62 protein-coding genes and 1 riboswitch (2 of these 63 running past the window's edge) are annotated in these 54,367 nt (G+C 72.3%); of the genes, 31 read left to right on the top strand and 31 right to left on the bottom strand.

All coding sequences use genetic code 11. From position 1 onward, the window contains the following. A protein-coding gene (locus HS99_RS17940) for a 1,4-dihydroxy-6-naphtoate synthase (protein ID WP_030289704.1) crosses the window boundary here: on the top strand, positions 1-123 show its end. Its footprint begins 735 nt before the window's first position; 123 of the gene's 858 nt are visible here — the last part of the coding sequence; the start codon falls outside the window, past its left edge; it ends in the stop codon at positions 121-123. A gap of 19 nt (positions 124-142) precedes the next feature. On the opposite strand, the gene HS99_RS47830 is transcribed toward HS99_RS17940, so the two are convergent. Continuing rightward, positions 143-526 carry a cold-shock protein gene (locus tag HS99_RS47830; protein WP_030289703.1) on the bottom strand — a complete coding sequence of 128 codons (384 nt, stop codon included), beginning with the start codon at positions 524-526 and terminating at the stop codon, positions 143-145. A gap of 503 nt (positions 527-1,029) precedes the next feature. Here HS99_RS47830 and HS99_RS17930 point away from each other — a divergent pair. Next, a complete protein-coding gene (locus HS99_RS17930; protein ID WP_030289702.1) occupies positions 1,030-1,278 on the top strand; it encodes a hypothetical protein in 249 nt (82 codons plus the stop codon). Here the strand turns inward: HS99_RS17930 and HS99_RS17925 are convergent. Continuing rightward, positions 1,275-1,901 (bottom strand): HAD family hydrolase, encoded by a 627-nt coding sequence (locus tag HS99_RS17925; RefSeq protein ID WP_030289701.1) that lies wholly within the window; start codon positions 1,899-1,901, stop codon positions 1,275-1,277. The genes HS99_RS17930 and HS99_RS17925 overlap by 4 nt on opposite strands. Positions 1,902-1,999: 98 nt before the next feature. Between HS99_RS17925 and HS99_RS17920 the strand changes: the two genes are divergently transcribed. The 5 genes from HS99_RS17920 (at position 2,000) to HS99_RS17900 (ending at position 6,777) form a co-directional block, all read left to right on the top strand. Next, a complete protein-coding gene (locus HS99_RS17920; protein ID WP_030289700.1) occupies positions 2,000-3,031 on the top strand; it encodes a FecCD family ABC transporter permease in 1,032 nt (343 codons plus the stop codon). Further along, positions 3,028-4,074, top strand: coding sequence for a FecCD family ABC transporter permease (locus tag HS99_RS17915; protein WP_030289699.1), 1,047 nt, complete (start codon positions 3,028-3,030; stop codon positions 4,072-4,074). Before HS99_RS17920 ends, HS99_RS17915 begins: the two co-directional genes overlap by 4 nt. Then, positions 4,074-4,925 (top strand): ABC transporter ATP-binding protein, encoded by an 852-nt coding sequence (locus HS99_RS17910; RefSeq protein WP_030552642.1) that lies wholly within the window; start codon positions 4,074-4,076, stop codon positions 4,923-4,925. The genes HS99_RS17915 and HS99_RS17910 overlap by 1 nt, the downstream gene beginning before the upstream one ends. A gap of 74 nt (positions 4,926-4,999) precedes the next feature. After that, positions 5,000-5,983, top strand: a complete 984-nt coding sequence (locus tag HS99_RS17905) for an ABC transporter substrate-binding protein (protein ID WP_030552640.1) — start codon at positions 5,000-5,002, stop codon at positions 5,981-5,983. A 104-nt stretch (positions 5,984-6,087) separates the two neighbouring features. Beyond that, positions 6,088-6,777, top strand: a complete 690-nt coding sequence (locus HS99_RS17900; protein WP_030289696.1) for a VC0807 family protein — start codon at positions 6,088-6,090, stop codon at positions 6,775-6,777. A 1-nt stretch (position 6,778) separates the two neighbouring features. Here the strand turns inward: HS99_RS17900 and HS99_RS17895 are convergent, their stop codons facing one another. Further along, positions 6,779-7,567, bottom strand: coding sequence for an AraC family transcriptional regulator (locus HS99_RS17895; protein ID WP_030289695.1), 789 nt, complete (start codon positions 7,565-7,567; stop codon positions 6,779-6,781). Between the two features lie 86 nt (positions 7,568-7,653). On the opposite strand from HS99_RS17895, the gene HS99_RS17890 reads away from it, so the two are divergent. Beyond that, a complete protein-coding gene (locus tag HS99_RS17890; RefSeq protein WP_030289694.1) occupies positions 7,654-8,241 on the top strand; it encodes a TIGR03086 family metal-binding protein in 588 nt (195 codons plus the stop codon). Positions 8,242-8,436: 195 nt separating this feature from the next. Next, positions 8,437-9,447, top strand: a complete 1,011-nt coding sequence (locus tag HS99_RS17885) for an aldo/keto reductase (RefSeq protein WP_030552638.1) — start codon at positions 8,437-8,439, stop codon at positions 9,445-9,447. A 71-nt stretch (positions 9,448-9,518) separates the two neighbouring features. On the opposite strand, the gene HS99_RS17880 is transcribed toward HS99_RS17885, so the two are convergent. The 3 genes from HS99_RS17880 to HS99_RS48430 all read right to left on the bottom strand — a co-directional run bounded on the left by HS99_RS17880 (position 9,519) and on the right by HS99_RS48430 (position 10,899). Next, entirely contained in the window at positions 9,519-10,400 is an 882-nt protein-coding gene (locus HS99_RS17880) for a LysR family transcriptional regulator (protein WP_030552635.1), read from the bottom strand. A 110-nt stretch (positions 10,401-10,510) separates the two neighbouring features. Beyond that, the gene (locus HS99_RS48435) at positions 10,511-10,645 is read right to left on the bottom strand and encodes a hypothetical protein (RefSeq protein ID WP_370863270.1); all 135 of its coding nucleotides are present in this window, start codon (positions 10,643-10,645) and stop codon (positions 10,511-10,513) included. Beyond that, on the bottom strand, positions 10,642-10,899 hold the full coding sequence (locus HS99_RS48430) for a DUF2382 domain-containing protein (protein ID WP_370863269.1): 258 nt from the start codon (positions 10,897-10,899) through the stop codon (positions 10,642-10,644). The genes HS99_RS48435 and HS99_RS48430 overlap by 4 nt, the downstream gene beginning before the upstream one ends. A 49-nt stretch (positions 10,900-10,948) precedes the next feature. Between HS99_RS48430 and HS99_RS17870 the strand changes: the two genes are divergently transcribed. Further along, entirely contained in the window at positions 10,949-11,317 is a 369-nt protein-coding gene (locus HS99_RS17870; RefSeq protein ID WP_030552631.1) for a nuclear transport factor 2 family protein, read from the top strand. Between the two features lie 178 nt (positions 11,318-11,495). Here the strand turns inward: HS99_RS17870 and HS99_RS17865 are convergent, their stop codons facing one another. Together HS99_RS17865 and HS99_RS17860 are read right to left on the bottom strand one after the other, a co-directional pair. Next, complete coding sequence (locus tag HS99_RS17865) at positions 11,496-11,729, bottom strand: hypothetical protein (protein ID WP_141763750.1); 234 nt, start codon at positions 11,727-11,729, stop codon at positions 11,496-11,498. Positions 11,730-11,740: 11 nt separating this feature from the next. Continuing rightward, positions 11,741-12,112 carry an ATP-binding protein gene (locus HS99_RS17860; RefSeq protein WP_046385934.1) on the bottom strand — a complete coding sequence of 124 codons (372 nt, stop codon included), beginning with the start codon at positions 12,110-12,112 and terminating at the stop codon, positions 11,741-11,743. A gap of 254 nt (positions 12,113-12,366) precedes the next feature. Between HS99_RS17860 and HS99_RS17855 the strand changes: the two genes are divergently transcribed. Beyond that, positions 12,367-13,215 carry a helix-turn-helix domain-containing protein gene (locus HS99_RS17855; RefSeq protein WP_030289687.1) on the top strand — a complete coding sequence of 283 codons (849 nt, stop codon included), beginning with the start codon at positions 12,367-12,369 and terminating at the stop codon, positions 13,213-13,215. Positions 13,216-13,225: 10 nt separating this feature from the next. Continuing rightward, positions 13,226-13,417 (top strand): DUF397 domain-containing protein, encoded by a 192-nt coding sequence (locus HS99_RS17850; RefSeq protein ID WP_030289686.1) that lies wholly within the window; start codon positions 13,226-13,228, stop codon positions 13,415-13,417. A gap of 39 nt (positions 13,418-13,456) precedes the next feature. Here the strand turns inward: HS99_RS17850 and HS99_RS17845 are convergent, their stop codons facing one another. Then, entirely contained in the window at positions 13,457-14,008 is a 552-nt protein-coding gene (locus tag HS99_RS17845) for a DUF6879 family protein (protein WP_030552627.1), read from the bottom strand. A gap of 175 nt (positions 14,009-14,183) precedes the next feature. On the opposite strand from HS99_RS17845, the gene HS99_RS17840 reads away from it, so the two are divergent. The 4 genes from HS99_RS17840 (at position 14,184) to HS99_RS17830 (ending at position 17,256) form a co-directional block, all read left to right on the top strand. Beyond that, positions 14,184-14,936: a DUF6879 family protein gene (locus HS99_RS17840; RefSeq protein ID WP_030552625.1), complete on the top strand. Its 753-nt coding sequence runs from the start codon at positions 14,184-14,186 to the stop codon at positions 14,934-14,936. Then, positions 14,933-15,775, top strand: a complete 843-nt coding sequence (locus HS99_RS17835) for a helix-turn-helix domain-containing protein (protein WP_030552623.1) — start codon at positions 14,933-14,935, stop codon at positions 15,773-15,775. Before HS99_RS17840 ends, HS99_RS17835 begins: the two co-directional genes overlap by 4 nt. Before the next feature lie 128 nt (positions 15,776-15,903). Beyond that, on the top strand, positions 15,904-16,062 hold the full coding sequence (locus tag HS99_RS45015) for a hypothetical protein (RefSeq protein WP_167344925.1): 159 nt from the start codon (positions 15,904-15,906) through the stop codon (positions 16,060-16,062). 3 nt (positions 16,063-16,065) lie between these two features. Beyond that, positions 16,066-17,256, top strand: a complete 1,191-nt coding sequence (locus tag HS99_RS17830; protein WP_167344924.1) for a methyltransferase domain-containing protein — start codon at positions 16,066-16,068, stop codon at positions 17,254-17,256. A gap of 165 nt (positions 17,257-17,421) precedes the next feature. On the opposite strand, the gene HS99_RS17825 is transcribed toward HS99_RS17830, so the two are convergent. Together HS99_RS17825 and HS99_RS17820 are read right to left on the bottom strand one after the other, a co-directional pair. Further along, positions 17,422-18,471: a fatty acid desaturase family protein gene (locus tag HS99_RS17825; RefSeq protein ID WP_046385935.1), complete on the bottom strand. Its 1,050-nt coding sequence runs from the start codon at positions 18,469-18,471 to the stop codon at positions 17,422-17,424. A 203-nt stretch (positions 18,472-18,674) separates the two neighbouring features. Continuing rightward, entirely contained in the window at positions 18,675-19,268 is a 594-nt protein-coding gene (locus HS99_RS17820) for a TetR/AcrR family transcriptional regulator (protein WP_030552620.1), read from the bottom strand. Between the two features lie 79 nt (positions 19,269-19,347). Here HS99_RS17820 and HS99_RS17815 point away from each other — a divergent pair, with 79 nt between their 5' ends. Next, the gene (locus tag HS99_RS17815) at positions 19,348-20,220 is read left to right on the top strand and encodes an alpha/beta fold hydrolase (RefSeq protein ID WP_030552618.1); all 873 of its coding nucleotides are present in this window, start codon (positions 19,348-19,350) and stop codon (positions 20,218-20,220) included. A gap of 12 nt (positions 20,221-20,232) precedes the next feature. On the opposite strand, the gene HS99_RS17810 is transcribed toward HS99_RS17815, so the two are convergent. Continuing rightward, positions 20,233-21,078 carry a hypothetical protein gene (locus HS99_RS17810; RefSeq protein ID WP_141763749.1) on the bottom strand — a complete coding sequence of 282 codons (846 nt, stop codon included), beginning with the start codon at positions 21,076-21,078 and terminating at the stop codon, positions 20,233-20,235. Between the two features lie 196 nt (positions 21,079-21,274). On the opposite strand from HS99_RS17810, the gene HS99_RS17805 reads away from it, so the two are divergent. Beyond that, positions 21,275-23,776, top strand: a complete 2,502-nt coding sequence (locus HS99_RS17805; protein ID WP_030289676.1) for a helicase C-terminal domain-containing protein — start codon at positions 21,275-21,277, stop codon at positions 23,774-23,776. A gap of 18 nt (positions 23,777-23,794) precedes the next feature. Here the strand turns inward: HS99_RS17805 and HS99_RS17800 are convergent, their stop codons facing one another. Further along, positions 23,795-24,046 (bottom strand): hypothetical protein, encoded by a 252-nt coding sequence (locus HS99_RS17800; protein WP_030289675.1) that lies wholly within the window; start codon positions 24,044-24,046, stop codon positions 23,795-23,797. A 318-nt stretch (positions 24,047-24,364) separates the two neighbouring features. On the opposite strand from HS99_RS17800, the gene HS99_RS17795 reads away from it, so the two are divergent. Beyond that, positions 24,365-25,717 carry a YVTN family beta-propeller repeat protein gene (locus HS99_RS17795; protein WP_232543144.1) on the top strand — a complete coding sequence of 451 codons (1,353 nt, stop codon included), beginning with the start codon at positions 24,365-24,367 and terminating at the stop codon, positions 25,715-25,717. 231 nt (positions 25,718-25,948) lie between these two features. Further along, complete coding sequence (locus HS99_RS17790; RefSeq protein ID WP_030289673.1) at positions 25,949-27,586, top strand: DNA repair helicase XPB; 1,638 nt, start codon at positions 25,949-25,951, stop codon at positions 27,584-27,586. A gap of 6 nt (positions 27,587-27,592) precedes the next feature. On the opposite strand, the gene HS99_RS45010 is transcribed toward HS99_RS17790, so the two are convergent. Beyond that, positions 27,593-27,751 (bottom strand): hypothetical protein, encoded by a 159-nt coding sequence (locus HS99_RS45010; RefSeq protein WP_157846555.1) that lies wholly within the window; start codon positions 27,749-27,751, stop codon positions 27,593-27,595. 290 nt (positions 27,752-28,041) lie between these two features. Here HS99_RS45010 and HS99_RS17785 point away from each other — a divergent pair, with 290 nt between their 5' ends. Further along, positions 28,042-30,087 carry a HelD family protein gene (locus HS99_RS17785; protein WP_030552607.1) on the top strand — a complete coding sequence of 682 codons (2,046 nt, stop codon included), beginning with the start codon at positions 28,042-28,044 and terminating at the stop codon, positions 30,085-30,087. A gap of 42 nt (positions 30,088-30,129) precedes the next feature. On the opposite strand, the gene HS99_RS17780 is transcribed toward HS99_RS17785, so the two are convergent. From HS99_RS17780 to HS99_RS17770, 3 genes are all read right to left on the bottom strand, one after another. Continuing rightward, entirely contained in the window at positions 30,130-30,816 is a 687-nt protein-coding gene (locus HS99_RS17780) for a copper homeostasis protein CutC (protein ID WP_030289671.1), read from the bottom strand. Positions 30,817-30,877: 61 nt separating this feature from the next. Further along, on the bottom strand, positions 30,878-31,816 hold the full coding sequence (locus HS99_RS17775; RefSeq protein WP_141763748.1) for a hypothetical protein: 939 nt from the start codon (positions 31,814-31,816) through the stop codon (positions 30,878-30,880). After that, on the bottom strand, positions 31,813-32,166 hold the full coding sequence (locus HS99_RS17770) for a PadR family transcriptional regulator (protein ID WP_046386326.1): 354 nt from the start codon (positions 32,164-32,166) through the stop codon (positions 31,813-31,815). The genes HS99_RS17775 and HS99_RS17770 overlap by 4 nt, the downstream gene beginning before the upstream one ends. Before the next feature lie 63 nt (positions 32,167-32,229). On the opposite strand from HS99_RS17770, the gene HS99_RS17765 reads away from it, so the two are divergent. Further along, a complete protein-coding gene (locus HS99_RS17765; RefSeq protein WP_030552603.1) occupies positions 32,230-32,856 on the top strand; it encodes an HD domain-containing protein in 627 nt (208 codons plus the stop codon). Here the strand turns inward: HS99_RS17765 and HS99_RS17760 are convergent. The 5 genes from HS99_RS17760 to thrC all read right to left on the bottom strand — a co-directional run bounded on the left by HS99_RS17760 (position 32,853) and on the right by thrC (position 37,669). Next, positions 32,853-33,209 carry a DUF8819 family protein gene (locus HS99_RS17760; RefSeq protein WP_030289667.1) on the bottom strand — a complete coding sequence of 119 codons (357 nt, stop codon included), beginning with the start codon at positions 33,207-33,209 and terminating at the stop codon, positions 32,853-32,855. The two genes, HS99_RS17765 and HS99_RS17760, sit on opposite strands and share 4 nt — an antisense overlap. Positions 33,210-33,322: 113 nt before the next feature. Continuing rightward, positions 33,323-34,945 carry a chaperonin GroEL gene (groL, locus tag HS99_RS17755; RefSeq protein ID WP_030289666.1) on the bottom strand — a complete coding sequence of 541 codons (1,623 nt, stop codon included), beginning with the start codon at positions 34,943-34,945 and terminating at the stop codon, positions 33,323-33,325. Positions 34,946-35,289: 344 nt separating this feature from the next. Next, complete coding sequence (locus HS99_RS17750; RefSeq protein WP_030289665.1) at positions 35,290-35,493, bottom strand: cold-shock protein; 204 nt, start codon at positions 35,491-35,493, stop codon at positions 35,290-35,292. 548 nt (positions 35,494-36,041) lie between these two features. Continuing rightward, on the bottom strand, positions 36,042-36,320 hold the full coding sequence (locus HS99_RS17745) for a MoaD/ThiS family protein (RefSeq protein WP_030289664.1): 279 nt from the start codon (positions 36,318-36,320) through the stop codon (positions 36,042-36,044). Between the two features lie 26 nt (positions 36,321-36,346). Further along, entirely contained in the window at positions 36,347-37,669 is a 1,323-nt protein-coding gene (gene thrC, locus HS99_RS17740; RefSeq protein ID WP_030552601.1) for a threonine synthase, read from the bottom strand. A gap of 16 nt (positions 37,670-37,685) precedes the next feature. Continuing rightward, positions 37,686-37,821: riboswitch (SAM riboswitch) on the bottom strand. Positions 37,822-37,964: 143 nt separating this feature from the next. On the opposite strand from thrC, the gene HS99_RS17735 reads away from it, so the two are divergent. Then, positions 37,965-38,993: a glucosyl-3-phosphoglycerate synthase gene (locus HS99_RS17735; protein WP_030289662.1), complete on the top strand. Its 1,029-nt coding sequence runs from the start codon at positions 37,965-37,967 to the stop codon at positions 38,991-38,993. A 47-nt stretch (positions 38,994-39,040) separates the two neighbouring features. Beyond that, positions 39,041-40,507 carry an alpha,alpha-trehalose-phosphate synthase (UDP-forming) gene (locus HS99_RS17730; RefSeq protein WP_030289661.1) on the top strand — a complete coding sequence of 489 codons (1,467 nt, stop codon included), beginning with the start codon at positions 39,041-39,043 and terminating at the stop codon, positions 40,505-40,507. Here HS99_RS17730 and otsB read toward each other — a convergent pair. Together otsB and HS99_RS17720 are read right to left on the bottom strand one after the other, a co-directional pair. Beyond that, the gene (gene otsB / locus HS99_RS17725) at positions 40,494-41,333 is read right to left on the bottom strand and encodes a trehalose-phosphatase (RefSeq protein ID WP_030597698.1); all 840 of its coding nucleotides are present in this window, start codon (positions 41,331-41,333) and stop codon (positions 40,494-40,496) included. The genes HS99_RS17730 and otsB overlap by 14 nt on opposite strands. 109 nt (positions 41,334-41,442) lie before the next feature. Beyond that, positions 41,443-41,670, bottom strand: a complete 228-nt coding sequence (locus HS99_RS17720) for a DUF3263 domain-containing protein (protein WP_030291202.1) — start codon at positions 41,668-41,670, stop codon at positions 41,443-41,445. 111 nt (positions 41,671-41,781) lie between these two features. Here HS99_RS17720 and HS99_RS17715 point away from each other — a divergent pair, with 111 nt between their 5' ends. After that, complete coding sequence (locus HS99_RS17715) at positions 41,782-42,126, top strand: cupin domain-containing protein (protein ID WP_030555366.1); 345 nt, start codon at positions 41,782-41,784, stop codon at positions 42,124-42,126. Between the two features lie 19 nt (positions 42,127-42,145). On the opposite strand, the gene HS99_RS17710 is transcribed toward HS99_RS17715, so the two are convergent. Beyond that, entirely contained in the window at positions 42,146-43,399 is a 1,254-nt protein-coding gene (locus tag HS99_RS17710; protein WP_232543140.1) for an extracellular solute-binding protein, read from the bottom strand. 331 nt (positions 43,400-43,730) lie between these two features. Here HS99_RS17710 and HS99_RS17705 point away from each other — a divergent pair, with 331 nt between their 5' ends. After that, positions 43,731-44,678, top strand: coding sequence for an ROK family protein (locus HS99_RS17705; RefSeq protein WP_030291196.1), 948 nt, complete (start codon positions 43,731-43,733; stop codon positions 44,676-44,678). Further along, entirely contained in the window at positions 44,675-45,859 is a 1,185-nt protein-coding gene (gene nagA, locus HS99_RS17700; protein ID WP_050366637.1) for an N-acetylglucosamine-6-phosphate deacetylase, read from the top strand. Before HS99_RS17705 ends, nagA begins: the two co-directional genes overlap by 4 nt. An 83-nt stretch (positions 45,860-45,942) precedes the next feature. On the opposite strand, the gene HS99_RS17695 is transcribed toward nagA, so the two are convergent. Continuing rightward, positions 45,943-46,935 (bottom strand): hypothetical protein, encoded by a 993-nt coding sequence (locus tag HS99_RS17695; protein ID WP_141763747.1) that lies wholly within the window; start codon positions 46,933-46,935, stop codon positions 45,943-45,945. Positions 46,936-47,124: 189 nt separating this feature from the next. Continuing rightward, positions 47,125-48,912 carry a GGDEF domain-containing protein gene (locus HS99_RS17690; protein WP_030291194.1) on the bottom strand — a complete coding sequence of 596 codons (1,788 nt, stop codon included), beginning with the start codon at positions 48,910-48,912 and terminating at the stop codon, positions 47,125-47,127. A gap of 367 nt (positions 48,913-49,279) precedes the next feature. On the opposite strand from HS99_RS17690, the gene HS99_RS17685 reads away from it, so the two are divergent. Continuing rightward, entirely contained in the window at positions 49,280-49,807 is a 528-nt protein-coding gene (locus HS99_RS17685) for a flavin reductase family protein (RefSeq protein ID WP_223886000.1), read from the top strand. Positions 49,808-49,845: 38 nt separating this feature from the next. Here HS99_RS17685 and arfB read toward each other — a convergent pair whose 3' ends face one another. Next, complete coding sequence (arfB, locus tag HS99_RS17680) at positions 49,846-50,277, bottom strand: alternative ribosome rescue aminoacyl-tRNA hydrolase ArfB (protein WP_030291192.1); 432 nt, start codon at positions 50,275-50,277, stop codon at positions 49,846-49,848. Positions 50,278-50,379: 102 nt separating this feature from the next. On the opposite strand from arfB, the gene HS99_RS17675 reads away from it, so the two are divergent. Further along, on the top strand, positions 50,380-50,877 hold the full coding sequence (locus HS99_RS17675) for a hypothetical protein (RefSeq protein ID WP_370863268.1): 498 nt from the start codon (positions 50,380-50,382) through the stop codon (positions 50,875-50,877). A gap of 146 nt (positions 50,878-51,023) precedes the next feature. Then, complete coding sequence (locus HS99_RS17670; RefSeq protein ID WP_030555372.1) at positions 51,024-51,599, top strand: TerD family protein; 576 nt, start codon at positions 51,024-51,026, stop codon at positions 51,597-51,599. A gap of 89 nt (positions 51,600-51,688) precedes the next feature. On the opposite strand, the gene HS99_RS17665 is transcribed toward HS99_RS17670, so the two are convergent. Further along, entirely contained in the window at positions 51,689-51,946 is a 258-nt protein-coding gene (locus tag HS99_RS17665) for a hypothetical protein (protein ID WP_141763746.1), read from the bottom strand. Positions 51,947-52,318: 372 nt separating this feature from the next. Between HS99_RS17665 and HS99_RS17660 the strand changes: the two genes are divergently transcribed. After that, complete coding sequence (locus HS99_RS17660) at positions 52,319-52,828, top strand: hypothetical protein (protein ID WP_141763745.1); 510 nt, start codon at positions 52,319-52,321, stop codon at positions 52,826-52,828. A gap of 299 nt (positions 52,829-53,127) precedes the next feature. Here the strand turns inward: HS99_RS17660 and HS99_RS17655 are convergent, their stop codons facing one another. Continuing rightward, complete coding sequence (locus HS99_RS17655) at positions 53,128-53,616, bottom strand: DUF3180 domain-containing protein (protein ID WP_030555373.1); 489 nt, start codon at positions 53,614-53,616, stop codon at positions 53,128-53,130. 185 nt (positions 53,617-53,801) lie between these two features. Further along, positions 53,802-54,367: the 3' portion of a 2-amino-4-hydroxy-6-hydroxymethyldihydropteridine diphosphokinase gene (gene folK, locus HS99_RS17650; RefSeq protein WP_030555374.1), read on the bottom strand. It continues 34 nt past the right edge of the window; 566 of the gene's 600 nt are visible here — the last part of the coding sequence; its start codon lies beyond the right edge, outside the window — the gene reads right to left on this strand; it ends in the stop codon at positions 53,802-53,804.

Genomic DNA, 54,367 nt, shown 5'->3' with positions numbered 1-54,367 from the left:
AACGAGTTCACCGCCGACCTCGGCGAGGAGGGCTACGGAGCCGTCCACGCGCTGCTCACCCGGGCCGCCGAGGAGGGGCTGGTCCCCCCGCTCGACCCGGGTGCGCTCGCGTTCCCGTCGTAGGGCCCGTGAATCCCCGGACTCAGACGTCGAACTGGTCGGCCACCGCGCGCAGCAGGCCGGCCAGCTTCTGGCCGGTCGGCTTGGCCGGGTAGCGCCCGCGCTGGAGACCGGGCAGCACCGCGTCCAGGGTGGTGATCAGGTCCTGGACGATCGGCGCCATGTCGTCGGCGCTCCGGCGCTGGGCGGCGGCCACCGAGGGCAGTGCGTCCAGCAGCTGCACGGCCATCGCCTGGTCCCCGCGGTGGCCTGCGACCACGCCGAACTCGACCCGTTGGCCCGGCTTCAGCACGGTGACACCGGCGGGCAGCGCCTTGGTGTGGACGAAGACGTCGCCACCGTCGTCGCGCGACAGGAAGCCGAAGCCCTTCGTCTCGTTGAACCACTTGACCTGGCCGGTGGGCATCTCGAACAGTCCTCGAATGGGTGTGAGGGATCCCGGACCTGGCCGGGGATCACTGGATGGGGTGGAAGAAGGACGGCCGACCTCGACTCGGCGCCCGCGGGCGCTCACGGTCGGCGCGTTGCCAGGAGCAGACTAACGGCCCGTCACTGCCTCATCCGCGTTCCGCGATGAGGGTTCCGCGTTCCGAGGCCCGCCAGGGGTGACGGGAGCGCGGGGATCTCGCCGCCGCGGGCGACCCGGCACTGGCACGGCCGGGGCGCGGTTCTGCGCTGTCCATCGGCTCACACCCCCGGGTCTGAGGACACGGGACGCACCTGTAGCGCCCCTCGGCACCCCGTGCATACCCCCGCCCAGCAGGGATCAAAACGCATCGCTGCCGGGAAACTGCGCAACGTGACCGAGCCGCTCCGGTGGGCCGCCGCGCCGGGCGTTCTGCCAGACTGGACGGCGCAGACCGGGGCCCGCGGCGGGCGGCCCGGCGCAGCCCGAGGGAGTGAGCGGACGTGAGCAGCCAGAGCGCCGATCCCGGCGACGTGTACGTCAAGGCCGGAGCGGTCGTCTTCGCCCTGGGCGCGCTCGCCACCCTGGTCACCTTCGTCCCGCTGTTCCTGCACCTGACACCGCTGCCGACGGCCATGTACTGGCTGAGCATGCTGATGCCGGCCGGTTTCCTGGCCGCGCTGACCGGGTTGTTCCTGAACGCCCGGGCGCAGCGCCGCCGGCTGGAGCCCCAGCAGCCCGCCCGGGCCTAACCGGCGAGGTGCCGGTCGAGCCACTCGGGGAAACGGGTGAGGTCGGCCAGCACCACGTCCGCCCCGGCCGCGCGCAGTTCGTCCGCGCCGTACGGGCCGGTGGCCACGGCGACCGCGACGGCCTCCGCGTGCCGGGCGCCCACGATGTCGCCGAGGTGATCGCCGACGTAGATGCTCGCGCCGTTCGCCCGCAGCGCCTCGCCCTTGGTCTCCGCCCACAGGTCGCCGATCACGGTGTCGGCCTCCAGCCCGGCGTGCTCCAGGTGGAGGCGGGCGTTGGGCTCGTACTTGCCGGTGATCACCGCGACCCGGCCGCCGTGGGCGCGGACCGCCTCGACGGCGGCGCGGGCGCCGGGCAGCGGCACGGTCGGGGCGAAGGCGTGGTCCCGGTAGAGCTCGCGGTAGCGGTTCACGGCCCGCTCCACCTCGGCCTCCGGGAACCAGTTGCGGATCTCGTCCAGCAGCGGCGGGCCGAGCCGGGTGACCACCAGGTCCGCGTCGATGTGGGTGCCGGTCTCGGCGGAGAGCGCCCGGTAGGTGGCGTGGATGCCCGGCCGGGTGTCCAGCAGCGTCATGTCGAGGTCGAAGCCGACGGTGAGCGGGGCGGGCGAGGTCGCAGGCATGCCGTCAGGCTACCGAAGGGTCACCGGCCACGACGAGGCGATTTGCCCCGCCTCGGAGGGGGAACTTAGGTTTACCTGAGTTTCCGCGGAGAGGCCTCATGACCGACACCACCGCACCACCGGGCAAGCGGCGGACACCCCGTCACCGAATCCTGTGGCTCGCCGCCGCGCTGGCCGTCCTGGCCGTCGCGGTGCTGCTGAGCCTGGCGGTGGGCAGCCGCAACGTGCCGCTCTCCGGGACCGTCGGCGCGCTGCTGCACGGCGGGGACTCCGCCGACGCGGTGGTGATCCGCGAGCTGCGGGTGCCGCGCACGGTCGTCGGGCTGGCCGTCGGTGCGGCGCTCGGTCTGGCAGGAGCCGTGATGCAGGGCCTGACCCGCAATCCGATCGCCGACCCGGGCATCCTCGGCGTCTCGCAGGGCGCGGCGGCGGGCGTGGTGGTCGCCGTCTCCGGCTTCGGGGTCTCCACCCTCACCGGGTACGTCTGGTTCGGCTTCGCGGGCGCCGTGGTCGCCACCGTGCTGGTGTACGGCCTGGCCGGGCGCGGCCGGGGCGGGGCCACGCCGATCAAACTGGCGCTGGCCGGCTCGGCGATGTCCGCCTTCATCGCCTCGCTCAACACCCTGGTGCTCACCACCGACGCGGCCACCATGGACCAGTTCCGGTTCTGGCACGTCGGCTCGCTCTCCGGCCGGACGGCGGACGTGGCCTGGCAGCTGCTGCCCTTCCTGGCCGTCGGCACCCTGCTGGTGGTGGCGGTGGCCCGCGGGCTGGACGCGCTGGCGCTGGGCGAGGACACCGCCAGGGGCCTGGGGGCGAGGACCGGCGCGGTCCGGGCGGTCGGCGCGCTCGGCGCCACCGTGCTGACCGGATCGGCGGTCGCGGCGGCCGGCCCGATCGCCTTCATCGGCCTCGCCGTCCCGCACGCCGCCCGGGCCGTGGCCGGCGCCGACCACCGCTGGGTCCTCGCCTTCTCCGCCGTCCTCGGCCCGGCCCTGCTGCTGCTCGCCGACACCCTCGGTCGGGTGCTGTTCCCGCCCTCGGAGGTCCCGGCCGGCGTGATGACGGCCCTGGTGGGCGTGCCGGTGCTGGTCACCCTGGTCCGGCGCCGCAAGGTGGTGGCGGCATGACCACCGTCGCCCTGCGCGGGTACTCCGTCGTCCGGGCGGGGCGCGCCTCCTTCCTGCTCCACCGGCGCTCGGCGCTCGCCGCCGTCGGGCTGCTGCTCGCGCTCACCGTGACCGTGGTCGCCTCGCTGTGCCTGGGCGAGTCGACCGTCTCGCCGGGCGAGGTGGTCAAGGTGGTGCTCGGGCAGCCGAGTCCGGACGAACTGGTGGTCGGGGAGTTCCGGCTGCCGCGGGTGGTGGTCGGGCTGCTGGTCGGCGCGGCGCTCGGGCTGGCCGGGGCGCTGGTCCAGACCGTCGCCCGCAACCCGCTGGCCAGCCCCGACGTGGTGGGCGTGACCTGGGGCGCGACCGCGACGGTGGTCGGGCTGATGGCGTACGGCGTGGTCGGCTCGACCGGGCAGGCGCCGTACGCGGCGGTCGGCGGCGGGCTGGTGGCCGGGCTGCTGGTGTACGCGCTGGCCTGGCGGCGCGGGCTGCACGCGCAGCGCTTCGTGCTGATCGGGATCGGGATCAGCGTGGCGCTGTCCTCGCTGACCTCGGTGTTCCTCACCAAGGGAGACGGCTTCCAGGCGCAGGCCGCGAAGGTCTGGATGACCGGCAGCCTGAACGGCTCCGGCTACGACCAGGCGGGCCGGCTGGCCTGGGTGCTGCTGGCGGCCCTACCGGTGGCGCTGTGGGCGGCACGCGCCCAGCGGTCGATCTCCTTCGACGACGCGACCGCCGTCGGCCTCGGGCTGCGGCTGGACCGGATCCGCCTCGGCATGGCGCTGCTGGGCGTCGTGCTGGCCTCCTGCGCGGCGGGCGCCGCCGGTCCGGTGGACTTCGTGGCGCTGATGGCCCCGCAGATCGCCCTGCGGCTGGCCCGGTCGGCGCAGGTCCCGCTGTTCTGCTCGGCGCTGACCGGCGCGCTGGTCGTGGTCGTGGCCGACCTGATCGCCCGGCGCCTGCTCGCCCCGACCGAGCTGCCGGTGGGCGTGGTGACCGGCATGGTCGGCGCGCCGTACCTGATGTGGCTGTTGATCCGATCCCGCCGTGGAGGCTCCTGATGACCGCACACCGCCTGGAGGCCCGGGGCCTCACCCTGGCCTACGAGGCGCGCACGGTCGCCGAGGGGCTGGACGTCAGCATCCCGGACGGGCGGGTGACGGTGATCGTCGGCCCGAACGCCTGCGGCAAGTCGACGCTGCTGCGGGCCCTCGGGCGGTTGCTGAAGCCCGTACGGGGCGCGGTGCTGCTCGACGGCCAGGAGCTGGCGCGGATCCCGACCAAGCGGATCGCCCAGCGGCTGGGCCTGCTGCCGCAGTCGCCGACCGCGCCGGAGGGCATCTCGGTGGCGGACCTGGTGTCGCGCGGGCGCCAGCCGCACCAGAGCTGGTGGCAGCAGTGGTCGCCGGAGGACGAGGCGGCCGTCGCCGAGGCGCTGGAGCGCACCTCCACGGCGGAGCTGGCCGAGCGCAGCATGGACGAGCTGTCCGGCGGCCAGCGCCAGCGCGCCTGGATCGCGATGACGCTCGCCCAGGGCACCGACATCCTGCTGCTGGACGAGCCGACCACCTACCTGGACATCGCCCACCAGGTGGAGGTGCTGGACCTGGTCCGGCGGCTGAACGTGGAGCGCGGCCGGACGGTCGTGGCCGTGCTGCACGACCTCAACCAGGCCGCCCGGTACGCCGACCACCTGGTGGCGATGCGGGACGGCCGGGTGGTCGCCGAGGGCGCGCCCGGGGAGGTGGTGACGGCAGAGCTGGTGCGGGAGGTGTTCGGGCTGGACTCCGTGGTGGTCCCGGATCCGGTGACGGGCACCCCGCTGGTCGTTCCGGGCGCGCCGTGGGCGGCGCGAGCGGATGCAGCGGACGCCGTGGACGCCGTGGACGCCGTGAACGCCGCGGAGGCGTAGCGGCACTTTAGGTCTGATTTCGGACATAATCGACGCGCCCCTGTCCTGTTGCCGCGTCACCCGAGGACCCGCCGATGCCCCGGATCGCCCGCCGTACGTTCCTCGCCGGCCTCGGCGGGGCCGCGCTCACGGCGTGCACGTCCTCCTCCGGGGGTTCGCAGCCGCCCACCCCCGACGGCTTCGAGGCGAGCGGGTCCCCCTCCCCCACGCCGCTGCCGCCCGTGACGGTGAACGCCGCGAACGGGCCGGTGCTGGTGCCCGGCGAGCCGCAGCGGGTGGTCGTCCTGGACACCGACGTGCTCGACTCCGCGCTGACCCTGGGCGTCACTCCGGTCGGCGCCGCGCTCCCGGCCGCCGACACCCGCTTCCCCAACTACTGGCCGGCCTCCCGCACCGCGGGCATCCGGCTGGTCGGCCCGGCCGGCGCACCCGACCTCGACGCCGTACGGGCGCTGCGGCCGGACCTCATCCTCTCCAACCAGGGCCGCGACGGGGACCGGTACGAGCAGCTGCGCGGGATCGCGCCGACCGTGCTCACCCAGACCACCGGGGCGCCGTGGAAGGCGAACTTCCAGCTGCACGCCCAGGCGTTGGGCCGGGTGGCCGCCGCGGGGGCCTTCGTCGCCGCGTACCAGAAGCACGCCGGTCAGGTGGTGCAGGCGCTGTCGGCGGCGAAGCTGTCGGGGCACCGGGTGAGCCTGGTGCGGTTCGTCGAGGGCGGCGGGATCCGGCTCTTCGGGCGGCAGAGCTTCCCGGGGATCGTGCTCACCGACGCCGAGGTAGGGCGGCCGGACGCGCAGAACGTCGACCAGTCGGACTTCGAGGTCCCGCTGGACCAGATCGCCAAGGCCGACGGCGACCTTCTGCTGTACGCGACGTACGGCGACCCGGCGAAGGCGGGCACCGACGCGGCGCTGGCGAGCCCGGGGTGGCAGGCGCTCGGCGCGGTCAAGGCGCACCGGGCGTTCCCGGTGGACGACCAGCTGTGGTTCCAGGGGATCGGGTACACCGCCGCCAACTTCATGCTGGACGAGCTGCAGCGCTTCCTCGGGGCGTAGTCGGCCTACTGACGACTTGTCGACTCGCCGGGAGTTGTGCAGTGGAGCGTCGATTCCGCCACAATGAGCCGCCAATCACAACAATCGTCCCGGGGGACAACACCATGTCAACTGCGGTAGCTCCGACCGCTCCCGCCCGCAAGGGGAAGGCCGCCGCGCTCGGCTGGCTGATCAGCATCGCGTTCAACGTGGTCGCGCCGATCATGATCTACAACCAGCTGCACGACCACGGCTACAGCGAGTCCACCGCCATCCTGGCCTCCGGCCTCGGGCCGCTGGTCGACACCGTGATCTATCTGGCCTGGCACCGCCGGATCGACGAGTTCGCCGTCGTCTCGCTGGTCTTCGTGGCGCTGAGTCTGGTCGTCGCGCTGGTCGGCCCGACCGACCCGAAGATGCTGCTGGCCAAGGACTCCTTCGTCTCCGGCCTGCTCGGCGTGCTCTACCTGGCCTCGCTGGCCGCGCCGAAGCCCATCATGTTCTACTTCGGCCGCAAGTTCGCCACCGACGGCACCCCGGAGATGATCTCCTGGTGGAACTCGATGTGGCAGTACGAGGGCTTCCGCAAGGTCCAGCGCAACCTGACCCTCGTGTGGGGCGTCGCGTTCGTGCTGGAGGCCGCGCTGCGGATCGTGTTCGTCTACACGCTTTCGCACGGCACGGTGGTGACGATCAACAACATCCTCCCGTACGTGGTGATCGGCGGGCTGGTGTACTGGACGATGACCTACGCCAAGCGGGCCAGTGCCCGGGGCCGGGCCGCCGCCGAAGCGGCGGCTGCGGCGGCGGCTTGATTCACGTCGAACCCGCGTAGCGGGCCGGGGATACGCCGACCGCTGCGGTGAAGTCCCGGGTGAGGTGGGCCTGGTCGGCGTAGCCGAGTTCCACGGCGAGCGCGGCCAGGTCCAGCTTTCCCTCGTTCGCGGCGCGTTCGGCGGCCTCGTGCAGCCGGGCGCGCCGCAGCACCCACTTGGGCGAGGCGCCGACGTACTCGGCGAACAGCCGCTGGAGGCTGCGGACGGACACGCCCAGCTCGCGGGCCAGCTCGTCCACCCGGCACAGGTCCGGGGAGCCGGTGATCCGCTCCACCATGGCGGCGACCTCCTCGGCCACCGGGTCGGGCGCGGGCAGACGGGGGCGGAGGAATTCGTCGACCCGTTCGGCCGTCGGCTCGTCGAGGATCCGGGCGTTGATCCGGTCCACCTCGGGCCCGAAGTAGTCGGCGGCGGGGACGGACCGGTCGGCGAGGTCGCCCACCGGGTGCCCGGCGAAGGGCCGGAAGGCGCCGGGGCGGAACTTCACCCCGAGCACGTGCCCGGTGCCCTCCAGCCGGCGGACGAACAGCGCACGGTCCACCCCGTAGACGCGCGCCCGAGGGGCCTCGAAGACGAGGTGGACGTTCGGGTGGGCCAACACCTTCTGCTCGTACGGCGGGTGGCCGGTCAGGTCCCAGCGGACGAGCCAGTAGAACTCCACGAACCGCGCGACCTCGGCTGCGGGGACGAGCCGTTCGACGCTGATCAGTTCGGCGGCGTGGGCCGGGTGGAGCACGCCACGGCAGCGGTCGGGTTCGGGAGAGTCCATGGCGGCCAGGCTAATCGCGCCGGCCCGGACGGCTCCTGTCGCGTTTGTTCAAGACCTCGTGGCAGGGCCCCGGGCAGGATCCGGGCATGAACGTTCACCCGATGCACCCGTTCCTCGCCCGTGCCGCCGCCGCTGCCTCCGGTGTCGCCGCCGCAGTCCCGGCCGGGCAGCCGCTGGACGCTCCGACGCCCTGCGGGGAGTTCGACACCCGGGCGCTGATCAACCACTGGGTGCTCTACACCTCGCACGGCCTGGAGCACCGGGCCCGGCGCACCGAGCTGCCCGGGGAACTGGTCGCGAGGGACTTCACGGCGGACGCCGACTGGCGCTCCGCGTACGCGGCCCAGCTGGAGCGCGCGGTGGCGGCCTGGGGCGAGCCGGCCGCCTGGGAGGGGGACGTCGACCTCGGCGGGTCGCCCGTCCCGGCGGTGGGGATCGCCCGGATGCTGATCATCGAACTGGTGCTGCACGGCTGGGACGTGGCCCGGGCGGTCGGCGCGGAGATCGAGGTCGACGACGAACTCGCCCTGCTGGTCAGGGAGATCGTCGAGGAGAACGCCGAACTGTACCGGCAGTACGCGGGGTTCGCGGAGACGGTTTCCGTGCCGGACGACGCCTCGGCGTGGGAGCGGGCGCTGGCCGCCTCCGGGCGCGACCCGCGGTGGAAGGCCTGAGAGGTGCCGCGGTCGGGGCGCCGTCGCGGGCCCGAGTAGTGCCCCACGCGCTCGACCGAGAGTTGACGTGTCGTCATTCGCTGCTACCGGGTTCTCTGGCACGTCTGGCCGAAACGGTCAAAACCCGACGGGGCGCACCTGCCTCACGCCTCCGAGTTTGCGTTAGAACGCACTTCAACTCCTAGGTTCGGAAGCATGCGATACGTCAAACTCGGAACGACCGGGCTGGAAGTCTCCGCCATCACCCTCGGCTGCATGAGCTTCGGCGAGCCGGACCGGGGCGGCGAGCCCTGGTCGCTGGGCGCGGACGCCAGCCGGGAGATCATCAAGCAGGCCCTCGAGGGCGGCGTCAACTTCCTCGACACGGCCAACGGGTACAGCGCCGGAAGCAGCGAGGAGATCGTCGGCCAGGCGGTCAAGGACTTCACCCGGCGCGAGGAGGTCGTTCTCTCCACCAAGGTCTGGATGCGGATGCGCCCCGGCCCGAACGGCGCCGGGCTGTCCCGCAAGGCGATCTTCGCCGAGCTCGACGCCTCCCTGAAGCGACTGGGGACCGACTACATCGACCTCTACCAGATCCACCGCTGGGACTACGACACCCCGATCGAGGAAACCCTCGAAGCACTGCACGACGCGGTCAGGTCCGGGAAGGTCCGCTACATCGGGGCCTCTTCCATGCACGCCTGGCAGTTCACCAAGGCCCTGTACCTGGCTGACCTGAACGGCTGGACCCGGTTCGTGTCGATGCAGGACCACTACAACCTCATCCACCGGGAAGCGGAGCGGGAGATGCTCCCGCTCTGCGCCGACCAGGGCATCGGCGTGATCCCGTGGAGCCCGCTGGCGCGGGGCAGGCTGACGCGGGCCCGGGACACCGCCACGGCCCGTGCCGAGACCGACGAGGGCGGCAGGATCCTCTACCGCGACGAGGACCAGGCAGTGGCCGATCGCGTCCACGAGATCGCGGGCAAGCGGGGTCTGTCCCCGGCCCAGGTCGCCCTGGCCTGGGTCATGCGCAACCCGACGGTGACCTCGCCCATCGTCGGGGTCACCAAGCCGGCCCAGTTGGCCGACGCGCTCGGCGCGGTGGACGTCGAACTCGACGAAGACGAGGCCGCCTACCTGGAGGAGCCCTACCAGCCGCACGAGGCCGCCTACCTGGAGGAGTCCTTCTACAAGTCGCGCCCTGTCGCGGGCTCCCGGTAGTCCGGGCTACCGCGGGGCCTTCGGCGGGTCCTCGGCCTTCGCTGACGTCCACCGACTGTTCCTGAGCTCGGTCAATTGGCAGAACCACCCATCGCCGCAAGGAGCTTGGCACGCAGCAGCCGTACCGCCGGGGAGTGCTGGTCGCGCCGGGCGACCAGGCCGAGTTTGGCGTAGGTCGCCGCATCGGCGATCGGAACGGCTCGCAGGCCGGCGCCGTCCACGGAGGATTCGCTGAGCACGGCGACGCCGGCGCCGCGCTCGGCGAGGCGGAGCAGGGCGAGCGGGGAGCTGGCGTCGATGTCCACGCGCGGTTCGAGGCCGAGCCGGCGGCAGGAGTCCTCGTAGGCGGCCCTGAGGCCGGTGCCCGGGGAGAGGCAGAGGACCTTCTCGGAACGGAGGTCGGCGAGCTTCAGCTCCGCGCGGTCGAGCGGGTGCCCGACCGGGACGGCCGCGACGATCCGCTCGTCCACGACGAGGTCGACGTCCAGGCCCGGGTCGGCCTCGCCCGCGAAGCCGATCAGGGCCAGGTCGAGGGAACCGGAGAGCACCTGCGCCTGGAGGAGGTCGGAATGCCCCTCGTGCAGGCTCAGGTCGATGCCGGGGTGGGTACGGCCGAGGTCCGCCACGGTGTCCAGGAACGGCGGGATCGAGCAGCCCATGATCATGCCGAGCCGGACACGCCCGCGCACCGCGTCGGCGAACTCGGCGGCGGTGTGCTCGATGGCGTCCAGCGTGGCCAGGGCGCTCTTCGCCAGCGGGAGGACGGCCTCGCCGGCCGGGGTCAGCCGGACGCGGCGGCCGGAGCGCTCCAGCAGCATCTGGCCCAACTCCCGCTCCAACTTGGCCACCTGGGTGCTGATGCCGGACTGGCTGACGTGCAGCCGGGCCGCGGCGGCGGTGAAGGAACCCTCGTCGACCACGGCGGCGAAGTAGCGCAACTGGTGCATCTCCATGACCCGTGACGATATGCGACGGCCGGCGGATCAGCCCGGCGGATGCGGCGGACGGCTCCGAGAGGCCGGGTCGTCACCGCCCGCGGCGGCGACGGCCCGGCAGGGCACGGTCACCGACGACGGTCCTCGCCCCGGACGCCCTTGCCCCTCATCTGCTGTTCCGTCTCGGAGGGCAGGTTGGCCTCGATGCGCTCCTTGCGCCCCCGGCCCGAGACGGTCTCCTGCTCGACGTGCTCCTCGGTCACCAGCCGCACCCGTTCCACCGAGACGGCTCGGTGTGCACGACCGGCCGTTCGGCGTGCAGTGTGACCTCGTGTTCGGCCTCCGAGATCGTTTCGCCGGACATCGCGGCACCCCGGTTGGCCTCGGTGATCGGCTCGCGCTCGATGCGCGCCTCCTCGTGCCGCATGGGCACGGTCTGCTGTTCCTCCTCCGTGACGCGGTTCGGCGATAGCCGCCACACTGCGCCACTTCCATCAGTGGTGGTGATATCAAGCATCAGATCTATGTGTTGGACGGATGGATTGGTCGAGGCGGAGGATTGAGGCATGACGACGACGAAGACTGCGCGTGAGCTTGCCGAGACCTACTTCTCCGCCTGGGAGGCGGGCGACTTCGACACCCTCCGGGGCCTGCTGGCCGAGGACGTCGACTTCGTCGGGGCCCTGGGCACGGCGTCCGGGATCGAGGAGGCGCTCGGCGGGCTGAAGGGGCTCGGCCAGGTGCTCGAGAAGATCGACGTGAAGGTGCGGGTCGCGGAGGGGGACGAGGTGATCACCTGGTTCGAGCTGTGCAGCACGGTTGCGCCGCCGGCACCGACGGCGAACTGGATGCACGTGGAGAACGGGAAGATCGCCCGGATTCGGGTGACCTTCGACCCGCGCGGCCTGCTGGCGGGATTCGAGAAGAAGAGCTGAGCGGGGCGGGCAGAACAGCGGGGAGCGGGGGGCCGTGATCGCCGGGGGCGGTGACGGCCCTCTTCGGCTGTTCGCGCTCAGGCGTCCTCGTCGGGCGGGGTGGCCCTGAGGGCGGTGACGACGCCCAGCGCGACCGTGGCGAACGCGAGGGCGAGGAGGAAGGCGAAGGCCGCCCCGATCAGGAATCGCACGGGCGCTCGCGGTCGGCGTCGAGGAGGAGGGTGAGGAGGTTGAGGAGGGTCGAGGCCGGGGCGGTGTTGAAGCGGACGAGGACGCGGCCGTCGAGGGTGTGGTCGATGTCCGCGGAGGGGAAGAGGAGACCGAACTTGCGGCCGCGCTCGTGGAGTTCGGCGAGGAGCGTGCGGATGTGGTCGTCGGTGTAGGCCCGGATGCGGGGGTCGGTGGGCTTCATGGGGTACCGGTTCACGCGGCACCGTCCAGCTCGCATTCGAACCAGATGGTCTTGCCACGCTTCTGGGGGTCGACACCCCAGCGACTGGTGAGGGCCGCGACGAGCTGGAGGCCCCGGCCGGACTCCGCGAGGAGATCGAGGGACTGCAACTCGGGCAGCACCGGGCTCTCGTCGGAGACGCCCACCCGGACGGTACGGGCGGTGACGGCGAGGATCTGGACGACCGGCGCGGGGGTGTTCGCGTGGCGCCAGGCGTTCACGATCAGTTCGCCGAGGGCGAGTTCGGCGTCGAGGGTGGAGGAGGACGGCCATCCGAGGCGGGTCATGGCGTCCTGGAGGGACTGCTTGGCGAGGGTGAGGGAGGGCGTGTTGAGGTGACGCATGGGAGTTCTCCCGGGCGTGGTTGAGAAGGAGGATCCGGCGGACACACGTCGCCGTGAGCCAGGCCAGGCAGATGGGCCTAGCTGCTCTGCGGTGCTTGCTAGCAGGCTTTACTGACGATCCGTCTGATCGATGTGGGAACGACGATAGCGCACCGACATCACATGTGATCCCAGAATCGGATAGGTTCACTCTCAAGTGGACCCTGCACCCGGCGGCGCGGCAGACTTGGGCCACATCGGCAAGGAAGGAACCAATGCCGCCGCGACTCAACCCGACGCTCCGCCAGCGCCGGATCGGGACCGAGCTTCGGAAGATGCGCGAGGCCGCCGGACTGTCGACCGGAGCCCTCAGCAGAGACCTCGGCATCGACAGGACTCAGGTCAGCCAGATAGAGGCGGCCAAGGTCGGCGTGAGCCCGGAGCGGCTGCGCTCATTCGCTGCTGCCTGCAAGTGCATGAACGAGCCCCTGATCGGCGCGCTTGAGTCCATGGTGCAGGACCGCTCCAAGGGCTGGTGGGAAGACCATCGCGGCACGGTGCCGGACGGCTTCCTTGAGAACGCTGAGCTGGAGAAAACCTCCCGCGAACTCATGCTGTGGGTTCTCACTCATATGCCCGGCCCTTGCCAGACGATCAACTACGCCTCGGCCGTATTCGGAAGAGTCTTCCCTCCGCTCCCTCGACACGCGATCGAGGCGCGAACTGCGTTCAGGATGCAGCGCAAGACCGATCTGCGCCGCAATCCGAAGCCACTGACGGCCTTCATCTACGAATCAGTACTCTGGACTCGGTTCGGAGGGACTCCGATCCTCAAAGAGCAGCTCGGCTCCCTGCTTGAAGATTCCGAGCTGCCTTGGATGTCCATCCGCGTCGTCCCGTTCGACATCGAGACATTCCCTGGCGCTGTCGAGAACCTGACCTACGCGTTCGGCATCATCCCGGAGCTCGATACGGTCGAGCGAGAGTCCTCACGTGACTCCGAACACCTTGATGCGACCAGCGAACTAGCCAGCTATCGAGCGATCTTCGAGCAGACCGAAGCGCTCGCGCTGAATGAAAGCGACTCCCGCGACTTGATTCACAAGATCGCGCGAAACCTGTGAAAGGCGCATTGTGACCGGCACCGAGTGGCAGAAATCCACATTCAGCGGATCGACCGAGAACTGCGTGGAGGTGCGTGCTGCCAGCGGGGCAGTCGAACTCCGCGAGTCCGATGAGGGCCATCGCATCCTCCGGACCACCCCCGCCGCCCTCGCCGACCTCCTCCACGGCATCAAGGCCGGCGAATTCGACCACCACGCCTGAGCACCCCGGAGTGGGAAGTCGGCCCCGCCGACTTCCTACTCAGCTGCGACCTGCGGCCTCCTCCGACACCCGTGCCCTGAACTCCGAGTAGCGGGTCGCGTAGTGCCACGTGGCGTCACGGGCCTGGCAAGCCCGGAGAACCTCTACCGGCTCGGTGATCAGCTCCATGCCAACCGTGCGCTCCCCGTCGAAGTGGAATCGCGCGACTGTGCGGGAGTCGAAGAGCCAGAAGTCCGACAGCCCACCCAAACCGACTGCTTCGGCTTCCGAACGCCACATGTACCTGATGTCCTCGCCAGCCGCCATGTTGGTGCGGGCACACGCCAGCAGGTACTGCTGCCCCTCCCTCGGCGGGCTGTCGACCAACCGCACCCGCTCGAACCTCTTTCCCTTGCCGACCATGCGGCGCACGGTCTCGAACCAGGGGTGCCCGACCTCACCTGCTGTGTCCCCCGTCCGCAGGAACTCGGCGTAGGAGGGCATGTGCTTGTCGGAGAGGTAACCGGTCCTGGTCTCCAAGCGCCAAGCGGTGTGCTCGAAGCCATCGTTGACGAACTCGGTGATCTTCTGCTGCGGCACGAACTCCGGCACTGACGTGACTCCTTCGGCGCGAACCGGCACGACCTCGGAACCCCATCCAAGTACGTCCGCGCCCACCAGGCCACACAACTAAAGCCTCATGGGCGAATATTCGAGAATCATGGCCCGCTCCGAAGGAGTTCGAGGGCATCCTGACTCCGCCTGACCGACAGCGAAGGGAGCGGCCATGAGCCGACGACTGCGGTACATCGGAAGTAACTCGGACGACAACAACTGCCCGACGCTCTACGAGGACATGAAGACCGGGGACGTGGTGGTGCAGGGGGATGCCGTGACCGATCCCGACGAGATCGCCCAGCTCCGCAAGGTCAAGCCCGGCGAAGGATTCGTGACCGTACCGCGCGCACTCCTCGCCGATTTCGCGCCGCGCGATGCGGAGCGCGAACCCGTGCTGATCGGCCTCGACGAGTTCGAGGATCTCTTCACGACCTTCCAGCACACGGCCTACCGGCTGGAAACCCGCCGCCGGTACCGCTCCGACGAGCAGAGCGAGACCTACCGCCAGTTCACCGCCGGGCAAGCTCCGGAATGGGACCTGGAGACCCCCTGGTGCCGCTCGCGACGCGAACAGTCCGCCCTGGGCAAGCGGTTCGAGCGTGTGCGGATCATGGACAACCCGCCCACGCCGGGGCAGCGCTACCTGCTCAACAACTCCGAGCGAAATGGGATGGTCGGTGAGGACATCCGCTACCTCTGGCGCGCCGACGCCGAGCGGCTGGGCCTCCCGGAGGAGGACGCCTGGCTGTTCGACTCGCGCTTCATCGCCCTGTTGCACTTCGACTCCGACGACGACCTGATCCACGTCGAGCTGATCACCGATCCGGTGCGGGTGGCCCGCGCCTGCCAGGAGCGGGACGCCGCCTGGCACTACGCCGTCCCGCACCGCGAGTTCGGGGCTCAGGTACCGTCCGACATGTGAGCACCGACTTCCAGCAGGCCAGAATCGCCCTCGGCCAGCGGCTCCGTGAGCTGCGCGCCGAGGGTGGTCTCACTGGTCGGCAACTGGCCGACCGGCTCGACTGGGCGCAGTCCAAGGTCAGCAAACTGGAAACCGGCCGACAGACTGCCACCCATGACGACCTCAAGGCCTGGGCCACTGGCGTCGGACAACCCGAGGCGGCAGCCGAGCTGTCTGCCAGGCTTCGATCGTTCGAATCGGGAACCCGTTCCTGGCGGCGGCAGTTGGCTGCCGGGCACCGGCCCGTGCAGGACACGCTGACCGCCGAGCACGACCGTTCGACGATCATGCGCGCCTGGGAAAGCGCGATGGTCGTCGGCATACTTCAGACGGCTGACTACGCCCGGCATGTTTTCAATGCCTACGTCGATCTCCATCAGTCTCCTCGCGATGTCGAGGACGCCGTGCGAGCACGCATCCAGCGTCAGGAGAGCCTGTACCGCCCCGGCAGGAAGTACCACGTCATCATGGGGGAAGCCGCACTGCGCGCGCTGATCTGCCCGCCCGCCGTGATGGCCGCGCAGCTCGATCGGCTCAGTGGCGTGATCGGCTTGGACACCGTCTCTCTCGGTATCGTCCCGTTCGAGGCGCCCCTCAAGCTTCCGCCCGCCAACGGCTTCTGGATCCATGACGAACGACTCGTCGTCGTCGAGGACTGGCACGCCGAACTGTGGCTCGACCAACCCGAAAACGTCGCCCTGTACCTGCGCGTGTGGGAGACCCTCGCCGGCGCGGCCGTCTACGGTGCGGACGCCCACAGGGTCATCACGCGGTGCCGAAGAGCGCTCGGGACCATCTGAAGAATCCCTGCGAACCGCGCCCGCCTCCTGCCGGAATATTCGAGAATCAGCCGCTCCTCCGCACTTCCCGTCCCCCTACCGTGCTGGTCGAGGGCGGCGGTCGGCGCCGCCTCCGAAAGGGGAAACACATGCCCGCGTTCAGCGACGGCAAGCACGGCGGCGGATCCGGCTCCGGCAGCGGCGGCAGCCAGCAGGACGACTCCAGCAGCGGCAACAAGCACGGTGGCGGCGGCAGCGACGAGGGCGGCAACACCTCGGACGGCAGCGGCCCGGCGTCGGGTCGCTGACAGGTGATCGAGCAGCACGAAGCGGAGGCCGGTCGGGCCCGGCTGGCCTCCGCGCTCATCGCGAACGGGTCCCTCGCCCCCAACTGGCTGACCGCCTACCACGCCGTTCCCCGACACTGGTTCGTCCCGGCCCTCGTCTGGCCCGGCCAGGCGGACGGCGTGCGCCAGGGCGAGGCCGTGAACCGGCACGCCGACCCGGCCGCCTGGTGGAAGGCCGTCTACTCCGACGTCCCCCTCACCACCCAGTGGGACGACGGCGACCACACCGGCTTCGGCCGGGGCACGATGCCCACCTCCTCCAACTCCATGCCCACCATGGTGTTCTCGATGCTCGCCGCCCTGGACGTCGGCGACGGCCACCGAGTGCTGGAGATCGGCACCGGCACGGGCTGGAACGCCGCCCTGCTCTCCCGGCGCGTGGGCTCCGACGAGGTCTTCACCATCGAGGTGGACGAGGACACCGCCGCCGAAGCCCGGCACCGGCTCGCACGCGCCGGGTACTCGCCGACGCTCGTGGTCGGCGAGGGCGCGGACGGCCACCCCGACGGCGCGCCCTTCGACCGGGTGATCGCGACCTGTTCGGTGCGCCGGATCCCGTACGCCTGGGTGGCGCAGTCCCGGCCCGGCGCCGTGATCGTCGCCCCGTGGGGGCCCGAGTACGGCGGGGAGGCCGTGGCCCGGCTCGTCGTCGGCGACGACGGCACGGCCGGCGGCCGGTTCGTCGGGTCCTCCGCCTTCATGCGGCTGCGCCAACAGCGCACCGCCCGCCCCGGCAGCCTGGAGTACCTGTCCGGGCCGTGGCCGGCCGACGGAGCGAAGTCGTCGACTCCCCTCTCCCCCGAGGCCCTGGCCGACTGGTTGGCCATGTTCGCCGTCGGGGTGCAGGTGCCCGGGGCCTTCCCCCTCACCGAGCGCTACGCCGACGGCACGTACACCCTGTGGCTGCACGACACGGCCGTCACCTCCTGGGCCACCGCCGACTGGGAGCCCGGCCGCACCGCCTACGAGGTCGTCCAGTCCGGCCCCCGCAGCCTCTGGAACGAAGTCGAATCCGCCTGGAACTGGTGGGACGACCGGGGCCGCCCCGGCTTCGACCGCTTCGGCCTCACCGTCACGCCCGACGGCCACACCGTGTGGCTGGACGGCCCCGACAACCCGGTGCCGGTCCGGACCGGCGCCGTTGCCCCGAACTGACCGACCCCGAGCAGTCCCGCCCGTCGGGGCGGGACTGCTCGGGGTGCGGGGAACGGCGGTGCGGGTCAGGCCGGGCGGGCGGCCGGGCCGGCGTGCAGTTCTGGCCCTGGCCACACAGCCCACCTTCGGCCCAGCGGGCCGAGGCGAGTCGGCGGGGAGCGCCCCTCAGCCGCCGGAGCGGATCGGCTCGCCCGTCCGGTGCAGGTGGGTGAGGATCTCCCGGTACGAGCGGAGCAGGCCGGTCTCGTAGTACGGGATGCCCTTCTCGGCGCAGAACTCCCGGGTGATCCGGGCGGCCCGCCCGAGTGCGGGGGTCGGCATGCTGGGGAAGAGGTGGTGCTCCACCTGGTAGTTGAGGCCGCCCATCACCGAGTCCAGCACCGCGTTGCCGCGCACGTTGCGCGAGGTGAGCACCTGGCGGCGCAGGAAGTCGAGCCGCATCTCCGGCGTCACCATCAGCATGCCCTTGTGGTTCGGGGCGAAGGCGCAGCCCAGGTAGACCCCGAGCAGCGCCTGGTGCACGGCGAGGAAGGCGACCGCCTTGCCGAGCGGCAGCGCGGCGAGGACCAGGCCGAAGTAGGCCGCGAAGTGGACCACCAGCAGGGCACCCTCCAGCAGCGGGCGCTTCACCGCCGGGCCGCGCAGCGCACGGAAGCTGTTGAAGCTGAGGTTCAGGCCCTCCAGCAGGAGCAACGGGAAGAACAGGTAGGCCTGGCGGCGGCCGATGAACCGGGCCAGGCCGCTCGCCTGCCGGGCCTGCCGCTGCGACCACACGACGAGGTCCGGGGCGACGTCCGGGTCCCGCTCCTCGTGGTTGGGGTTGGCGTGGTGGCGGGTGTGCTTGTTCATCCACCAGCCGTAGCTCATGCCCATCATCAGGTTGGCGGCGATCCGGCCGCCGATCTCGCTCGGCAGCCGTCTGCTGAACACCTGGCGGTGCGCCAGGTCGTGTGACAGCAGGCCGACCTGGGCGAAGACGGCGGACATCGCGGCCGCCAGGCCGAGCTGCCACCAGGTGTCGCCCAGCGCGAACAGGGCGTAGAAGCCGCCGAGGAACGCGGCGAGCACCAGGCCCGCGCGGACGGTGTAGTAGCCGGGGCGCCGGTCGAGCAGGCCCTCGGCGGCTATCCGGCGGCTCAGCTGGGCGAAGTCGCTGCCGCCGGCCCCCGGCTGCGGGGCGGTGGCCCGCAGGACCTCGGGAGCGGCCTTGGTCATCGTCACGGACTGTGTGGGCATGCCTCGAGTCTGGTCCGCCGGGCGGGCCCGAAGAACGGGGAAAGCACCCGTCCCGTAGGGGTGTTAGCCCCCTGGTGGCGACGGGGGCCGCCCCCCGGCCCCGTCGCCAGCAGGGGGACGAGCGGCCGGGAGCAGGAAGTCGGCGGGTCCGACTTCCCGGTCCCGGCGCCGACGGGAAGACATCACGGGCGGAACAGTTCGTCGAGGTGGTGGCTGAGGACCGCCAATGCCTGCTCGCCGGTGCGCTGGCCGCCGAGGACGCTGGAGCCGAGCCCGTTGACCATCGCCAGCAGCCCGGCGGCCGCCATCTCGACGTCCCGCTCCGGCGCGATCCCGCCGGCCTCCTGGGCGGCGCGCAACTGCTTGACCAGGAAGCCCTCCAGCACGACCGGAGGCTGCGCGGCCTGCTTCTCCAGCACTTCGGGGTCGCTGAGCACCAGCGCGTAGTACGCCGCGTAGGTGCGCGTGATCCGGCGGCTCTCGGCATCGGTCGGCAGGATGCAGGACAGGACCGCCGTCACCACCTCCCGGGGGGCGCGCGCCTCGCCGATCCAGCGTTCCATCCGGGCCTGGAGCTGGGCACCGAGCCGGGCCAGGGCGTCCAGCAGCAGGCCCTGCTTGGTCGTGAAGTAGTACTGCACGAGGCGCAGCGAGACGCCCGCCTCGGTCGCGACCGCCCGCATGCTGGCCGACTGCAGGCCCTCGGTGTCCGCGATGCGCAGCAGGGCCTCGGCGATCTGCCGCCGGCGCTCCTCATGGTCGACCTTCTCGGCCACGGCCCGCCCTCTCCCTCTCCCTCTCCCGAGGTCCCAGTCTCTTGGTACACACGTATCATGCATGTGATACATCTGTACCATGCGAATCAGCGAGTTCAGGAACGGCAAGGCCGAAGCCCGCTTCCGCGCCGCGTACGAGCACGCCTTCACCCAGCTCTGGCCCGGGCGGCGCACCCCGCTCGACGTGCCGACCCGCTTCGGCACCACCCGCGTCCACCGCACCGGCCCCGCGCACGGGCAGCCGATCGTGCTGCTCCCCGGCTCCGGCGGCAACGCCCTGATGTGGCACGCGTACGTCGAGCCCCTGGCCGAGCACCACCCCGTCCTCGCCGTGGACACCCTCGGCGAACCCGGCGCCAGCGTGCAGAGCGCCCCCATCGAGGGCGGCCACGACGCCGCCGACTGGCTGGAGGACCTGCTCGCCGCCCTCGACGTCCCGGCCGCCCACGTGGTCGGCTGCTCCTACGGCGGCTGGATCGCCCTCCACCACCAGATCCGCCACCCCGGACGGACCGCCGCCCTCACCCTGGTCGACCCGGCGGGCCTCGCCGACGCCGGACGGCGCTTCTACACCTGGCTCGTCCTCGGCGGCCTCGCCGCCCTCGCCCCGCGCCCGCTCCGGCCCCGACTGGCCGGGGCGGTCGGCAACAGCGCCGTCCTGGAGACCGAGCTGATGACCCTGATGCGCGCATCCATGGGCTTCCGCCGCCGCCTGCCCCTGGCCGACACCCTCGGCGACGAACAACTGAGCCGCCTGAGCGCCCCCGCGCTCTTCCTGCTCGGCGAGCGCAGCGCCCTGAACGACCCCCGGACCGTCTCCGAGCGGCTGCACCGGCTCGCCCCGGCCGCCCGGGTCGAGGTCGTCCCCGGCGCCGGGCACGCGCTGCCCACCGACGACCCGGCCGCCGTCCTCGCCGGCATCCTCAGCATGTCGGCGACACACGGACGTTGAGCGTCGGAAGCCTCAGCCCTGCTGCGGCGGGCGGCGGCGCAGGCCGAGCAGCAGCAGGACCACCGCCGTCGCCACGGCGGCCGTACGCAGCACGCCCGGCGCCATCGACCAGCTGAACTGACCCAGCGGGGAGCCGGGTTGGACGGCGCCCCCGCCCGCGCCGCCGGCCTGCTTGGCGTGGTTCATCGCGAACAGGGTGGTCGCGCTCATCGCGATCAGCGGGATTCCCAGGATCACGAACTTGCGCATCAGGTCCGAGAGCTGCCGGGTCAGGTAGCCGAGGCCCCAGCCCGCCAGCATGGCCGGGAAGAACCCGGACACCGCGCCGCCGACCAGCAGACCGCAGGACAGCAGGATCAGCGGGGACGGCTTGCGCGCGCCCTTGGCCGAACCCGTTCCGGCGGCGGGCGCGGCCTTGGCACCGGCCCTGGCCTTCGCCTTCGCCTTCCGCTGCCGCTTCGGGCTCGACGGCTGTGCACCGGCCGGCGCGGCCGCCTGCTGCTGCGCCGCCTCCTCGGCCGCGCGCTGGTCCGGAATCGGCCCGGGCGCGGGCTGCGGCGCGTCAGAGAAGTCGAGCATCGTCATCGTCCACGGGCTCGAACTCTGCACCGTCGGCGGCGGGATCACCTCCGAGCCGCCCCCGGGACCGGCGACGCCCGGCAGGTCCAGCGACACGTTCGGGATGCCGCCCGTCGCGCCGGACGCGGCCGGGGGGCCGTACACGCTGTCCTCGGCCGGTCCGCCCGCTGACGCCTCAGCCGAAGAAGCGGGAGAAGAAGCGGACTCGCCGGGCGACCCCGACGCCCCCGCCCGCTCGCTCCACGGCCCGCTCTTGCGCCACCACTCGCCGTCCGTCATCACCGACACCCCGCCTCGCCCGGCCCGCCCATGGAGAGCGCGGCCGCCCACCGAACCGCCCTCGGCCGTGACGGTACCCACCGTGCCCCGCCCGCGCGAGTCCATCGCGGCCACCGTGACCGCCACCGTCGTCCGCGGGTGCGGCCCCGCGTACGAGCGCACCCCCTCGTCCGCGCTCCCGACTAACCTAGGTCGAATGACCACACAGCAGGGCCCCCAACGCCAAGGCAGGACGTCCGCCGGCCCGCGCACCCTCGCCGAGGAGCTGCGCGCCCGCCCCGACGACGCGATCGCCGCCCTGCTCCGGTCCCGCCCCGACCTGCTGAACCCCGTCCCCGGCGACCTCACCCAGCTGTCCGCCCGGCTCTCCTCCCGCGCCTCCGCGCTGCGCGCCCTGGAACGGCTCGACCGGTTCACCCTCCAGGTCGCCGAGGCACTGGCGACCTGCCCCGACGGCACCGGCCTGGCCACCGTACGCACCCTGCTGACCGGCCCGTCCAAGGTCAAGCCGCACCCCGGCGCCACCCCGCTCACCCCGGCCGACCGGTCCGCCGTCGCCGCCGCCCTGCCCCGCGCCGTCGCCACCCTGCGCGACCGGGCACTGCTCTGGGGCCCGGACAACGGCCTGCGGCTGGTCCTCGCCGTCCGCGAGGCGCTCGCCCCGACCGCCGCCAACCCCGGCCGCACCGGCCTCGGCCCCACCCTCGCCGAGGCCACCACCGGCATGTCCCCGGCCCGGCTGCAGCAGCTGCTCGCCTCCGCCGGGCAGCCCGCCACCCCGGACCCGGTCACCGCCGTCGCCGCCCTGACCGCCCTGCTCAGCGACCGCGCCCGCTGCGCCGCGCTGCTCGACACCGCCCCCGAGCCCGCGCTGCGACTGCTGGACCGGCTGGTCTGGGGCCCGCCCACCGGCACCGTCCCGGACGCCACCCGCCCGGTCACCGCCGAGGACGCGCAGAGCCCGGTCGAATGGCTGCTCGCCCGCGGGCTGCTGCTGCCGACCAGCCCGGGCAGCGTCGTGCTGCCGCGCGAACTGGCCCTCCACCTGCGCGGCGGCCGCACCCACCGCACCGTCGAACCGCTCCAGCCCGAGCCCGCACCCGCCGCTCCCCCGCGCGATCCACAGGCTGTGGACAGCGCCGCGGCCGGGCAGGCGCACACCGCCGTCAAGACCGTCGAAGAACTGCTGGAGGCCTGGGGCCTCACCCCGCCGCCCACCCTGCGGGCCGGCGGCCTCGGCGTACGGGACCTCAAGCGCGCCGCCCAGACCCTGGAGACCACCGAGCAGCAGGCCGCCTTCTGGCTCGAACTCGCCTACACCGCGGGCCTGCTGGCCCCCGACGGCGAAGCCGACGAGTGCTGGGCGCCGACCCCGGGGTACGACAGCTGGCTGCAGCTGGACACCGCCGAGCGCTGGTCCGTCCTGGCCCGCGCCTGGCTCGCCGCCACCCGCGTCCCCGCCCTCACCGGCACCCCGGACGGCAAGGGCAAGCCGCGCGCCGCGCTCGGCCCCGAACTGGACCGCACCCTCGCCCCGTCCGTGCGCCGCGCCGCCCTCGCCCTGCTCGCCGAACTCCCGCCCGGCACCCCGGCCACCGCCGAGGAACTGCTGCCCACCCTGCGCTGGCAGCGCCCGCTGCGCGGCGGCCCCACCGGCCCGGACGGCCGCGAACTGCGCGACGACCTCACCACCTGGACCCTCGCCGAGGCCGAACTCCTCGGCATCACCGGCCGCGGCGCCCTCGCCGCCCCCGCCCGAGCCCTGCTCACCGCCGAGTCCGACCCGGCCGAGGTGCTCGCCCCGCTGCTGCCGCAGCCGCTGGACCACGTGATCCTCCAGCCGGACCTCACCGCGATCGCCCCCGGCCCGCTGCTCACCCCGCTCGCCCAGGCGCTCGCCCTGTGCGCCGACATCGAGTCCAAGGGCGGCGCCACCGTCTACCGGTTCACCCCCACCTCCGTCCGCCGCGCCCTGGACGCCGGGCGCACCGCCGCCGACCTGCAGACCTTCCTGGACCGGCACAGCCGCACGCCCGTGCCCCAGCCACTCTCCTACCTGATCGACGACGTCGCCCGCCGGCACGGCATCCTGCGGGTCGGCGCCGCCTCCTCCTACCTGCGCTGCGACGACCCCGCACTGCTCAACGAGGTGCTCGCCGACCGCCGCGCCGCCGACCTGCGGCTGCGGCTGCTCGCCCCCACCGTCCTCGCCTCCCAGGCCGCGCCGGACGTCCTGCTCGCCGCGCTGCGCACCATGGGCTACGCCCCGGCCGCCGAATCCGCCGAGGGCGACGTCCTGATCACCCGGCCGGACAGCCACCGCACCCCGCCCCGCACCGCCCCCACGCCCGTCCCCGACGGCCCGCCCGTCCCCGACGACACCCTCCTCGCCGCCGCCGTCAAAGCCATCCGAGCCGGCGACCGCGCCGCCACCGCCTCCCGCCGCGAGCCCACCCCGGACCCGCGCCAGCTCCCCCGCACGGCCGCCGCCGAGACCCTCGCCGCCCTCCAGACGGCCGTCCTCCTCGGCGAGCGGATGTGGATCGGCTACCTCAACGCCGAGGGCATCGCCAGCCAGCGCATCATCGACCCGGTCAAGGTCGAAGGCGGCTTCGTCACCGCCTTCGACCACCACGCCGACGAACTCCGCACGTTCGCCCTCCACCGCATCACCGGCGTCGCGGAACTCGACGAATAACGGCGGGGCGACCGGGCGTCAGTGGCCCTTGGCCTCCTTCATCCTGTCCTTGACCGCCTGGTCCGCCAGGCTGCCGATCTGGCTCTGCCCGACCGGCAGCGAACCCCCGGTGACGGTGTCCGCGAACAGGAATCCGGGCGCCGCCAGCAGACCGCCCGGCCCCTCCCCGATGCCCGCGAGGGCGTAGGCAGAACCGGCCGAGGAGGCGGTGGCGGCGAAGGCCGTGCCCATCAGAGCGAGGGCGGTGAGAACGCGCTTCGAGGTCTTCATGACCAGCTCAACGAGCGAGCACGCACCGTGGTCACTTCGGGCGATCCCTCGTTCGGCCCCTGCGGGAGCGTGTATCGCTGACCGCCCGTCAATGTGACGTATACATCGCTTGTTCCTGCTTTTTCACAGTTCACGGTCTTACCGACCCAAGCCATCGCAGTTTGCGGTGGGACGCGGGGCCGTGGCGCCGGTTGCGAGGAGAGAGCGATGCGTCTGGCCCGTCTACACGATTGCGCGGGTGAGCCCGCACGTCCCGGCTCGGAGGCCGAAAGCAGTGGGCCACGGCCCGGGCCGTGGGTGCGGGTGCGGGCCTTGGCGGTGGGGCTGGCCCTGACGGCCGGGTTGGCCCTGCCGGTGCTGGCCCCGTCCCCGGCCATGGCCGCCACGGGCCAGCAGGGCTACGTCGACAACATCGGTGCCAACACGGTGACGGTGTTCAACACCGCCACCAACACCGTCACCACCACCATCCCCGTCGGCGCTCAGCCGGCGGACGTCAAGGTCACCCCGAACGGCCAGCACGCCTACGTCGTCAACCGCAGCTCGGGCACCGTGTCGGTGATCGACACCGCCACCAACACCGTCACCACCACCATCCCCCTGCCCGCGGGCGACCACCCGCAGGCTTTGGCGATCACCCCGAACGGCCTGCACGCCTACGCCGCCAACTTCAACGGCACCGTGTCGGTGATCGACACCACCACCAACACCGTCACCACCGACATCCCCCTCCCCTCCGGCAGCGATCCGCGGTTCATCGCGACCACGCCGGACAGCCTCCACGCCTACGTCACCGAGCTCGGGCTCGGCCAGGTGCAGGTGATCGACACCACCAGCAACACCATCACCGCCACCATCCCCGGCTTCACCCAGCCTTCGGGTATCACGATCACCCCGGACGGCCTGCACGCCTACGTCGACGACTTCGCCACGAACAGCGTGTCGGTGATCGACACCGCCACCAACACCGTGGTGGGCTCCCCCATCCCGGTAGGCAACGCCCCGTACGGCAACGCGGTCACCCCGGACGGCCACCAGGTCTACGTCGGCAACGTCAGCGACGGCACCGTGTCGGTGATCGACACCACCTCCAACACCGTCACCACCACCGTCACCGTCGGCACCAGCCCCTACAAGCTCGGGATGAATCCCGACGGCAAGCACGTCTACGTCGGCAACTTCTCCTCGAACACCGTGTCGGTGATCGACACCACCACCAACATGGTGAGCGCCACCTTCGCCGTCACCGGGCCGTTCGGTATCGCGATCACCCCGGTCGTCGCGGCGCCCTCGCTGACCATCACCAAGACCCACACCGGCACCTTCACCCCGGGCAGGACGGGCACCTACACCATCACCGTCGGCAACAACGGGACCGCCCCCACCGACGGCACCACCGTCACCGTGAAGGACACCCTCCCGGCCGGACTCACCGCCACCAGCATCACCGGCAGGGGATGGCGCTGCGTCCAGAGGACCCTGACCTGCACCCGCAGCAACGTCCTCAACCCCGGGAACACCTACCCGCCCATCACACTGCGGGTCCGCGTCGCCCGCACCGCCACCGGCACCCTCACCAACACCGCCACCGTCAGCGGAGGCGGCGACGGCACCGCCACCGCCACCGACCCCACCGTCATCGACCCCCGCGACGACCACCACCAGTGGTGACCGCAACGCTCCGACCACCCGGCCCACGGGACCGGCACATCTGAACAGTCGAACGCTTCGCCGACATCCACGCTCGACCCGACGAGCGTGGATGTCGGCGTACCGGGGCCGCTCGCCGCGGCCGGTTGACCAACGGCAGTCCGAAGGAGCCCGCCCACGTTGCACGCGGAATGCGCGACACTGGAGGGTCTGCGTCAATCCAGCCTGTCAGCCAGTGGAGGGCTCCCCCGCGTGAACGACGGACCGCTCATCGTCCAGAGCGACAAAACTCTTCTCCTGGAGATCGACCACCCCAAGGCCGCCGACTGCCGTCGCGCCATCGCGCCGTTCGCCGAGTTGGAGCGGGCACCCGAGCACGTGCACACGTACCGGGTGACGCCGCTCGGGCTGTGGAACGCTCGGGCCGCCGGGCACGACGCCGAGCAGGTGGTGGACGCCCTGGTGACGTACTCGCGCTACCCGGTGCCGCACGCACTGCTGGTGGACGTGGCGGACACCATGGGCCGGTACGGGCGGCTCCAGCTGTCCAAGCACCCCACCCACGGGCTGGTGCTGACCACCACCGACCGCCCGGTGCTGGAGGAGGTGCTGCGCTCCAAGAAGATCGTCCCGCTGGTCGGCGCCCGGGTGGACCCGGACACCGTGGTGGTGCACCCCTCCGAGCGCGGGCAGATCAAGCAGGTGCTGCTCAAACTCGGCTGGCCCGCCGAGGACTTCGCCGGCTACGTGGACGGCGAGGCGCACCCGATCGACCTGGACGAGAACGGCTGGCAGCTGCGCCCCTACCAGGCGCAGGCCGTCGAGGGCTTCTGGCACGGCGGCTCGGGCGTGGTCGTGCTGCCCTGCGGCGCCGGCAAGACGCTGGTCGGCGCCGCCGCGATGGCGCACGCCAAGTCGACCACGCTGATCCTGGTCACCAACACCGTCTCGGCCCGCCAGTGGAAGCACGAACTGGTCAAGCGCACCTCGCTCACCGAGGACGAGATCGGCGAGTACAGCGGGACGAAGAAGGAGATCCGCCCGGTCACCATCGCCACCTACCAGGTGATGACCACCAAGCGGAAGGGCGTGTACGCGCACCTGGAGCTGTTCGACGCCCGCAACTGGGGCCTGGTGGTCTACGACGAGGTGCACCTGCTGCCCGCGCCGGTGTTCAAGTTCACCGCCGACCTCCAGGCCCGCCGCCGGCTCGGCCTGACCGCCACGCTGGTGCGCGAGGACGGCCGCGAGGGCGACGTGTTCAGCCTGATCGGCCCCAAGCGCTTCGACGCCCCGTGGAAGGAGATCGAGGCACAGGGCTACATCGCGCCCGCCGACTGCTGCGAGGTGCGGGTCACCCTGACCGACTCCGAGCGGCTCGCCTACGCCACCGCCGAGCCCGAGGAGCGCTACCGCTTCTGCGCCACCACGGCGACCAAGCGGCGGGTGGTGGAGGCGCTGGTCAGGAAGCACGAGAAGGACCAGACGCTGATCATCGGCCAGTACATCGACCAGCTCGACGAGCTCGGCGAGGTCCTGGACGCCCCGGTGATCAAGGGCGAGACCAGCAATGCCCAGCGCGAGAAGCTCTTCGACGCGTTCCGGAACAAGGAGATCAGCGTCCTGGTGGTCTCCAAGGTCGCGAACTTCTCCATCGACCTGCCCGAGGCGACGGTGGCCATCCAGGTCTCCGGGACCTTCGGCTCCCGCCAGGAGGAGGCCCAGCGCCTCGGCCGCGTCCTGCGCCCCAAGGCGGACGGGCACGCGGCGCACTTCTACTCGGTCGTCGCCCGGGACACCGTGGACCAGGACTTCGCCGCCCACCGGCAGCGCTTCCTGGCCGAACAGGGCTACGCGTACCGCATCATCGACGCGGACGACGTGCTGTAACGGGACTCAGAGCCAAACACCGTCGCGCCCGAGGAAGATCACGCGCGCGGCGGTGTCCAGGGCGATGCCGACATTGCGGACGGCACTCCTCAGCGGGTTGCGGTGACGGCCCTGGGCGGCGGTCGCGCCGGCCGGGGCGGTGCGGGATTCGTTTCGACTGCTCATGTTTCAACGGTAGGCACCCGACCGGCCCACGGCATCACTCCAAAGGCCGCATCCGGCGAGACGGCCATCCGCCTCCGGGGGTACGCGAGCCCCGAGACCTGCGGGGCTGGAACCCTGAGACGGACGGGTCTAAGATCGTCCGCCTGCCCCCTCCCGAACCGTGGTACCTGGCGGTGTCCCGCAGGCAGCCGGGGGAGGCGCCGACCGCACGGCAACCGGTCGGCCCGTACACCACCGTGAGCTCCATCGATCCGCTGCGCCCGTCACCGGGGCAGCCGGGAAGGTTCGCTGTGCCCGCCACCCCCACCACCGACCCCCTCCAGCGCGAACGCGACCACCTGGCCGCGTCCCGGTCCGCGCTGCGGGCGATGCGCGAGGACGTCGAGTCGCTCGACCTGCGCGACGTGACCGGCACCTGGGTGTCCGCCGTCATCCTCCAGAACCAGATCGAGGCCAGGATCGCCGCCCTGGCCGACCTCTCCGACACCCCGCTGTTCTTCGGCCGCCTCGACTACCTGCACGCGGTCAGCGATGAGCTGAGCGAGGGCGGCGGCGGGGAGAGCTTCTACATCGGCCGCCGCCACGTCCACGACGCCGACGGCGACCCGATGGTGATCGACTGGCGTGCGCCGGTCTCCCAGCCGTTCTACCGGGCCAGCCGCGCCGAGCCGATGGACGTCGAGCGCCGCCGCCGCTTCGGCTACACAGGCGGCGAGCTCACCGCCTACGAGGACGAGCACCTCACCGACCCGTCCGAGGCTGACACCGCCTCCGCCCTGCTCGCCGCCGAGATCGAGAAGCCGCGCGTCGGCCCGATGCGCGACATCGTCGCCACCATCCAGCCCGAACAGGACGAGATCGTCCGCTCCGACATCACGGGCACCGTCTGCGTCCAGGGGGCGCCCGGCACCGGGAAGACCGCCGTCGGCCTGCACCGCGTCGCCTACCTGCTGTACGCGCACCGCGAGCGCCTGGCCCGGACCGGCACCCTGGTGATCGGGCCGAACAACGCCTTCCTCTCGTACATCGAGCAGGTACTGCCCGCCCTCGGCGAGCTGGAGGTCGCCCAGGCCACCGTGCAGCAGCTGGTCGCCCACGTCGAGGTGAGGGGCGAGGACGACCCGGAGGCGGCCCGGCTGAAGGGTGACGCCCGGATGGCCGAGGTGCTGCGCCGCGCGGTACGGGCGGGCATCACGCTGCCCACCGAGCCGTGCGTGGTGGTCCGCGGCTCCCGCCGCTGGCGCGTCCCGGCGTACGAACTGGCCGAGATCATCGAGGAGTTGAAGGGCCGCGACATCCGCTACGGCGCCGCCCGGGACGCCCTGCCGCAGCGCATCGCGCACGCCGTGCTGCTGAAGATGGAGCAGGGCGGCGAGGCCCCGGACGACCGGGTGCAGGACGCGGTGGCCCGCAACAGCGCGGTCAAGGCCGTGGTCAAGGAGTGCTGGCCGGCCGTCGACCCGGCCAAGCTGGTGCTGCGGCTGCTCTCCGAGCCGGAGTTCCTGGCCGAGTGCGCCGAGGGCGTGCTGACCGCCGAGGAGCAGCAGGCGGTGCTGTGGCCCAAGCCCGGCCGCTCGGTGAAGACCGCCCGCTGGACCCCGGCCGACGCCGTCCTGGTGGACGAGGCGACGGACCTGGTGCAGCGCACCCCCTCGCTCGGACACGTGGTGCTGGACGAGGCCCAGGACCTCTCCCCGATGCAGTACCGCGCCGTCGGCCGCCGCTGCACCACCGGCTCGGCGACCGTCCTCGGCGACCTCGCCCAGGGCACCACCCCCTGGGCGACGGCGAGTTGGCCGGACGCCCTGCACCACCTGGGCAAGCCGGACGCGCACGTGGAGGAGCTGACCAAGGGCTTCCGGGTGCCCGAGGAGGTCATCGCGTACGCCTCCCGGCTGCTGCCCGCGATCGCCCCCGGCCTGGCCCCGGCGACCTCGGTCCGCGACGCCCCCGGCTCGCTGGTGATCCGCCCGGTCACCGCGTGGGAGGACGCCGTCCTGGACGCCTGCCGGGAGGCCCTGAAGAACGAGGGCTCGACCGGCCTGATCGCCGCCGACGCCCGGATCCCCCAGCTCGCCGAGCTGCTCACCGCGGCCGGGCTGCCGTTCCTCTCCCCCGGCACCGAGACCAGCACCGAGGCCCGGCTGACGCTCGTCCCGGCCTCGCTGGCCAAGGGCCTTGAGTACGACTACGTGGTGCTGGACGAGCCGGCCGCGGTGATCGCCGGCGAACCGGACGAGCGAACCGGCCTGCGCCGGCTCTACGTGGCGCTCACCCGCGCCGTCTCCGGCCTGACGGTGCTGCACGGCGAGCCGCTGCCCGAGCAGCTCCGGTAGCGCGGAAAGGGGCCGGCGGGAACCGGCCCCTCTTCCGTGGCTTCAGGCGTCGATCAGTGCCCGCCACTCGGCGACCCTGGCCGCGTCGACCGGCGTGTGCCAGCCGTCGACCCGCACCGCGCCGCCGACGTGGAAGGCGTCGAAGCCGTCCGCCCGCAGTTCCTTGAGGTGCTCGGCCCGCAGGCCGCCGCCGATGAGGATCCGCTGGGTGTAGCCGGGCTCGCCCGTACGGGCCAGTTCGGCGGCCAGCACCTCGCGCCCGGCGTCCACCCCGGCGGCCGCGCCGGAGGTGAGGAAGGTGTCCAGTCCGGGCAGCGCGCCGACGGCGGCGCGCAGGGCGGCGCGGTCGGCGCCGTGGTCGATCGCCCGGTGGAAGGTCCAGCAGCAACCGGCGATCGCCTCGGCCACGGTCGTGGTCGCGGCCAGGTCGACGGCGCCCTCGGCGTCGAGGAAGCCGAGGACGAACTCCTCGGCCCCTTCGGCCCGCAGCGCGGCGGCCCGGGCGCACAGTTCGTCCAGGTCGCCGGGGGCGAAGCCGTCCCGGATCCGGAGCATGACGCGCAGCGGGATGCCGACGGCGGCCCGGATCCGGGCGAAGTCCTCGACGGACGGGGTGAGCCCGTCGGCGGCCATGTCGGTGACCAGTTCGAGCCGGTCGGCGCCGCCCGACTCGGCAGCCTGGGCGTCCTGGGGCGTCAGCGCGATGACTTCGAAAATTGGTCTAGACATATGAGACAGCCTGCCACATGCGACCGGCCGCGGCGAGACCACACCCCGGCTTTCGGCCCCCTCAGGCCAGCTGCCGCCCACCCGGCCCGGCCGGACCCCGACGGCGCCCCACCAGCACCAGCGCCACCGCCGCCACGACCGTCAGCCCGGCCATCGGCAGCAGCTTCCAGGCCCCGCCCTCCTGCTGCCAGAGCGCGTGCAGGTTGACGCTGAACGTCCACGGCAGCGCCGCGAGCCCCGGAACCGCCACCAGGTACCAGCCGCGCACCACCGCCAGGGCCATCAGCAGCGGGACGACGATCATCAGCGCCCGCCACTGCCGGTCCAGGTGGTACCAGCTCGTGTAGACGTTGTCCGCGAACGCCACCACCGGGGTCAGCGCCGCCGCAGCCAGCAGCAGGCCGCGCTCCCGCCAGCTCGGCACCGGCAGCCCCTCCTTGGGCGCGGCCAGCAGCACCAGGGCCCAGAGCACGAACGGCCCGTCCCACTGGAAGGATTCCAGGAACACCCACAGCGGCTGGGTGACCTCCGGACGGGTCGCCACCCAAACGAGTTCCACCACCGCGGCCAGCGCCGACACCCCGGCCAGCGCCTTCGCCATTGTCCACCGTCCGAGCAGCGCCGCGACGGCGGAGAGCATCGCCGCCCCCAGCAGCGCCCAGTAGGGCAGGAAGTGCAGCAGCCCCCACCCCCCGTGCGGCACGCCGGACTCCAGGTAGCCCAGCAGCGCCTGGCCCGCCGCCAGACCTCCGGCGGCCCCGGCCACCAGCGGAGCGGCCAGCGCCGCCAGCCGCCCGCCCGCGGAGGTGGAGGTCAGCCCGGTCCGCATCCGCAGGCCGTACGCGCCCAGGTCGAAGAGCTCCTGGATCTTGGCCATCGGCCCGGCCCCGGCGGTCGTGTCGGCGAAGACCACGGCCAGCTCGTCCCCACGTTCGCGGCGGTAGCGCCCCGGGTAGAGCGCCAGCGCCGTCCGAACGGCGAAAACGGTCGCATCACTCATGCGAAGGCCCCCCTGACCCTCGGACTGACAACGGCGACGGACAGCCGCCGCTCGGCCTCGGTGGCCACGGCCCGCAGCCGCTCGGCCTCGGTGGCCAGCGCGCCCCGACCGGCGTCGGTCAGCGCGTAGGTGCGCCGGGCGCGGCCGTCCACCACCTCCTCGGCGGCGACCTCGATCAGGCCCTGGCCCAGCAGCCGGTCGAGCGCGCCGTACAGCGTGCCGGTACGCATCTTGACCCGGCCGTCCGAGATCGCGGCGATCTCCTGGATGAGCGCGTAGCCGTGTCTCGGGGCATCGGCCAGCGCGGTGAGCAGAAGCAGCGTCGGCTCCTGCATGGAGCGTTCTGTCATACGACTACATATATCGCCGACCGGCACATCCCGTCCACCCGAACCAGCCGACAGAATGTCCCCATGCCGACCGAGGACCTGCTCACCGCCTGGACCGCCCTGCTCAACCGCTGCGGCGCCGCCGACGACCCCGAACCGTACGGACGGGAGCTGCTGCGCCGCTGGTCCGAGCCGCAGCGCCGCTACCACACCCCCGAGCACCTGCGCGCGGTCCTGCGCCACGTCGACGACCTCGCCGGGCACGCCGTCGACCCGGACGCCGTCCGGCTCGCCGCCTGGTTCCACGACGCCGTCTACCGCCCCGACCGCACCGAGAACGAGGAGCGCAGCGCCGCCCTGGCCGTACGCGCGCTCACCGCCGCCGGACTGCCCGCCGAGCGCGTCGCCGAGGCCGAACGGCTCGTCCTGCTCACCGTCACCCACGACCCGGCCCCGGGCGACCGCGACGGCGAGGTGCTCTGCGACGCGGACCTCGCCGTCCTCGGCGGCACCCCGGAGGCGTACGCGGCCTACGCGGCCGCCGTCCGCGAGGAGTACGCCTTCGTCCCGGAGCCGGACTTCCGCGCGGGCCGCGCGGCCGTCCTGCGTCAACTCCTGGCGCTCCCGGCCCTCTACCGCACCCCCGCCGCCCGCGAGCGCTTCACGGCGGCCGCCCGCGCCAACCTGGCCGCCGAACTCGAAACCCTCTAACCGAGCTCCCCCACCGGCGCCACCACGACACCCTGCTTGCCGCACACCCAGTGCGGCTCCGGCCCCAACTCGGGCTCCACGCCCAGCGCGTGCGGGTCCCCGTCGGCCGCGCAGGCGGTGCACAGCGGCCACCGCCCGTACGCCTCCAGCAGCGCGTCCTGGACGTCCTGGGCGACCAGCCCGAGGACGTACTCGGTGCCGTCCGGCCACTGCTCCAGCCACCAGCGGCGGTGGGTGACGGCGTCCTCGACCAGCGAGACGACGGCGGCGTCCGCCACGTCCCGCGCGGTGAGGTCGGCCAGGATCAGTGCCCGCGCGTTGTGCAGGGCGGTCTCGATGTCGTCGGAAGCCATCCGCCCATCCTCTCGCGAAACGCCCGCGGCCCGGAAACGCCGCGTGGGCGGCCCCCCGAAGGGGACCGCCCACGCGGACGAGGAGTCAACCGACCCGATCGGAGCGATCAGGATCAGAAGTCCATGTCACCGCCCGGCATGCCGCCACCGGCGGCCGCGGCGGCCTTCTCCGGCTTGTCGGCGATGACGGCCTCGGTGGTGAGGAACAGCGCCGCGATGGAGGCGGCGTTCTGCAGCGCCGAACGGGTGACCTTGGCCGGGTCGATGATGCCCTCGGCGACCAGGTCGACGTACTCGTTGGTGGCGGCGTTCAGGCCGTGACCGGCGGGGAGGTTGCGCACCTTCTCCACCACGACGCCACCCTCCAGGCCGGCGTTGGTCGCGATCTGCTTGATCGGGGCCTCGAGCGCGACCTTGACGATGTTGGCACCGGTGGCCTCGTCGCCGTCCAGCTCCAGCTTGTCGAAGGCGACACCGGCCTGCAGCAGGGCGACGCCACCACCGGCGACGATGCCCTCCTCGACGGCGGCCTTCGCGTTGCGGACGGCGTCCTCGATGCGGTGCTTGCGCTCCTTGAGCTCCACCTCGGTGGCCGCGCCGGCCTTGATGACGGCCACGCCGCCGGCCAGCTTGGCGAGGCGCTCCTGGAGCTTCTCGCGGTCGTAGTCCGAGTCGCTGTTCTCGATCTCGGCGCGGATCTGGTTCACGCGGCCGGCGACCTGCTCGCTGTCGCCGCCACCGTCGACGATGGTGGTCTCGTCCTTGGTGATGACCACCTTGCGGGCGGTGCCCAGCAGGTCGATGCCGGCGTTCTCCAGCTTGAGGCCGACCTCCTCGGAGATCACGGTGCCACCGGTGAGGATGGCGATGTCGCCGAGCATGGCCTTGCGGCGGTCGCCGAAGCCCGGGGCCTTGACGGCGACGGACTTGAAGGTGCCGCGGATCTTGTTCACGACCAGGGTCGACAGGGCCTCGCCCTCGACGTCCTCGGCGATGATGACGAGCGGCTTGCCGCTCTGCATGACCTTCTCCAGCAGCGGGAGCAGGTCCTTGACCGCGCCGATCTTGGAGTTGGCGATGAGGATGTACGGGTCCTCGAAGGTCGCCTCCATGCGCTCCAGGTCGGTGGCGAAGTAGGCGGAGATGTAGCCCTTGTCGAAGCGCATGCCCTCGGTGAGCTCGAGCTCCAGGCCGAAGGTGTTGCTCTCCTCGACGGTGATGACGCCTTCCTTGCCGACCTTGTCCATGGCCTCGGCGATCAGCTCGCCGATCTGGGTGTCGGCGGCGGAGATGGAGGCGGTGGAGGCGATCTGCTCCTTGGTCTCCACGTCCTTGGCCTGGGCCAGCAGCTGGTCCGAGACGGCGGCGACGGCCTTCTCGATGCCGCGCTTCAGGGCCATCGGGTTGGCGCCGGCGGCGACGTTGCGCAGACCCTCGCGAACCAGGGCCTGGGCGAGCACGGTGGCGGTGGTGGTGCCGTCACCCGCGACGTCGTCGGTCTTCTTGGCGACCTCCTTGACGAGCTCCGCGCCGATCTTCTCGTACGGGTCCTCGAGCTCGATCTCCTTGGCGATGGAGACACCGTCGTTGGTGATCGTGGGGGCGCCCCACTTCTTCTCCAGCACGACGTTGCGACCCTTGGGGCCGAGCGTGACCTTCACTGCGTCGGCGAGCTGGTTCATGCCACGCTCAAGGCCGCGGCGAGCTTCCTCATCAAAGGCGATGATCTTGGCCATCAGAAGTGGTCCTCCGGGACACGGTCGACTGCTCGGACCAAGGGGTGCCCGCGACGGACGGCCCTGGTGTGCGGAGGTCCATTCCCCTGCCGCTCCCGGGGGCCTCACCGACCCGGTCCGCTGTCACTCTCACACTGTGAGTGCTAACGCAATGATTAGCACTCCGGGTGGTCGAGTGCAAGCCCAATCGACGACCCGCGAGCCGTCGTCCGGGCCCGCACCGACTCCCGCCCGAGGCCGTGCGGGAACGCGAACGGGCCCGTACGACGCGTGTCGTACGGGCCCGTCGAGAAGCGAGTGGTCACCAGCCGTGGGCCGCGCCGAGCTCCTGGATTCGAAAGGGGTCAGACCGCCGCGCGGACCATGTCCGCCTGCGGGCCCTTCTGTCCCTGGGAGATCTCGAACTCGACCCGCTGGCCCTCCTCGAGGGTGCGGTAGCCGTCCATCTGGATCGCGCTGTAGTGGACGAAGACGTCCGCACCACCGTCGACCGCGATGAAGCCGTAGCCCTTCTCCGCGTTGAACCACTTGACGGTGCCCTGAGCCATTCCGAACTCCCCTAGTGCTGTGCTGGCCCTTCACGGTCCCGCAGGTCGCGGGCCCGGGTCTGGTTTCTAGGCCGGCCCGGGGAACCCCCCCTGGGCGCAGCCGTGCACGCCGCAATCCTCCGCACGGGAACACCGGACGGCTTCCGTGAGCGGTTGATTACGTCGACCGCCGCTGAATGTATCCGGATCGACGCCCTCTGCAACAGGGTCAACCGCTGGGAATTCCGCAGCCCGTCAAGAGACAACACCGAACAAATCGGGAGGAACTCGGCATTCCGCGCCGGACATAGCGGACGAATTACTCAAATGCCTGCAGGAATTCTGACATCTGCCTGACATGTTTCCCGGGCCGGTCCCACTCCACGGACACCCTCGGGCGAAGCGCCCCACGGCGGGAGGACGCACCCTGTTCCCAGCCGAGCCACACTCTACTCCGACTCGACCCGGAATATTCCCGCCGAAATGCAAGCGGCCGCCCGCGCGCACGGAGAGTGGAATTCCGTACGCGCGGGCGGCCGCGCAGCGGGCCCGGAGGCGGTGCGAGCGGCTCAGCAGCCGCCGGCCACCGCCGGAATGATCGAGACGCTCGCGCCGTCCTTGATCTCGGTCGCCAGACCGTCGGCGAACCGCACGTCGTCGTCGTTCACGTACACGTTCACGAAGCGGCGCAGCTTGCCGGTGTCGTCCAGGATGCGGGCGGAGATGCCCGCGTGGTTCTTCTCCAGGTCGGCGATGACCTCGGCCAGGGTGGCGCCCCCGGCGGGCACCTCGGCGGCGCCCCCGGTGTAGGTGCGCAGGATGGTGGGGATGCGGACGTTGGCGCTCATGGCTCTCCTAGCGGGGGTGGGGCGGTTCAGGCGGACGCGAGGCCGGCGGCGCGGAAGGAGTCCAGCGTCGGGCGGATGACGGTGGTCATCCCGGCCTCGGAGACGGCGTCCAGCGTCTTCAGGCCGTCGCCGGTGTTGATCGCGACGGTCTCCTTGGCCGGGTCCAGCTGACCGGTCTCGACCAGCTTCTTCAGCACGCCGACGGTCACCCCGCCCGCGGTCTCGGCGAAGATGCCCTCGGTCCGGGCCAGCAGCCGGATCGCCGCCACGACCTCCGCGTCCGTCACGTCTTCGACCGCGCCGCCCGTCCGGCGGGCGATGTCCAGCACGTACGGGCCGTCCGCCGGGTTGCCGATCGCCAGGGACTTGGCGATGGTGTCCGGCTTCACCGGCCTGATCACGTCCCGGCCGGCCTTGAACGCGGCCGACACCGGCGAGCAGCCCTCCGCCTGAGCGCCGAAGATCCGGTACGGCCGGTCCTCCACCAGACCCAGCTCGATCAGCTCCCGCAGCCCCTTGTCGATCTTCGTCAGCTGCGAGCCCGAGGCGATCGGGATGACGATCTGCTCCGGCAGCCGCCAGCCCAGCTGCTCGCAGATCTCGTACGCCAGCGTCTTGGAACCCTCGCCGTAGTACGGCCGCAGGTTGACGTTGACGAAGCCCCAGCCCTCGCCGGCCGGGTCCCCGATCAGCTCCGAGCAGAACCGGTTCACGTCGTCGTAGTTGCCTTCGATGCCCACCAGCTCGCCGCCGTACACCCCGGCCATCACGACCTTGCCCTGCTCCAGGTCGTGCGGGATGAAGACGCACGAACGGAACCCGGCCCGGGCCGCCGCCGCACCCACCGCACCGGCCAGGTTGCCGGTCGAGGAGCAGGACAGCGTGGTGTAGCCGAACGCCCGGGCCGCCTCGATCGCACAGGCCACCACCCGGTCCTTGAACGAGTGGGTCGGGTTGCCGGAGTCGTCCTTCACGTGCAGCTGCGCGGTGAACCCCAGCTCCCGGCCCAGGTTGTCCGCCTTCACCAGCGGGGTCCAGCCGGGGTTCAGGTTGGGCTTCGAAGCCACGTCGGCCGGCACCGGCAGCAGCGGCGCGTAGCGCCAGATGGACGCGGGGCCGGACTCGATCCGCTTGCGCAGCTCCTCGGCGCCCTCGCTGCCGAACTCGTACGCGATCTCCAGCGGCCCGAAGCACTCCAGGCAGGCGAAGCTGGGGCCGAGCGGGAAGCGGGTGCCGCACTCCCGACAGGACAGCGCGGCGGCGGGGCCGAGGTCGACGGGCGGGAGTCCCCCCGGCCGAAGGCCGGCGGAGGGTGCGGCGCCAGAAGCAGTCGACACAGTGATAGCCATGATGGCGAGGCCTCTCTCCTCATCTTCCCCGTGGCGCGGTCGCGCCACGGGCCGGAATTGGCACCTGTCCCGCCGGGGCCTGTCGACGACAGCCGGGCGAGAAGGTTGCCGGGACGTCAACGGGCCGTTCCCTCAGTCCCTCTGGATGAGCATGTGAAGTTGTGGTTCAGCGGCGACCCCGGCGTGCAAAGGTCCAACCGCTGTACGAAGACTGTATCCGAAGGCGTCCGTCCCGAAAGGGTCCGTCCGCCAAGCGAGATGGCCCGTTCCACCCAGCCCGCCGAGGAGAGTCACCGTGCCCGCCGAACCGACCCCCGCACTCCTCCCGCAGGCGGCGTCCTGGCTCCGCCGCCGTTCGTGGAGCGCGGCCGACCGGCCGGTGCACACCCTGCTGGAGGCCAAACGGCGCACCGGCCGCACCATCAGCGTCGTCCTCCCCGCGCTCGACGAGGAGGCCACCGTCGGCGACATCGTCCGCACCGTCCGCCGCGAGTTGATCGAGCGGATCCCCCTCGTCGACGAACTCGTCGTGGTCGACTCCGGCTCCACCGACGACACCGCCGCCGTCGCCGCCGCCGCCGGCGCCCGGGTGGAGCACCGCGACGCGATCCTCCCCCGGCTGCCCGCCGTCCCCGGCAAGGGCGAGGTGCTCTGGCGCTCCCTGCTGGTCACCCACGGCGACATCGTCTGCTTCGTCGACGCCGACCTGCGCGAGTTCGACCCGGCCTTCGTGACCGGCATCATCGGCCCGCTGCTGACCGACGAGGAGCTCCAGCTGGTCAAGGCCATGTACGACCGCCCCCTGGAAGTGACGACGATCGGCTCCGCCACGGGGGAATCCGCCGCGATCGTCCCCACCGGCGGCGGCCGGGTCACCGAACTCGTCGCGCGCCCGCTGCTCAACCTCCACTGGCCGGAACTCGCCGGTTTCGTCCAGCCACTCGGCGGCGAGTACGCGGCCCGCCGCTCACTGCTCGAACGACTGCCCTTCCCCACCGGCTACGGCGTCGAACTCGGCCTCCTGGTCGACGCACTGGAACTGGCCGGACTGGACGCCCTCGCCCAGGTCGACGTCGGCGTCCGCCACCATCGCCACCAGGACGGCCAGGCCCTCGGCCGGATGGCCGCCACCATCTACCGCACCGCCCTGGAACGCCTCGACCGCACCCACCGCCTCAAGGCCTCCGCCGACCTGGTCCACCCCCACCTCACCCAGTTCACCCGCGACCCGGAGACCCGCTCCTTCACCGCCCACACCCACCCGGTGACGGCCCTGGAGCGCCCCCCGATGCACACCGTCCCCGAATACGCCGCCCGACACTGAGGGGCCCACGGGGTTTGCCACCCCGAACCCGAGGCAACATCCCAACCATGGGCGATCTCACGACCGAACGTTCGAGTGCCACCGGCACCGCCCCCGTCCTGGTGGCCTCCAACCGGGGACCGGTGTCGTTCAGCACCGCCGACGACGGCACGCTGACCCTTCGCCGAGGCGGCGGAGGCCTGGTCTCCGGCCTCTCCGCGATCGACGACCCCCACGCCGTCTGGGTCTGCGCCGCCCTCGGCGACGCCGACCGCCGAGCCGCGAGAGAAGCCCCCGACGGCCGCCTCGACCTCGCCGGGCACGAGGTCGGCGGCCAGGCCGTACGGATGCTGGACATCGACCCGCAGACCTTCGCCCACGCCTACAACGGGGTCGCCAACTCCACCCTGTGGTTCGTCCACCACCTGCTCTACGCGACCCCCACCTCGCCGTCCTTCGACGGCGACTTCCGCACCGAATGGGCCGCCTACCAGGCGTACAACGGCGCCTTCGCGGACGCCCTCGCCGCCGAAGCCGCCCCGAACGCCGCGGTCCTGGTCCAGGACTACCACCTCTCCCTCGTCCCGGCCCTGCTCCGCGAGGCCCGCCCCGACCTGCGGATCGGCCACTTCTCCCACACCCCGTGGGCCCCGCCCGAGTACTACCGGCTGCTCCCCGACGACGTCGCCCGCGCCGTGCTCACCGGCATCCTCGGCGCCGACCGGGCCGGCTTCCTCACCGAACGCTGGGCCCGCGCCTTCGCCGCCTGCTGCGAGGACCTCCTCGGCGCGGCCGTCGACCACGAGCAGCTCACCGTCACCCACGACGGCCGCACCACCCGCCTGGGCGTCCACGCCCTCGGCGCCGACGCCGACTTCCTCCGCGAACGCGCCCACCGCCCCGACGTCGACGAACGCCTCGCCGCCCTCCGCACCGCCGTCGGCGACCGCCGCACCGTCGTCCGGGTCGACCGCACCGAGTTGAGCAAGAACATCGTCCGCGGCCTCCAGGCCTACCGGCACCTGCTCCGCACCCGCCCCGAGTGGCACGACCGGGTGGTGCACATCGCCTTCGCCTACCCCTCCCGCACCGACCTCGCCGAGTACCGCGACTACACCGCCGCGGTCCGACGCCTGGCCGAGGAGATCAACGCCGAGTTCGCCACCGCCACCTGGCAACCCCTGATCCTGCACGTCAACGACGACTTCCCACGCTCCCTGGCCGCCTACCGCATGGCCGACGTGGCACTCGTCAACCCGATCCGGGACGGCATGAACCTGGTCGCCAAGGAGGTCCCCGTGGTCTCCGACCACGGCTGCGCCCTCGTCCTCTCCCGCGAGGCCGGCGCCCACGCCGAACTGGGGGACGACGCCCTCACCGTCAACCCCTACGACGTCATCGCCACCGCCGAAGCCCTGCACACCGGCCTCGCCATGAGCCCGGAGGAACGCGCCGACCGCACCAAGCGCCTCGCCGCCGCGGCCACCGCGCTCCCCCCGCAGCAGTGGTTCCTCGACCAGCTCAACGCCCTCTGACCGCCTCCCCCAGGGCGCCCAACAGCTCCACCACACCCTCGGGCCCGCCGACCACCAGATCCGCCCGGTCGGCCAGCTCGCGCACCGGCGCGTCCCCCACCGCCCCGGCACACACCAGCAGCCCGGCCAGCCCCTGCCCGCGCAGCTTCTCCACCGCGGCGAAGGCCGCCACGTCCCCCAGGTCGTCCCCCGCGTACAGCACCGACCGCGCCCCACGCTCCCGCAGGAACCCGGTCAGCGCCGCCCCCTTGTCCACCCCCGGCGGCCGCAGCTCCAGCACCAGCCGCCCGGGCTCCACCACCAACCCGTACTCGGCGGCCAGTTCCTCCACCGGCGCCCGCAACAGCTCCAACGCCTCCTCCGGCGCCTCCGTCCGCCGGGTGTGCACCGCCACCGAGCGCCCCTTGTCCTCCACCCACGTCCCCTCGGGCGCCCCCACCCGCTCCAACACCTCCGGCAACGCCACCCGCACCCCCGCCACCCCCGGATGCACCTCCGGCGCCGTCACCACACCCCCCTCCCACCGCTCGGCCCCGTAGTGCCCCAGCACCACCAGCCCCGGGACCCCCTCGAACCCCCCGAACTCCGCCGCCACCCCCGCCGGCCGCCCCGTCACCACCACCACGGCCCCCACCACCGAGGCCAGTCCCCGCAACACCCCCACCACTCCCGGATGCGCCCGCGCCGCCCCCGGGTCCGCCACGATCGGCGCCAACGTCCCATCGAAGTCGAGCGCGACCACCGCCTCCCCCGGCCCCGCCAGAATCGCCCTCAACCCATCCCGCCCGGCAGCAGTGGCCGGCACGTACATCTCCTCAAAATCCATACCCACCCCCTTACCCCCATCCCCCGGCACTCCCACGTGGACGGCAGCCCTTCGCTCAGGACGCACCCCCGCCCGACCCCCACCCCCCGGACAACGACCCAGACCCCCGTCAACGAGCCGCCCGCCGCCCCTCCCGAACCCGCCTCAACCGGTTCACCAGCACCGGGGCAAAAGCCAAAGCCTCCTCCCGGTCCAACAACCCGTTCAGCACCTGGTAGTACCGAGTGGAGGAGAGCCCCAACTCCTCCCGGATCGCCCGCTCCTTGGCCCCCGCCGTCCGCCACTGCCGCCCCTCCAGCGCCAGCACCGCCCGGTCCCGCTCACTCAGCTCGCCCACCGAAAACACCTCCGCGCATCCCCCACGGACCTACGGAGTGTCATTCTCCCGCCGAACCCCGACACACCCTGCGCCCCGCACACCCGCCCCCGCCGCACTACGGTCGGCCCCATGACGAGCTTCACCACCCACATCCCCACCGCCGACCTCACCCCCGAGCCCCTCGACCCGTCACAGATCGTCTCCGGCACCCCCGAGGTCACCGGGAAGGTCCTCACCGAGTCTTCGGACGGCCGCCAGCTGCGCGGCATCTGGCAGATCACCCCGGGCGTGGTCACCGACGTGGAGGCCGACGAGATGTTCGTGGTGCTGAGCGGCCGGGCCACCATCGAGATCGAAGGCGGCCCGACCCTGATCGTCGGCCCCGGCGACTGCGCCGTGCTGCGCGAGGGCGACCGCACCACCTGGACGGTCCACGAGACCCTCCGCAAGGCCTACGCGATCACCCTCCCCTGACCGAGGCCGGTCCGGGTCCCTACTGCTTCCGGACCCGGGCCGCTTCCTTCATCGCCGCGTCCTGCAGCCCCCCGAGCACCTGCTTCGGGTCCCCGGTCACCGCCTGCCCGATCCCCGCCTTGATCCGGTTGCTGACCTCGCCCCAGACGGGATCCCCGAACGGGTAGAAGCTCGCGTTGGTCAGCCCGACCGCGAACTGCTTGAGGTCCGCGTGCTTGGGGTCCGAGGACATCTGGTTGAAGGCGTCCTGGGTGACCGGCAGCAGGTTGTACTGCTCGTCGAACTTCAGCTGGTAGTCCTTGGTGTAGACGAAGGACAGGAACTTCTTGATCTCGTTCTTGTGCCCGTTGGCCTTGAACGCCATCATCCAGTCGGCGACCCCGAGGCTCCCGGTCCGCCCGACGCCGTCCTTCTTCGGGATCGCCGCCGTCCCGAACTCGATGTTCGCGGCGGACGCCATCCGCAGCAGCGTCGGGTGCCCGTTGAGCATCGCGACCTTCCCGGCCGTGAAGTCCTGGAACGCCGGCGTGCGGTTCATCTTGCCGGGGTCCGGGTAGGTCAGCCCGGTGCTCACCAGGTTGTTCTTCAGCCAGCTGAACGTCGCCTGGTTCTGGTCGCTGTCGATGGTGTAGTTGCCGACGTCGTCGGAGAGGCTCCCGCCGCCGCTCAGCGTCCACAGCATCGACTCGGCCGGCGCCTCCTCGGGCCCCAGCGGCAGCCCGTACGGGGTCACTCCCGGCACCTTGGCCTTGATCTTCTCGGCCGTCGCGCGCAGCTCGTTCCAGGTGGTCGGCGGCTGGGTGATCCCCGCCTGCCGGAAGATCGCCTTGTTGTAGAAGAGGACCCGCGAGGACGACACGAACGGGATCCCGTACTGGGTGCCCAACACCTGCCCGGCGTGCGAGAAGTTGTCCATGAACTTGGCCTGGGTGTCCATGGAGAGCACGTCGGCGGCCGGGTACAGCCGGTCTGCGGCGACCTGGTCCGCGAACCCGCCGGTCTGCAGCAGGTCCGGCGTCTTCCCGGCCGCGATCATGTCGTCGACCTTCTTGCCGATGTCGGTCCAGCTGTCCACCTCGACCTGGACCTTGATGCCGGGGTTGGCCGCTTCGAAGGCCTTGGAGACCTCGTCCCAGTAGTGCTTGGAGCTGGTCTCGGCGTTCTCCCCGTAGTCCGCGGCGACCAGTTTGAGCGTGACCGGCCCGCCGCTCTGCCCGCCGCACGCGCTGACCGTGGTGAGCACCAGTGCTCCGGCCAGTGCCGTTCCGAGCACACGGATGGAAACGTGGGCGCGCCTGTCCAACGCGGGTACCGCCTTCGGGGGAAATACGGCCGGATGAGGGAATCCGGCAGGGGGGAGCGCAAGACTGCCAAACCGTTCGTCCACTGGTCCACACCAATCGGACCCACCCGCCGAGTAGTTACCGAAGTGCCCCGTTTCGTTGCACGATGCGCAACACAGGGTGAACGGAAGCCCCTGCCCGCCCCCTCGACACAAAGCCCCGCACACCCCCGCAGCCGAGACAAAGCTCACCCAACATGGACCAGACCAATCCGACCACTGGACTAGACCTCTTCGCCCGGACCAAGGGAAACTGTCCTCCGTGAAGCACGTCATCGCACTCGATGTAGGCGGCACCGGCATGAAGGCCGCGCTGCTCGCCCAGGACGGCTCCGTGCTGTTCGAAGCACGCCGACCGACCGGGCGGGAGCACGGCCCCGACGCCGTCGTCGCCGCCATCCTCGACTTCGCCGCCGACCTGGCCGACGAGGGCCGCGCCCGCTTCGGCGTCGCCCCGGCGGCGGCCGGCGTGGCCGTGCCCGGCACGATCGACGAGAAGAACGGGATCGCGGTCTTCTCCGCCAACCTCGGCTGGCGCGACCTCCCGATGCGCAAGCTGCTCGGCGAGCGACTGGCCACCCCCGGCGGTCCCGCGATGCCGGTGGCCCTCGGCCACGACGTGCGTTCCGGCGGCCTGGCCGAGGGCCGGCTCGGAGCCGGCCGGGGCGTCGGCCGCTTCCTGTTCATCGCCCTGGGCACCGGCATCGCCGGCGCCATCGGCATCGACGGCCGGATCGAGGCCGGCGCGCACGGCTACGGCGGCGAGATCGGCCACGTCGTGGTCCGCCCGGGCGGCCCGCGGTGCGGCTGCGGCGCCCGCGGCTGCCTGGAGACGCTCGCCTCGGCCTCCGCGGTCTCCCGCGCCTGGGCCGTGGCCAGCGGCGATCCCGACGCCGACGCGGCATCCTGCGCCGCCGCCGTGGACGCCGGGGACGACCGCGCCCGGACGGTCTGGCAGGAGGCGGTCGACGCCCTGGCGGACGGCATCGTGCTCGCCCAGAGCCTGCTCGACCCGTCCACGGTGATCGTCGGCGGCGGGCTGGCCGAGGCCGGCGACACGCTCTTCACCCCGCTGCGCACGGCGGTCACCGAGCGCCTGACCTTCCAGATGCCCCCGAAGGTCGTACCCGCCATGCTCAAAGACACCGCCGCGTCCCTGGGAGCGGGTCTGCTCGCCTGGGACCTGCTCTCGATGGAGGTGACCGCGTGACCACCGCGGACCGTGACCGTACTGCCCTGGCCGGCGCCCGACTGGTCCTGCCCGGCGGCGTCGTCGAGGGGGACCGCCTCGCCGTCGAGGGATCCCGCATCGCAGCCATCACGAGCGGTGGGACCGAGCCGGGCGACCTCGACCTGACCGGCCACACCGTCGTACCCGGCTTCGTCGACCTGCACGTCCACGGCGGCGGCGGCGCCTCCTACGCCTCCGGCATCGCCGAGGAGGCCCTCCTCGCCGCCCGCACCCACCTCGAACACGGCACCACCACCACGATGGCCTCCACCGTCACCGGCGAGATCGACGACGTCGCCCGCCAGGCCGCCGTACTCTCCGAACTCGTCGAGGACGGCATCCTCGCCGGCGTCCACTTCGAGGGCCCCTTCATCTCCCACAACCGCTGCGGCGCCCACCGCCCCGACCTGCTGCGCGACCCCGATCCCGCCCTCGTCCGCAAGCTCGTCGACGCCGCCCGCGGCCACGCCAGGATGGTCACCCTCGCCCCCGAACTCCCCGGCGGCCTCGACTCCGTACGCATGCTCGCCGACCTCGGCGTCATCGCCGCCGTCGGCCACACCGACTCCGACTACCCCACCACCCTCGAAGCCATCGACGCCGGCGCCACCGTCGCCACCCACCTCTTCAACGCCATGCCCGGCATCGCCCACCGCGCCCCCGGCCCCATCGTCGCCCTGCTCGAGGACGAGCGCGTCACCGTCGAACTCATCAACGACGGCGTCCACCTCCACCCCTCCGTCCTCGACCTCGCCTACGGCACCGCCGGCCCCGGCCGCGTCGCCCTGATCACCGACGCCATGGGCGCCGCCGGCATGGGCGACGGCCTCTACCCCCTCGGCCCCCTCCAGGTCCGGGTCGAGAGCGGCGTGGCCCGGCTGGTCGAGGGCGGCGCGATCGCCGGCTCCACCCTCACCCTGGACGTGGCCTTCAAGCGCTCGGTCACCGTCAACGGCCTGACCCTCGACCAGACCGTCGAGTCGCTCTGCACCACCCCGGCCCGGCTGCTCGGCCTCACCGACTCGGTCGGCTCCCTGGAGACCGGCAAGCTCGCCGACCTGGTCGTGGTCGACTCCACGAGTTACGACCTGGTCGCCGTCATGCACCGGGGCCGCTGGGTCCTCGGCGGCGACAGGTTCCCCATCGTCAAGTCCGCCTGAGCCGCGGGGACCGACCGAACGAAAGGCAACGGCCGCCCTCCCCCGAAGGGGCGGGCGGCCGTTCGCGTCCGCGGGACGGATCGTCAGCTGCTCGGCTCGACCGTGACCTGGTCGATCAGGACCGGGCCGGACGGCACCGTGAAGGTGACCGAGTTCGCCCCGGCCTGGAACTGCGGGAGTATCCAGGTGGTGTACCAGGACGACGCCGGGTCCTTGCCGGGGACGTAGTTCCTGAACGACAGCCCGCTCGGCCAGTCCTTGCCGTTGACCGAGGCCGCGCCCTTCACGTCCGCCCCGGCGTTGTTGTAGTGCACGGTGAGTTTGTACGTCCCTGCCGTGGCGATCTGGCCGTTCCAGGTCACCGAGCCGCCCTGCTGGAGCGTCAGGTAGCTCCCGTCGGCGGACTTGGCGCCCTTGACGCTGTTGCCCGACGGCGCGTTCTGGCCCTGCAACTGGCCGGCGTCCACGGTCGACGGCCCGTCGGTGGCGGTGGCACTCGCCGAAGGGGAGGGCGTCCCGCCGGCGGTGCTGCTCGCCGCGGTGGCGGTGGGGGACGGCGGGGCGGCGGTCGTGGTGCCGCCCTTGGCGCTCTTGTCGCCGCCGTCCGGGTCCCCGGTGGAGAGCGCGATCCCGGCACCGATCGCTATCGCCGCGACCACGGCGACCGCGCCGATCACCGCGCCCTTGCTCCGGCCGCTGCTCGGCCGCTCGTCCCCCGGCTGCGGCCGGGAGTGCTCGGCGTAGCGGGACTGCTGGGTGGGCGCGCCGTACTCGCCGTGCTGCGGCGGAACGCCCGGCTGGCCGTACGGGCCCTGCGGCGGGATTCCCTGCTGGCCGTACGGCGGCTGCACCGGACCGGGCTGGCCGTACGGCTGCTGGGCGCGCGGCGGACCGTACTGCGCCCGGCCGACCTCCATCGGCCGGCTGTACGGCGTCCGGGGAACTCCCTGCTGCGGCTCGGCCGGCTGTCCGGTGGAGCCGTCGGCCGGGCGGTAGAGGTAGCCGAACGGGTCGTCGTCCTGTGGGGCACCGCCCCCCTGGCCCTCGGGCACTCCGTTGTCGCCGGCGGTCGTCACGGTGGTCTGTTCCCCCATCCGGTGCGCGCCGCCGCGCTGCGGGCGGCGCAGATCATGGACGCTGTCGTACCGCGCACCCTACCTGCCGTACGTGACAGCGGGAAAAGAACCCTTGACAACCCGTGGGTAACCTGCGCGTCCCCGGTGTGGTCGGCACCCGACCGACCGGCCTGTGCCCGGCGGCCGCCGTCAGCCCGCGCGCCGGTGCGAGCGCTCGCCCCGCGCGCCCCGCACCGCGCCGCCCCGGGCCCGCTTCTCGTCGTACATCCGCTCGTCCGCGGTGTTCAGCACCTCCTCGATGCTCATCCCGCAGCCTGCCCAGCCGATGCCGAGGCTCACCCCGACCCGCATCGCCCGGCCGTCGATCCGCATCGGCGGGATGATCGCGTTGCGCAGCCGGTGGGCAAGGTCCTTGGCCTCCTCGCGGCCGATCCCGTCGGCCAGCACCACGAACTCGTCGCCGCCCAGCCGGGCCACCGTGTCGCCGTCCCGGACCGCCCCGCTCAGCCGCCGGGCGACCTCGACCAGCACCGAGTCGCCCGCGTTGTGCCCGAACCGGTCGTTGATCGACTTGAAGCCGTCCAGGTCGCAGAAGAGCACCGCGAGGCCCTTCTCCGCGGGCGCCGCCGGGCCGGAGCGGAACGGCCCGGACCAGGCCTCGCCGCCCTGCCCGTACTCGGCCGGGACCACGGCGTGCACGTGCTCCCCGTAGCCGGCGCCGAGCCCGGGCAGCGGGCCGCCCTCGACCGGCCCGTACCCGTGCACCTGCCCGGCGTACGGGTCCAGGCCCTCCAGCCCCTCGTACGCGGTGTGCGCGCTGTACGAGTCGGCCGGGTAGCCGTACGCCTGCGGGTAGGCCTCGCCGGACTTGGCGGCGGCGCCGACCGGCTGGGGCTCGGCGCAGAGCCGGCGGGCCAGCCGGGCCTTGAGCTCGGCGCCGTTGGGCAGGCCGGTGAGCGCGTCGTGGCTGGCCCGGTGGGCGAGCTGGAGTTCGTGGCGCTTGCGGTCCTCGATGTCCTCGACGTGGGTGAGCAGGAAGCTGGGGCCCTCGGCCGCGTCCGCCACGATGGAGTTGCGCAGGCAGACCCACTGGTAGCCGCCGTCCCGCCGGGACAGCCGCAGTTCGGCCCGGCCGCTCTCGGCGCTGGTGCGTTCCAACAGGGCGCGGTCCTCGGGGTGGACCAGGTCGGCGAAGCTCTGCTGGCGCAGCACCGCGCGGGGGCGGCCGAGCAGTCGACACAGCGCGTCGTTGACCCTGGTCAGCTGGCCGCGCCCGGCGCCGTGCAGTTCGGTGATGGCCATCCCGCTGGGGGCGTACTCGAAGGCCTGCCGGAAGCTCTCCTCGCTGGCGCGCAGCGCCTGCTGCTCCTTCTCCAGCCGGGCCAGCGCGCGCTGCATCTCGGCCCGCAGCCGGGCGTTGCCGATCGCGATGGAGGCTTGCAGCGAGAACATCTCCAGTGCCTCGCGGGTCCACGCCCCGGGCCGTTTGCCGCTGCGCGGGCGGTCCACCGAGAGGACGCCGAGCAGGTCGCCGCCTGCGCTGTACATCGGGGCGAGCAGCCCGTCGGCGGGGTGCCAGTCGTTGGCGTAGACGGGCAGCGGGCCGTCCCCGATCCAGCGCGGGATGTCGCTGGCGACGGCCCAGCCGCGGTCGTACGGCAGGAAGCGCAGGGTGCCCCAGTGGTCGCTGACGCCGAGCAGCCGGTCCCAGGACTCCCGCGAGCCGACCTGGCCGAGGAGCACCGAGGGCCCGCCCATCGGGCTCTCCTCCAGCTCCCAGACGGCCGCCACCACGAGGTCGCCGTCCGGCCGCACCAGGCTGACCGCGGCGGCGTCGAAGCCGAGTCCGTGCACCGCGCCCTCGACGACGGCCTGCAGCGTGCCCGCCAGGCTGCGGGCAGCGTTGAGGTCCGCCACGACCCGGTGCAAGGTGCGGAGGGTCGCGAGACGGACGTACGGCTCCGACTCGGCTTCCATGCGGGGGCTCCCCGGCTGCTTCGGATAGTTCTTGATTGGTTATCGTCCGATTGCCAGAAGAACTGAATCACAGGGAGCACAGCGTTCGGCACGCTCGGTCAGCAATAGGGCGCCACTTGTGACTTAAATCACACGACACTAATGCACCCTTAATCAGTTCATCCGTCCCATAGCAGGACATAAAGCGCGACTCGGGACATTTCTCGTGCTCGACCGCATGGGCCGCGCGCTGAAGCCCACTGCACCCGCCGGTCCCTCCGCTTCACTCCTGGGGGTGAGCGCAGCACGACCGGAAAGGGACCACCCCGGTGGTCCTACGACCACGGCCCGATGCCGTTTCCGGCGAGCGACGACTACCGTGCGGTACGTGTACCCGTCCCCGCAGCCCGAAGCTGCCCCCCGCGCCACGCCCGACGAGTTCCGGGCAGCACTCTCCCAGCTCGCCGCCGGTGTGAGCCTGGTGACCGTCCACGACGAGGAGGACGGCGAGGACGTCGGCATGACCGCCACGTCCTTCCTCTCGGTGTCGCTGGACCCGCCACTGGTGCTGATCTCGGTCCGCGAGGACTCCCGGATGGACGAGGTGCTCTCCCGCAACGACACCTGGGCGGTCTCGGTGCTCGCCGAGGGGCAGAAAACGCTCGGCTCGCGCTTCGCCATGAAGGGGCGGCTCAGCGACCGGCTGCTGTTCGCGGAGACCCCGCACCGCCGCGGCGCCCACACCGGGGCCCCGCTGGTCGAGGGCGCGCTGGCCACCGTCGAGTGCCGCACCGAACAGCGGATACCCGCGGGCGACCACCTCCTGCTGGTCGGCCGCGTCCTGGAGGCCACCGTCCCCGCCCCCGGCGGCCGCCCGCTGCTCTACTTCCGCGGCGGCTACCGCACCCTGGGCTGAACCGGACCGGGGTGCCGGGCCCGGTCGCGGGCCTTCGGCTACTCGCCGCGCGGCGACCGCCGCCCCTGCTTCAACTCGGAGCGGTGCCGCTTGTTGTTCAGCCGCCGCTCGACCGTCCCCCGACTCGGCCTGGTCGCCCGGCGGGCCTTCGGCGGCGGCGCGCACGCCTCGCTCAGCACCGCCGCCAGCCGGGCCGCGGCCGCCTCCCGGTTGCGCCACTGCGAGCGGAACTCCGACGCCTGGACCACCAGCACCCGGCCGTCCACCAGCCGGTTCGCCAGCCGCTCCAGGGCACGCGTGCGCCACACCTCGGGCAGCGCCTTCGAGGCGGCCACGTCGTAACGCAGCTCGACCTTGGAGTCGGAGGTGTTGACGTGCTGGCCGCCGGGGCCGGAGGAACGCGAGAAGCGCCAGACGAGCTCGGCGTCGGGGACGACCACCGACCCCCGTACGCGGATGGGCTCGGACATGGGCCCATCATCCCGCGCGGCCCCCGCCCGGTCACCCGGTTATCGCCGCTCCGCCCGCCCGCCCCCGGCCCCGGTTACCCGCCCCCGCCCCGAGCCCCGACAATGGCCTACGTGATCGAGCTCGGCTACTCCCTCTCCAACCGCTTCCCCGACCCCCCGCAGACCGACTACCGCACCGCCCCCGTGCGCGCGCTGCGGTACGACCTGTTCTGCGGCGACGTCTACCTGGACGCCGAGGGCGCCGAGCTCTCCACCCGCTGGGGCTGGGTGCCCGTGCTGGACTTCGCCTGGGCGCTGTGCGACATCGTCGAGCAGCTCGACCGCGACCCGGACGGCTCCCGGGCCGCCCGGGTGCAGACCGCCGACCTCGACTTCACCCAGAACACCGAGCTGCTGCGCTTCGCCCGCCGCTTCAATTGGGTCGAGATCACCGCGACCTGGCTGCGGGACGAGCCGCCCGCCGTGGTCCGGCACAGCGAGCTGCGGCGCGAGGCCCGGGACTTCCTCCAGGACACCCTCGCCGACCTGTTCGACATGCACCCCGACCTGGCGGACAACCCGAACATCTGGACGCTGCAGGGCCGCTTCCCCCGGGTCTGACATCCGGAAACGAGCGCCCCGACCCCCACTTTGCCCGCCCTTTGCCCGGGTTTGACACCTCACGAAGAATTCACGGGATCCACGGAACCAAGCTGCCGGAGTATCGCGTTGTCCCGGAAAAAGCGAACGAAGGGACTGCAATCGCCATGCCAGTGAGCCTCTCCAAGGGTGGCAACGTCTCGCTGACCAAGGAGGCCCCCGGCCTGTCCGCGGTGAGCATCGGTCTGGGCTGGGACGTCCGCACCACGACCGGCGCCGAATTCGACCTCGACGCCAGCGCGATCGTCCTGAACGCGGACGGCAAGGTGCTGTCCAACGCGCACTTCGTGTTCTTCAACAACACCAGCACCCCGGACAACACCGTCGTGCACACCGGTGACAACCGCACCGGCGAAGGCGCGGGCGACGACGAGTCGATCAACGTCAACCTGGCCGGCCTGCCCGCCGAGGCCGCCAAGATCAGCTTCCCGGTCACCATCTACGACGGCGTCGCCCGCAGCCAGAACTTCGGCCAGGTCCGCAACGCCTACATCCGCGTGGTGAACGCGGCCGGCGGCGCCGAGATCGCCCGCTACGACCTCTCCGAGGACGCCGCCACCGAGACGGCGATGATCTTCGGCGAGCTCTACCGCAACAACGGCGAGTGGAAGTTCCGCGCCGTCGGCCAGGGCTACGCCTCCGGCCTGGCCGGCATCGCCCAGGACTTCGGCGTGCAGATCTGACGCGGCACGGCCGGGAAACGCCGCGGCGCGGGAAGTCGATCCGTCCGACTTCCCGCGCCGCGGCGTTCCGCTGCGGTGCTCAACGGTGCTCAGCGCGAGGCGCGCAGCTCCGGCAGCTCGATCAGCTCGGTCTCGTCCTCGGGCGTCAGGTCCACCACCGTCGGCCCGTCCTGCTCCGCGTCCCCGGAGCCGACCGGCTGCGCGGGCCGCACGTCCGACGTGCTCTCCCGAACGTCCAGATCCTCCCGGGCCTCCTGGGCCTCGGCCTTCGCCTTGGCGGCGAGCGCCTCGTCGCCCACCACGTCCGCCAGGTCCGCGCGCTCCCCCAGCTCGGCGATGCTGCCCACCGCCGGCGCCGGAGCGGCCGCCCGGACCGCCGAACCCGTGCCACGACCGAAGAAGCTGAAGCCCGGACCGCGGACCTGCCCGGACTGCGCCGGACGCGGCCGCTGCCGCTCCACCGGAGGAGCCGGCACGGCGGCCGGAGCGACCGGCGCCCGCCGAGCTGGCCGACCGTCGCGGTCAGCGCCGGGCGCAGCGGCGTGGGCTGCACCGGCGTCCGGCGCGCCGGGGCACCGGCGGCCCCGGCCGGGGAGACCTCAGCGGTCGGCGCCTGCGCCGGGGTGGGTACCGAGGGCGCCACCGGAGCCGGCACGGCGACCGACTTGGGCGCCGGCACCACCGACGGAACGGGCACGGCAGTCGCAGCCGGAGCGGCTGTGACGATCCGCGACTCCCCCGCGGGCGCCCGCAGCGCGACCTCCGCACCAGCCGTACGCTCCCGCAGCGCCTCCTGCTCGGCGGCCCGCCGCTCCAGCAGCCGCAGCACGGACGCGGCGCGGACGAACGCGGCCGGGCTGGCCGGGTACTTGGGGCGGCTCGCGGCGAGCGCCCGCTGGGCCGCCTCGGCCTCCTTGAGCGCCTGCTCGGCGACGGCGACGGCCCGCTCCCGCAGTAGCCGGGCGATCTCGGTCTCGGCCTTGGCCAGCCGCGACTTCTCCGCCGTCAGCCGCCGCCCGAACCGGGTCGCCCGCTCCTCGGCGACCTCGGCCGCGTACTCGGCCTCGGCGAGCTGCTCCTCAAACCGCTCCTCGGCCCGCATCCGCTGTGCGGCGGACACCTCGGCGGCCGCCCGGGCCGCCTTGTCGCGCTGGCGCAGCAGCACCGCGAAGCCGAGGGTGGCGATCAGCGCGGCGATGCCCACCGAGCGCACCAGGATGGTGTCCTGACTGAAAAGCAGAGCGGCCAGTGCGGCGACCAGCAGTACGCCGGCGGCGGTGGGGGGAAAGACCCGGCCCAGGACGGAGGAATGACGGTGGCGTCCGCGAGACATGCCAAGAAACTAGCGTGCGAATTGGGGGCGTGTCAGCCCAGGGTCTCCTTCCGCCCTTGACAGGGCGCAGTTTTTACCGCATGTGCCCGGCTTTTCACTCAAGATCACGAAAAAAGCCCTGCTCAGCGACGTACGACGCGATCCGGCGCGATCCCGACGCGATCGGAGGTGATCCGGGGTGGTCGAGCCGGTCCGTCAGTGGTGCGAGGCGGCCGGGCCGCTCGGGTCGTCGTGGTTCTCCGGCAGCTTGCACACGTGCTGCACCCAGAGCGCCGCCGCGATCACCGCCGCCCCCGCCAGCACCGAGAGCCCCGCGGTGACCGCCTGGTCCTTGCGGGCCGGCACGTCCAGCTCGCCGAGCAGGTAGATCCCGGCCCCGGCGTAGATGCCGGTGACCACCGAGGAGACCAGCGCGCTGGCCTGTCCGAGCACCACCGCCCGGGCCGCCAGCAGCGGGTCGACCCGCTTCGCGCCGGGCTGCCGCTCGCGCACCGCCTTCAGCCGGGACCGCAGCGAGATCGCGGTCGCCAGCAGGATCACCGCCACCGCCGCCAGCACCACCGGCGCCGCGGCGGGCACGGCCGGCAGCGTGTCCAGGGAGGCCCAGAGCTTGGAGCCGGCCCAGGACAGCGCCGTCGTCGCGGCGGTGAGGCCGATCAGCAGGCGGAGGCGAAGCAGCTTCACGCGGAGGGGGTCCTTCCCGAGGTCCAGAGCCGACCGCCCGCCCGGTGGCCCGGAACGGCGGCGTCAGGCCACCGTACCGGGACCGGACGGGCGGACATCTACTCGTACGGCCGGGGCCCCCGGCCGAGTTCCCCGACCGGTCGGCCGGCCCGGCCGCGCGCCGACCTTCCGGCGCCGCTCCGGCGCTACTCCGGCAGCGTCAGCCGGATGTCGTCGCGCCGCTTCACGCCCTGCGCGTCCGGGCCACCGAGCGCCGCCAGCAGCGCGGCGACCTGCCCGTGCCCGGGCACCTCGGCCTCGGGCTGGGCGTCCAGCCACGGGGCCAGCACGAAGGCCCGCTCGTGCGAACGCGGGTGCGGCAGCAGCAGCTGCGGGTCCTCGCTGAGCACGCCCTCGTAGGTCAGGATGTCGACGTCCAGGGTGCGCGCACCCCAGCGGACCTCCCGGACCCGCCCGAAGGCGTCCTCGATCGCGTTGCCGCGCTCCAGCAGGTCCCGCGGGGGCAGCGAGGTGCGCAGCACCACGACCGCGTTGTAGTAGTTGGGCTGTTCCTCCGGGCCGCCGACGGCCTCGGTCTCGTAGACCGCCGAGACGGCCTTGATCTTCAGCCCGGGGGTGTCGGCGAGCGCGTCGACGGCACCCTGCAGGGTGTCCAGCCGGTTGCCCAGGTTGCTCCCGAGCGCGATCACCGCACACCGCTGGCTGTGCAGCGTGGTGTCGGCGGAATCCACCCGGCTCTCCAGGTCGAACG

It is taken from the genome of Kitasatospora aureofaciens (assembly GCF_001188955.3).
Lineage (GTDB): Bacteria > Actinomycetota > Actinomycetes > Streptomycetales > Streptomycetaceae > Kitasatospora > Kitasatospora aureofaciens.
The sequence above is the reverse complement of the archived record's forward strand: the minus strand, read 5'-3'. Positions and strand labels throughout refer to the sequence as shown.

Coding starts and splice junctions, on each gene's coding strand:
- HS99_RS47830 (WP_030289703.1), bottom strand. CDS start 526: ATGCCCACCGGCCAGGTCAAGTGGTTCAACGAGACGAAGGGCTTCGGC.
- HS99_RS17925 (WP_030289701.1), bottom strand. CDS start 1,901: ATGCCTGCGACCTCGCCCGCCCCGCTCACCGTCGGCTTCGACCTCGAC.
- HS99_RS17920 (WP_030289700.1), top strand. CDS start 2,000: ATGACCGACACCACCGCACCACCGGGCAAGCGGCGGACACCCCGTCAC.
- HS99_RS17915 (WP_030289699.1), top strand. CDS start 3,028: ATGACCACCGTCGCCCTGCGCGGGTACTCCGTCGTCCGGGCGGGGCGC.
- HS99_RS17910 (WP_030552642.1), top strand. CDS start 4,074: ATGACCGCACACCGCCTGGAGGCCCGGGGCCTCACCCTGGCCTACGAG.
- HS99_RS17905 (WP_030552640.1), top strand. CDS start 5,000: ATGCCCCGGATCGCCCGCCGTACGTTCCTCGCCGGCCTCGGCGGGGCC.
- HS99_RS17900 (WP_030289696.1), top strand. CDS start 6,088: ATGTCAACTGCGGTAGCTCCGACCGCTCCCGCCCGCAAGGGGAAGGCC.
- HS99_RS17895 (WP_030289695.1), bottom strand. CDS start 7,567: ATGGACTCTCCCGAACCCGACCGCTGCCGTGGCGTGCTCCACCCGGCC.
- HS99_RS17890 (WP_030289694.1), top strand. CDS start 7,654: ATGAACGTTCACCCGATGCACCCGTTCCTCGCCCGTGCCGCCGCCGCT.
- HS99_RS17885 (WP_030552638.1), top strand. CDS start 8,437: ATGCGATACGTCAAACTCGGAACGACCGGGCTGGAAGTCTCCGCCATC.
- HS99_RS17880 (WP_030552635.1), bottom strand. CDS start 10,400: ATGGAGATGCACCAGTTGCGCTACTTCGCCGCCGTGGTCGACGAGGGT.
- HS99_RS48430 (WP_370863269.1), bottom strand. CDS start 10,899: ATGCTTGATATCACCACCACTGATGGAAGTGGCGCAGTGTGGCGGCTA.
- HS99_RS17870 (WP_030552631.1), top strand. CDS start 10,949: ATGACGACGACGAAGACTGCGCGTGAGCTTGCCGAGACCTACTTCTCC.
- HS99_RS17865 (WP_141763750.1), bottom strand. CDS start 11,729: ATGAAGCCCACCGACCCCCGCATCCGGGCCTACACCGACGACCACATC.
- HS99_RS17860 (WP_046385934.1), bottom strand. CDS start 12,112: ATGCGTCACCTCAACACGCCCTCCCTCACCCTCGCCAAGCAGTCCCTC.
- HS99_RS17855 (WP_030289687.1), top strand. CDS start 12,367: ATGCCGCCGCGACTCAACCCGACGCTCCGCCAGCGCCGGATCGGGACC.
- HS99_RS17840 (WP_030552625.1), top strand. CDS start 14,184: ATGAGCCGACGACTGCGGTACATCGGAAGTAACTCGGACGACAACAAC.
- HS99_RS45015 (WP_167344925.1), top strand. CDS start 15,904: ATGCCCGCGTTCAGCGACGGCAAGCACGGCGGCGGATCCGGCTCCGGC.
- HS99_RS17825 (WP_046385935.1), bottom strand. CDS start 18,471: ATGACCAAGGCCGCTCCCGAGGTCCTGCGGGCCACCGCCCCGCAGCCG.
- HS99_RS17815 (WP_030552618.1), top strand. CDS start 19,348: ATGCGAATCAGCGAGTTCAGGAACGGCAAGGCCGAAGCCCGCTTCCGC.
- HS99_RS17810 (WP_141763749.1), bottom strand. CDS start 21,078: ATGACGGACGGCGAGTGGTGGCGCAAGAGCGGGCCGTGGAGCGAGCGG.
- HS99_RS17805 (WP_030289676.1), top strand. CDS start 21,275: ATGACCACACAGCAGGGCCCCCAACGCCAAGGCAGGACGTCCGCCGGC.
- HS99_RS17800 (WP_030289675.1), bottom strand. CDS start 24,046: ATGAAGACCTCGAAGCGCGTTCTCACCGCCCTCGCTCTGATGGGCACG.
- HS99_RS45010 (WP_157846555.1), bottom strand. CDS start 27,751: ATGAGCAGTCGAAACGAATCCCGCACCGCCCCGGCCGGCGCGACCGCC.
- HS99_RS17780 (WP_030289671.1), bottom strand. CDS start 30,816: ATGTCTAGACCAATTTTCGAAGTCATCGCGCTGACGCCCCAGGACGCC.
- HS99_RS17775 (WP_141763748.1), bottom strand. CDS start 31,816: ATGAGTGATGCGACCGTTTTCGCCGTTCGGACGGCGCTGGCGCTCTAC.
- HS99_RS17770 (WP_046386326.1), bottom strand. CDS start 32,166: ATGACAGAACGCTCCATGCAGGAGCCGACGCTGCTTCTGCTCACCGCG.
- HS99_RS17765 (WP_030552603.1), top strand. CDS start 32,230: ATGCCGACCGAGGACCTGCTCACCGCCTGGACCGCCCTGCTCAACCGC.
- HS99_RS17760 (WP_030289667.1), bottom strand. CDS start 33,209: ATGGCTTCCGACGACATCGAGACCGCCCTGCACAACGCGCGGGCACTG.
- groL (WP_030289666.1), bottom strand. CDS start 34,945: ATGGCCAAGATCATCGCCTTTGATGAGGAAGCTCGCCGCGGCCTTGAG.
- HS99_RS17750 (WP_030289665.1), bottom strand. CDS start 35,493: ATGGCTCAGGGCACCGTCAAGTGGTTCAACGCGGAGAAGGGCTACGGC.
- HS99_RS17745 (WP_030289664.1), bottom strand. CDS start 36,320: ATGAGCGCCAACGTCCGCATCCCCACCATCCTGCGCACCTACACCGGG.
- thrC (WP_030552601.1), bottom strand. CDS start 37,669: ATGGCTATCACTGTGTCGACTGCTTCTGGCGCCGCACCCTCCGCCGGC.
- HS99_RS17730 (WP_030289661.1), top strand. CDS start 39,041: ATGGGCGATCTCACGACCGAACGTTCGAGTGCCACCGGCACCGCCCCC.
- otsB (WP_030597698.1), bottom strand. CDS start 41,333: ATGGATTTTGAGGAGATGTACGTGCCGGCCACTGCTGCCGGGCGGGAT.
- HS99_RS17715 (WP_030555366.1), top strand. CDS start 41,782: ATGACGAGCTTCACCACCCACATCCCCACCGCCGACCTCACCCCCGAG.
- HS99_RS17690 (WP_030291194.1), bottom strand. CDS start 48,912: ATGGAAGCCGAGTCGGAGCCGTACGTCCGTCTCGCGACCCTCCGCACC.
- arfB (WP_030291192.1), bottom strand. CDS start 50,277: ATGTCCGAGCCCATCCGCGTACGGGGGTCGGTGGTCGTCCCCGACGCC.
- HS99_RS17675 (WP_370863268.1), top strand. CDS start 50,380: ATGGCCTACGTGATCGAGCTCGGCTACTCCCTCTCCAACCGCTTCCCC.
- HS99_RS17670 (WP_030555372.1), top strand. CDS start 51,024: ATGCCAGTGAGCCTCTCCAAGGGTGGCAACGTCTCGCTGACCAAGGAG.